Genomic DNA, 57,671 nt, shown 5'->3' with positions numbered 1-57,671 from the left:
AGAAACAAATCTTTGTCTTTCTGAAAAACTCTGGTGATCCAGTGGAGTTTTTCATGTTCATCATCATATTCGTAAAAATATTCTGTGTATCCTTTTTTTCCGCTTTTGCTTTTTATTTTCTTTTCGTCGTCTGAAGATTTGTAAAGCGCGAGAATAAATTTTTTGGTTTCTTTTTCCGGCAGATTAAGATCGTGATATTCTGAAATCGTAATAGCTCCAATCTCATTGCCCGGAAAAATATTGATGATTTCGCTGTCGTTTGTTACTTTCCAGCCTTCCGGAAGCGTGATGGAGTAGTTATCATTTTCATACACTTTCGTTGGGACAGACTGTGCAGAAAATAAAGATGCGGTTACCAAAGAAACGATAAGAAAAAACTTTTTCATCAGTGCAGATTGTGTTTATATTCTTCGAGAATGATTTTAAACCATTCTGTAAAGTTATCAGGATTTTCAGAAATTTCTTTGTTGAGATTTTCGAGAGAAATATAGCGTACTTCTTCCACTTCCTCTTTATTTAAATAGAATTCGCCTTCAAAAGTTCCTGTAAAAACATGGTCAAGCTCGTGTTCCCAAAGTCCGTTTCCCACATCGGCTTTGTAGATGAAATTAAATTTCTCTGAAAGCTCCACATCAATTCCCAACTCTTCTTTCACCCTTCTTTTGGCTCCTTCAAGATAAGTTTCTTCCTTTCTTGGATGCGAACAGACTGCATTGGTCCATTTCAGAGGAGAATGATATTTTCCGGAAGCCCTTTTCTGCAAAAGCATTTCGCCATTGCTGTTGAATAAAAAAACTGAAAAAGCACGATGCAGTAAGCCGTTGATGTGCGCCTGCTGCTTTTCCATCAAGCCAAGAACTTTGTCTTCAGGATTTACTAAAACTACGAATTCTTCCATTTCTACAAATGTAAGTGTAATAAATGTATTTTGGAAATTTTTGGTGAAACATCATATTTTTTGGTTTTCAGCTTACTTCGGTTTTTTCATCAATCAATACAACGGGTTGAAATTTCACTAAAGAGAAAAATTTTAATTAAAATTGTATAAAAAGCAAATTAGTTATTGATATTATTCATTAAATAAATGTTTTTGCTGTAAATATTTAATATAAAGCAAGTTTAATAAGTCTTTTTGATGCAAAAACAGTAACTTTGCACTTCAAATTTTTATGATGGAATTAGAGTACATAGAACACATTAGTCCGATTCTTAAGGACGGCGTAAAAAACTATTTAATTGATATTGACGGAACCATTACAGAAGATGTTCCTAACGAAGAGCCTGAAAGAATGGTTACCTGTGAGCCTTTTCCGGATGCTTTGGAAACCATCAACAAATGGTATGACGAAGGTCACCAGATTTGTTTTTTCACGTCAAGAACAGAAAACTTAAAGCAGATTACCATAGACTGGTTAGATAAGCACGGTTTCAAATATCACAGTGTTTTATGCGGAAAACCAAGAGGCGGAAATTATCACTGGATCGACAATCATTTGGTAAGAGCTACAAGATATAAAGGAAGATTTACAGATCTGGTTGAAAAACAGGTTACTATTGAAGTTTTCAAGGAAGACGAATAAAAAAATTAAGGAAAAAGATTAAACGATTAAATATTATGATAAATAGTTTTTAATCCTTTTTGATTTTCCCAATTATTAAATCTATAAAAGTTTTATGAAAGTTTTAGCAAACGACGGTTTGGATCAATCCGGTATTGATGCATTGAAAGAGAAAGGTTTTGAAGTAATTACAACAAAAGTTCCGCAGGAACAGTTGGTAGATTATATTAATGAACACCAGATCCGTACAATTTTGGTACGCAGCGCAACGCAGGTGAGAAAAGATATTATCGATAATTGCCCTTCCATCGAAATCATCGGAAGAGGAGGAGTAGGAATGGATAATATTGATGTGGATTATGCAAGAGAAAAAGGAATCCACGTCATCAATACTCCTTCTGCATCTTCAGAATCTGTTGCTGAACTGGTTTTTGCGCACCTGTTTTCAGGGGCAAGATTTTTACAGGATTCCAACAGAAAAATGCCTTTGGTGGGAGACACCGAATTTGCAGGTCTTAAAAAAGCTTATGCTGCCGGAATCGAGCTGAAAGGAAAAACCATCGGTATTGTAGGAATGGGAAGAATCGGACAGGAAGTAGCTAAAATTGCTTTAGGTCTTGGAATGAGAGTGATTGCTGCAGATAATAATGTAGGTAAAGCAAGCATCAAAGTTAAGTTTTATAACAACCAGTTCATTAATGTTGATATTGAAACAGAACCGCTTCAGGATGTTCTGAAACATTCAGATTTTATCACCCTTCACGTTCCGGCTCAGAAAGACGGTTATATGATCGGGAAAAATGAATTTGAAATGATGAAAGACGGAGTAGCGATTGTAAACTGCTCAAGAGGCGGAGTAATTGACGAAACCGCTTTAATTGAAGCGTTGAATTCCGGAAAGGTAAAGTTCGCAGGTTTAGATGTATTCATTAACGAGCCGACACCATCTAAGGAAATTTTAACTCACCCGAAAATTTCCATGACACCGCATACAGGTGCATCTACACTGGAAGCTCAGGACAGAATTGGGCTTTCTTTGGCAGAGCAGATTTCAAGTATTCTACAGATTCAGTAATTTTCTGATACTATATAAAAAACCGGCGCAACGAAGTTGCGCCGGTTTTTTTTTATGATATATTTTTAATTCTTCTTTTTAAGCTCATCACGAATTTCCGCAAGCAATTGTTCTGTTGCAGTAGGAGCAGCAGGAGCTTCCGGAGCGGCAGCTTCTTCTTTCTTCATTTTGTTGATTGCTTTCACCATAATAAATACAACAAGTGCCAGTAAAAGGAAATTAATGGCAACCGTAATGAAGTTACCGTATGCAAAAATAGCAGCGTCAGGAGCAATTTCTTTAGCTTTGGCAAGCGTAGCTCCGGCCGGAATATTTTCTGCACCTTTACCCATAGCATAATAAATGCTGCTGAAATCCGGCTTCCCTACCAGTGCAGCAACAATTGGCATAATTAAATCATCGATAACGCTCGTTACAATTTTTCCGAAAGCTCCGCCGATGATGACACCTACAGCAAGATCGAAAGCATTACCTTTAATCGCAAACTCTTTAAATTCTTTTACAAATCCCATAATTTATATTTTTTTAAGTATTATTTTAATAAAACATGGGTTTAAATTACAAAAAAAAATATAATTTTCGTATTTTATAATTAAATATTAACCAATTATTTTAAAGTGTAAAAATTTTATAATTAACAGATTCATATAATTCTTTTCAAACCAATTAAAAATTCTTTTTCGTAAATTGCTATTAATACCAAAATGTTACTTTAAATATGAAAATTTTCACAGCAGAGCAGATTCGCAATTGTGATGAATATACGATAAAAAATGAGCCGATATCTTCCGGACAGTTGATGGAAAGAGCAGCGCAGGCTTGTGTTGACTGGATTTTTGAGAATTGTAAAAATCACAGAAATTTTGCGGTTTTCTGCGGGAAAGGAAATAATGGCGGCGATGGTTTTGCGATTGCCAGAATGCTTCATCTGAAAGGGTTTGATGTAGATGTTTTTACCAGTACCAAAGCGAAATTTTCTGCGGATGCAGGAAATAATTTCAGAGAATTAAAAGAGTTTTCCGGAGTTTCCGTTAAAGAATTCAAGGAAGTAAAAGAGTATCGGTTTGACAACAGAACGGTTATTATAGATGCACTTTTCGGAACCGGGTTATCAAAAAATATTGAAGGGGAGTTTAAAGAGCTGATTGATTTTCTGAATTTAAAGAATAATCTTAAAATTTCTATTGATATTCCTTCCGGACTTTTTGCAGACACTGTTTCTTCTGAAAATGCTGCAATTTTTAAAGCCGATTTCACTTTGAGCTTTCAGTTCTGGAAAAAAGCTTTCCTTCATCCCGAAACCGGAAAATATGCAGGGAAAGTGAAGGTTTTGGATATTGAATTACATCAGGAATATATTACAGAAACAAAAACCGAAGATTTTGTCATCAACGAAGATAAGATTAAGGATCTTTTCAGGTCAAGAGATGAATTTTCGCACAAAGGAACTTACGGAAAAGTAATTATTGCAGGAGGAAGCTACGGAAAAATAGGAGCAGCAGTTCTTTCCACAAAATCAGCCCTGAAATCAGGAACCGGACTTACTTTTACACTGGCTCCGAAATGTGGTTATGAAGTTTTGCAGACCTCGAATCCAGAAGCCATGTTTATCGAAGGCGGAAATGATTTCATAGATCATTTTGAAAAGGATGATAATGCAGTTTACGGAATTGGCCCCGGTTTAGGAACAAACGAAAAGACCGTGAAAAGTTTTCTTACCTTTTTAAAAAATCATTCTAAGCCTTTGATTTTGGATGCAGATGCATTGAATATCATTTCACAGGATTCGAAAAATTTAAAGATAATTCCTGAAAATTCTATTATAACGCCTCATCCGAAAGAGTTTGAAAGACTATTCGGAACCACTGAAAATTCATTTGAAAGAGTAAAACTGGCAAAAAATAAAGCCAAAGAACTGGGAATTTATATTGTTTTAAAAGATCATCATACCCAGATTGTAACGCCGGAAGGAGATGTTTTTTACAATATTACAGGAAACTCAGGACTGGCGAAAGGCGGAAGCGGAGATATTTTAACCGGAATAATAACTTCTTTTTTGGCACAGAATTACTCAGAAAAAGAGGCTGCAATTTTAGGAGTCTGGTTTCACGGAAGAGCTGCAGAATTTGCTTCTGAAAAGCATTCCAAAGAGTCTATGCTTCCTACAGATGTTATTGAGGAATTCGGAACTGTTTTCAAAGAACTGAATGCAAAAGTGGAAAGAGCATTATAATTTAAAGATGTTTTAGTGATAAAAAATAAAGGCAAGTCTGATTACAAACTTGCCTTTTTATATTTTAAAATTTTTCGCTTATTCAGGTTTTTCGTTTTCAGCCTGAGTAATTTTAAATTTTTTAGATACGATCATAATAACAACGCCTGCAATCATAAACGGAATGGATAAAATCTGTCCTGTATTTAATCCTCCGAAATGGATAAATTCATCACCCTGCGGTTCTTTCAGGAACTCTACAAAGAATCTGATTGCCCAGAGAATAATGAAAAACAATCCGAATAACCATCCCTGCTGGTATTTTTTGTTGGTTTTTCTGTACAGAATCCATAGTAAAACGAAAAGACAGACATATCCGAAAGCTTCAAATAACTGGGAAGGATAACGCGGAACCGTCACTCCGTATTCACTGCTTTGCTGTGGAAAAAGGATTGCGAAAGGAGAGTTGGGATCAACAGGTTTTCCGATGATTTCAGAGTTGAAGAAATTTCCCATTCTTACAAAAGCACCGCCCAAAGCAACCACAATTCCTAATCTGTCATATACCCAGAAAGGATTTTTTCTAATGATTTTAAATGAATAATAAAGGGTTGTAAAAATTAAAGCAATCGTTGCACCGTGACTTGCCAGTCCTGAAAATCCGGTGAACTTCAAACCGTTTTTAGTACTGATCGGTAAAAATACACTCCAGAAATCTTCTTTGAAAAGTTCGGGCTGATAAAAAATAACGTGTCCCATTCTTGCTCCCAGAATGGTTCCCAGTAAAGTCCATGTGAAAAGTGGTTCCAAATATTTCTGGTTTACATTATCGATTTTAAAGATTCTGTTCATTAAAATATATCCGAAACCGAATGCAAAAATGAACATCAGACTGTAAAAATGAAGCGTAATAGGTCCCAACTGAATTCCTTTTGTGGGATCCCAGATCTTAAAAGGAGTTTCCAGACTGATGTTGTCTGATTCTGTAACAGGTTTTGCAGTTTTAACTGCATACTTAAAGGTATTGATATTTTCCTTCGTTGCCGCCGCATCAATCACTTTAAAATTCTTGTCTAAAAGCTGATAATGAACAAGTTTATATTTCGTCAGTGTCGCAATACTGTAATTTACATAAACCGGTTCGAAATTAGACTCATTCAGAATGACAAGCACATTTTCTTTAATAGGTTTGTCTGCAAATTCATTCAGATCCTGAACTTCGGTGGTCGAATAAATTTTTACCGGAACATTGGTAGAGTTTACTTTTAAAGTTCCGTCGGACATTCCGTCCGGATAATTCTGCGCAACAAGACACTGGGTGATGAACGCAAAAATGACGAGATACATTCTGAAAAAAATATTACTCATTGTTATTTTTTTAGTAGTTTGTTTATTTTAAATTTTACTTTTTTGGCGGTACAGGATCATATCCGCTTCCTCCCCACGGATGACATCTTGAAATTCTCTTCGCACCCAGCCAGAATCCTTTAAAAATACCGTGAACCTGAAGCGCTTTCACCATATAATGTGAACAGGTAGGCTCATAACGGCAGTTTTTGGGAAGCAGGGGCGAAATAAACCACTGGTAAAATCTGATGAGAATTACCAAAGGAAAAGTGATGATTTTATTGAATGTAAGTTTCAAAACAATGCAAAAATAGGGTAAAAAATTGAAAATTAGTTTAAATTTGTTAGAAGTTTCGGGACGGTAAAAGTCTGTTCGGAGGATTGTTTTTTAATCTCTGCCGAATTTCTGTTCTTTATTCATTCTATTAAAAATGATGATTGTTCCGATGATTTACATTAATATTTTACTTTTTAAATCTGAAATTTTGAACCAAAATATTCCATTAGCTGAAAAATTAAGACCCAAAACACTGGATGATGTTCTCGGGCAGGAACATTTAACCGGAGAAAAGGGGACGATCCGGAAAATGCTGGAAAACAATTCCCTGAATTCTCTGATTTTCTGGGGACCTCCCGGAACCGGAAAAACCACTCTGGCGGAAATTATTTCCGAAAAGTCGGGAAGGAAATTTTATAAGCTTTCTGCCGTTTCTTCGGGAGTGAAAGATGTAAGAGATGTAATTGAAGATGCCAAAAAACAGAATCTCTTTTCCGGAAAATCGCCGATTTTGTTTATTGATGAAATTCACCGTTTTAACAAATCTCAGCAGGATTCTCTTCTGCATGCCGTAGAAAAAGGCTGGATTGTTCTGATTGGTGCGACAACCGAAAACCCGAGCTTTGAAGTGGTTTCGGCTTTGCTTTCAAGAAGTCAGGTCTATGTTTTAAAGGCATTGAGCTATGAAAAGCTGGAAGAACTGATTGATACGGCTTCGGAACGGTACAATCAGGATGAAAAAACATCTTTCAAAATCATTGAGAAAGAAGCTTTTATTCAATATTCCGGTGGTGATGCAAGAAAGCTGATTAATTCTGTGGAGTTGGTTTTAAATCAATATAAAAATTCCAAAAAATCAGAAATTAAAAATGAAGATGTCCTTGAAGTTTTGCAGGAAACGATGGCACTTTATGATAAGAACGGAGAACAGCATTATGATATAATTTCGGCTTTCATTAAATCCATGCGCGGAAGCGATCCGAACGGTGCGGTGTATTGGCTGGCAAGAATGATTGCAGGAGGAGAAGATATTAAATTTATTGCAAGAAGAATGCTGATTTTAGCTTCCGAAGATATCGGTCTTGCCAATCCGAATGCATTGGTGATTGCCAACAACTGTTTTCAGGCGGTGAACGTGATCGGAAATCCTGAAGCAAGAATTATCCTGAGTGAAACGGCGGTTTATCTTGCGGTTTCGCCAAAAAGCAATTCAACGTACATGGCGATTAATGAAGCTTTGGCATTGGTTAAAAAAACGGGAAATCTTCCTGTTCCTTTGCACTTAAGAAATGCACCTACAAAACTCATGAAAGATCTGGACTATGGGAAAGAATACAAATACGCGCATTCGTATGAAGGCAACTTTGTAGATCAGAGTTTTCTGCCGGAAGAAATTAAAGAGGTAAAATTGTACGAACCGGGAAACAATGCCACTGAAAAGAAGATTTACGAAGAATTAAAGAAAAAATGGAATAATAAATACTGAAAAAGGATGCTCAAATTGGGCATCCTTCTGTTTAAATATGATCTGAGAAATTACTTTTTAGAAGTCGTTACAGATACCATTTTCTTACCGTTGCTGGTAACAACCTGCGCGTTATTGATGATGTCTCCGTATACCATAGTTTTTGTATTGGTAAACTCGTATCCGTCAATAAGTACCGGTGTATCTGCAGGAAGTCCGTACTGTGCGTTCAGTTCGTTTACAGGCATTCTGTCGATTACGCCCTGATTGCTTTTCAGTTTATATTCTACCAATCCGTTATCAGCAATATAATCGAATTTTTTTAAATTCTGAGGAAGTTCTGCTGCAGATTTGTATGCTTTTGAGCTTTGTACAGAACCTTTGTAATGAGTATTAAACATATCTACCGTTCCTACAATATCATTTGCCACTGCAAATTTTGTAGTTGTATTCTTCTGAGCAAACAGCGTAGCAGAAGATAATAATAAAAAAGAGTAGAGAATTTTTTTCATAATGTTTCCGGAATAAATGACTATTAAAAACGTGATAAATATAGGTATTTTTTATATAATGTAAATAAAAATTCATAATATTTTAACAATCGTTTATCAATAAAAGCTTTTACGATATTATAAATTCTCAGTTTCCGGCTTTTCTTCTTTGTTTTCCACTAAATTTTTAATGATTTTTTTGAGTCTCTGAAACAGGAATGAACTTAGTAATAAAATGATTCCCAGTATAATAAATGCAATGATTCTTGATATATTGTCCATTTCCCATACATCGTACAGATAAAGCTTCAGTATGGTGACTGCTATTAATGCAAAGCCAATCTTGCTGTATTCCGGAATATTATTTTTTAGCCCTTTATAAATTAATACGGATGAAAGCACAGCCCAGATCATTGAAAGATATAAAAGCCCAAAATGTTTGCTTAAAACTTTCATGCCGGAAATGTTTTCAGCATTCAGTAATATATAAATGTTGTACAGTTCAAAGCTGAGTGCAGTTATAAAGGTAACAGAAATCAGCCAGTACGATAGTTTTATTTTGAAGAAATGAGATTTGGGCAGGATCTGGAGAATGGTATATATAAAAGGAATCCAATATAAAAGATAAAGCCCGTAAAAACCAGGTGATATTTTACCCAACAAATAATTAGAAACAATTCCTGTTCCGGAAACAGCAGTATCAATAATAATCAATACACAAAACAGATAAATAAATTGGGTTGCTGAAGCTTGAGGAATGTCCAGTTTTTTCCTGAACAAAAGAATTGCGAAAATATAATAAAGTGTAAAAATGATTCCGACACTGAAAATTACAATCCACGGTTGTGAGGAAATATGATACATGATTTCCAACAGAATAGCGAAATAGATAACACCGTAGCTTAATATCGAAAATAAATATTCAAGAAAAGTATTGAATTTTTCATCGTGATCGGGATGTTTTCTCAGTAAAAATAAACTGAAAAATGTTGTTATCAAAGTTACCAAGCTTGTTAAAAACACAGGATTGAAAATAATATTCAGATTTTTGGCATCAATATATTCTGTCCAGGTAATTACTTGTGCAGCAATTACCAAAGGAAAAAGAACATAGAAACATTTTCTGAAAATCGGCAGGCCGGTTTTCTTCCAGATATATAAAAGGAGCGTTGCTTCAATTGCCCAGACACTCGTAATGAGATGGGTTTTGAACTGCAATGCAACGGCTAATGTTAAAAGACTCACTGTAATAGCTGCAAAAACAGAGTAGTTAATTCCAAAATTCTTTTGAGAATATTCTCTGAAAAGCAAAAATGAATTCACCAAAGCAAAAATCAGCGGAAAAATAATGACAGGTTCATAGCCAAGCTGATTAAAAATATAAACCAGTCCGATGATGTTGGTAAAATTAATTAAAACAAGCATCAGAATATCCGGTGAAGACATTGCTTCTTTCCGGAAATAATTTTTTAAGGCAAAAGAATAGAATATGATGTATCCTGAACTATAGAAATAAATGCTTGTAAGCTGCGTAGTTTCAAAAGTCCAGTACAAAAGATAAACATATGTGAATATGAACGCAATCCATCCGATACTTTTCCAGTTTTTAAGAAAGGCGATGGCGAGCATTCCCAGATTCAGAACCGTAATGTAAGTAAACAAAAACGGATAGTTGCTGTGTCCGGAACTAACCATCAATGGTGCTAAAAAACCTCCGAATAAAGAGAAAATAATCAGAATTTCACTTTTATAATAATAGGAGAGTGCGATGCATAGTAAAGTAATCAGGCAGATAACAGAAAAAGCAATGTTTTGCGAAAACAAATGATATTCCCGAAAAGCAATAGTAACCGTAAAATACAAAACGGCAATCCCGCCTCCTGTAATAATGGAAGAAAAGACTGAATAGTTTTTCCTTAAAAAATGACCAAGTAAAATAATGACTGCTCCCAGAAAGAATCCGATTCCTACTCTTGGGGTTTCTCCGATCCAGTTTTTATCAATGGCATACTTTACAAAATAACCGATTCCCAAAACCAAAGTGAAAATCCCGATAATGGTTAAAGCATTCTGTTTCAGAAATTCGAAGATAATATTCATCCAGTCTTTTCCTTCTTTTTCAGGAATAATTTCTTGCTGAATATTTTTCTCTTCCTGTGGAAGAACTTCATGTTCTGCCGGGTGCGGAATTTTCTGCCATTCTTTTTCTTCTTTACTTTCCGGTATTTCAGAATTCAGTTTTGAACTCAGTTCCGAAACCTTTTGTTCTAATCTGCTGATCTTACTGCTCAGATTATTATAAATGATGAATATAAACAGAATGAGGAAAATAACAATTGCATAAATCATCTTTGTTCTTTTGGGAGTATCAAATATAATAATAAACTTAATAGCAAATAATTAATCCGCCAATAAGCAAATTATGGCGGATTAATCTAAAAGTAATATTTGAACTATAAAAATTAATTAGATACTTTGTAAATATAGAAAGAGCCTGTGCTTGAACCGAGTAATCCCAAATCCAGTACAGAGTTGTTGGTAAGACCGAAAGATATTTTATCTCCTGCCTGAAGAGAATATAATGAATTAATACTTCCTTCAGAGATTGTTAAACTAACCAAACCAAGATTGACTCCGCTGAAATCACTCGTGTCGATGATGGTAGAAGTTCCTGCTCGGTTTCTTAAAATGGCAATGCTTGGCGTTGTCGTAAGAACTCCGGATTGAATACCTGTACCATACCTGAAACTAAATCCGATTGCATAAACACCTGTAGAAGGTACTGTATACGTATTGTCAGAATCAGAGAACAAAGACGCAGTACCTGTAGTTCTTTCAGCGGTTAAAAAGTTAACCGGTTTGAAGCCATTTGGTAAAATTCCGATACTAATCAAAGTAATACCTGATGATTTTTTCGCAGAATAAACAGAAGTGTTTGTTCCCGAAGTCAATACATAATCTGCAATAACCTGTGGTGCGATCTGTACAACCTGTGAGTCTCCACCGGTGTTTTGGTTAACAGCAAGCATCTGGTATCCCGAAATAGTTGAAGCTGCAGGAGTTTGCCTGATTTTCATTGTTCCATTAATGTCGAGATTTGCTTGTGGGTTTGGAGTGTTAATGCCAACCCATCCACTTTGAGCAAAAGTTGAGGCTGACATCATAGCCAAAAGTAAGCTACAAATTTTAGTTTTCATGCTACAAAATTTAAATTAGTTAATGGTTTTATTCTCAGTCAGTTGTTCTAGCTATATCAAATATCATGCAATGAAGGTTTTATTTATGATAATTTTTCAATAATTATTGAAAAATTATCATAAAAATTTAATCATATATAAATTATGTTAATTAAGTGGTGATTGTTTTGCCTTCTAAATACTTGAAAATTTCTATTAATCAATAGCTTGCAGATAACAACTAAGTAAAAATAGTTTTTTTTATTTTTAAAACCAAGAAAATAACTAAATAAATCTCTTTGAGATGAAATATGTTGATTGGTATATGTGTTTGTAAATAATTATTAATTAGCTTTTTAGAAAAAATTCTTTATAGCTTCCGAGAAAATCTACTTCTACATTCAGAGCTTTTAATTCTTCAAGTGCATTTTGATAAAGTGCCGATTCCCAGCTTCCGGCTACATTGATGAAGAAAAAATAATTTCCGAGTCCTGTTTTCAGGGTTCTGGATTCTATTTTGCTGAGGTTCATCTTTCGCCATGCAAAAACCGACAGGACCTGATGAAGTCCTCCCGCATGATCTTCAGGCAGGGTGATCAGCAGACCGGATTTTTCTCCCAAAACTTCCAGATTCTCATTACTGTAAGCAGTGTGTTTTTTCGAAATGATAATGAATCTTGTATGATTCTGCTCAAAATCCTGAATATTTCGATGGATAATCTTCAACCCGTACAAATTTGCCGCAAACTGATTAGCCACAGCCGCCAGATTCCTGTTCATGTTTTCAGAAACGTGTTTTGCTGCTGCTGCGGTAGAAGAAAAATCCTGTTTAGGAACATTTTTGAACTTCGAATCCAGAAAATGAAAGCTTTGTGCTAAAGCCTGCGGATGAGAATATATTTTTTCAATATTTCCTTCATCACAGTTTGGGTGTATCATAAGATGATGTGTGATGGGCATTACTGCTTCGGCTTCTACTGCTATAAAAGGCGTTTTATAAAGATAATCCAGCGTCATGGAAACCGTCCCTTCAATGGAATTTTCCAGAGGAACAACGGCTTTATCAACTTCTCCGTTTTCAACAGCAGTAAAACAGTCTAAAATATTGGCGTGTGGTAAAAGTTCTTCATTGGGAAAAAGCTGGGTAGCAGCAAGCTGGGTAAAACTTGCCTGCGGTCCCAAAAATGCGATCTTCATTATATCTCTGTTATTATTATTTAAATATAGCGAAATTTATAAAACTCCGCTAAAACCTGTATTCTAAAAATAGCTTTGTAAACTAATGTTTTGTTCTATGTTTTTATTAAAATTATTCCTTCCAGTTTTCTTCAATCAGTTTCAAAAGATAATCCGGACATTTTACAACTTTATTGGTTTTGGCATCCAGAAAGAAAAGGGTAGTGGAAGCTTCTGTAATCTTTATATTTTCTTCGTTGAAAATTTCATATTCAAATTCAATTCTCACTCCCGGAATTTTTTTTACATAGGTATGAATTTCTAATTTTTCGTCATAAAAAGCAGGCCGTAAATACTTAATTTTATACTCGGAAACAGGCAGCCAAATTCCTTGATTTTCAATCTCATTATACGACATTCCTATGCTCCGGAAAAGCTCCACTCTGCCAATTTCCAGATACTCTGCATAGTTGCCGTAATAAACGTATTTCATGGGGTCTGTTTCTCCGTAACGCACTCTTAATGAGTGTTTTGTGTGTATCATTTTAAGCTTCTTTATATACATACAAATATATTTTTAAATAATCAATATCCACAATATTTTTTTTTAAAATAAAAAAATTAGACCTTTGTCGTCCTTCCAAAAATTACTAACAACTAAGAATTAATCGGGGCATCAATTATGGATGAAAATTTAATGATGATATGGCAGAAGTGCCTTCAGTTCATGCGCGATAATCTCAACGCAGCTGAAGATAATTCTGATCTTAAAAAACTTGAAAAATCTTTCGATTTGCTATTCGATAAGGTTCAGCCAATTTCATTGGTTGAGAATAATCTTACGCTTATGGTTCCGAGTGATTTTTACAAGGAATATATTGAGGACAATTACCTGTCCCTGCTTTCTGCTGCCCTGAAGAAAAATATAGGAAAAGGAGTGAAATTATGGTATTCTGTAATGGAAAACAAACCTGCCGGTTTGGAAAGACCCGTTACCATGAATATAAAAGGTAAATCTGTACCGACTCCGAAAGTGCAGGAAACTATGCCTCAGGGATTTTCTGCCAATATCGTGAATCCGTTTGTGGTTCCGGGAATCAGAAAGGTAAATATTGATTCCAACTTAAAATCTGACTTCTCTTTCGATAATTATGTAGAAGGAGAGAGCAACAAATTTGCAGCTACGGTTGCAAGATCTATCGCTAAAAGACCGGGAGCAACAGCTTTTAACCCATTATTTTTATACGGAGGTTATGGTGTGGGCAAAACACACTTAGGACAGGCTGTAGGACTGGAAGTAAAAAATCAGTTTCCGGATAAAGTCGTTTTATATCTGTCTTCCGAAAAATTCATTCAGCAGTTTATTTCGGCGGCAAAAGCACATAAGCAGACCGAGTTTGCGAATTTCTACCAGATGGTTGATGTTTTAATCATTGATGATATTCAGTTTCTTTCCGGAAAATCTGCAACACAGGACAGTTTCTTCCATATTTTCGATCATTTGCATCAGAACGGAAAACAGATCATCCTTACTTCAGATAAAGCTCCTGCAGATATTCTGGATATTCAGGACAGGATTGTTTCCCGATTCAAATGGGGACTTTCCGCAGAGATCAAATCTCCGGATATTTCAACAAGAAAACAGATCATCATCGATAAACTAAGCAGAGACGGCATCATTCTTCCGGATGATATGCTGGATTTCCTTGCTGCGGAAGCAAAAACAAACGTAAGAGAGCTTATCGGAATCATCAATTCGGTTATTGCATACTCTACCATTTATAAGCAGGATCTTAGCTTAACTTTACTGAAGGATACCATTAATAAAATTGCATCCAACCAGAAAAAGGTCATCAATATTCCTTATATTCAGGAAGTGGTTTGCGATTATTTCGGGATCAAAAAAGAGCAGCTTTTATCCAAAACTAGAAAAAGAGAAATTGCGCTTCCAAGACAATTGGCGATGTATTTTTCTAAAGAGTTAACCAATGCTACCTTTACCAAAATCGGGGAAGAAATGGGCGGAAAAGACCACTCTACAGTAATGTACGCTTGTGATACCATTAAAGATGTTTCCAAGATCGACAAAGAGGTTAAAAAGTATGTGAAGGAGTTGGGAGAAAGAATTAAACAGTAAAAAATAATTTAATTTAAATAAAGAAAATGGAGAATAATTTTATTCTTCATTTTTTATTTAGTTTTGTTACCTGAAACATTAAAACCTGAGACTGAGATGAAAATATTAATGGTTTGTCTGGGAAATATTTGCAGAAGTCCTTTAGCAGAAGGGATCATGAAAGCAAAAGCTCCTGAAAATTTTGTAATAGATTCTGCCGGAACTATTTCTATGCACGAAGGAAATCATCCCGACAAAAGAGCCATTAAAACCGCTTCAAACCACGGAATTGATATTTCAAAACAGAAATCAAGACCGATAACACTGTCGGATTTTGAAAAATTTGATAAAATCTACTGCATGGATGTGGATGTTTTGGCTGATGTTATTTCCAAAGCTAAAAATGAAGAACAGCGACGGAAAGTATCTTTATTTCTTGAGGTTTTAGGCGATCATGAAAATGCTGAAGTTCCCGATCCGTATTGGGTAGATCTGAATGAATTTGAAGAGGTCTATCAGCTTTTAGATCGTGGTTGTGATGCTATACTAAATAAAATTTAAAACAAATATGAAAAAATTTTTAATTCTTTTTCTTTTTTATAGCAGTTTTGCTTTCGCTCAGACAAAAGATGAAATCGCCATCCGTACCATGATGGATGATTTTATGAACTGCATTAAAACCAGAGATGAAGCAAAATTTGTCTCGCTTTTTCAGGATCCGGTTCTCTGGACTGGAGTGTATACAGATCGTACTTACAAAAAAGTTGTGACAGAATATCCCGAAGAAAAAATTTATTTTACAGATAATTATAAAGCCTTCATTAAAAGTTTTAAGGACAATAAATCGGAAGAAAAATTCGACAACGTAAAAATTATTCAGGACGGATCGATTGCTTCCGCTAATTTCGATTACAGTTTCTGGCATGACGGTAAAATGCTGAACTGGGGTAAAGAAATCTGGACTTTAATGAAAACCGACGGAAAATGGAAAATTACTTCCGTTTCTTTTTCCATGGATCTTACAAAATATTACCCACAACCTTCTTTAAAAGAAAGAATAAAAAAATAAAATCATGCTTTTTTTACTTCCTGCTTATCTTTCGGAAAATACCTCTATCACGCATTTTTCACCAGTAATTAAAGAGTATATCATGCAGACCGATTACTTCTTCGTGGAAAATGAAAAAACCGCCAGAAAAGTGGTTAAATTTTTCGCTCCCGAAAAAAAACAGTCGGAGCTGAAACTTTTTTTGCTGGATAAATACACAGAAAACGCAGATATTAAAGAAGCGCAGCAACTGATGTTAAAAGGTCAGGATTTTGGCTTGCTTTCTGAAGCGGGACTTCCGTGCATTGCAGATCCGGGAAATCTGATGGTGAAATGGTGTCATGAGAAAAACATCCGTGTTATCCCGATTTCAGGGCCTTCATCGATTATTTTAGCACTAATTTCCAGTGGCTTTAACGGACAGGAATTCACCTTCAACGGCTATCTTCCGATTGATAAAAGTGAAAAGAAAAAGCAGATTCTTCAACTCGAAAGTCTGGTTCAGAAGACAGGATATTCGCAGATTTTTATGGAAACCCCTTACAGAAATAACGCACTTTTTGAAGATCTTACGAAATTTTTATCACTAAACACAAAATTGTGCATCGCAGCCAATATCAACGATCCTGAACAGGAATTTATTAAAACCAAAACCATAAAAGAGTGGCAGAAGCAAAAACCGGAACTCCATAAAATTCCGGCGGTGTTTGTTTTGGGAAAATAGAGAAGGTTTTTACAATCTCCCGCAGATTTTTTGCAGATTGCTTATATAAAAAAGATGTTTTCGTCAAGCTCAGAATAAACTTTGGGTTTATCATGACATCTCTAATACTAACTTTTATTTTTTAGCGGTGTCAGACTGAGCTTGTCGAAGTCATTGTAATAATCTGATATTGAAAACATCTTTATCATTTGCTTTTCTTCCTGTTTATCCATTTTCTCCAAAGAAATACAACCACAGGAATCAGCAGAAAGAAAGTCCAAAGCGAAATAACTCCTAAAAGAAAAGCCACAAAACTGTTCCAGCCTTCCGTTACCGAATCTCCGAAACGGCTTCCGAAACCAACCTTCGAAGTGGCGGAAGTTCTTACTTTTTCTTTGTATAAACTCAGATTTAAAGTGCTGTAATTCACGCGGTCGTCTATAAAACGAAGTCTGCCTTCCGAAACATCAATTTCATCTTCCAGCTCACGGATGTTTTCCTGAATTTCCAAAATGTCTTTCGTTGTTTTGGCACTTTTCAGCATATCTCTGTATTTCTCGAGATAAATTTTTTTATTGGTAAGCTTGATGGAAACATCAGTATATTCTTCCGTTACATCATCAGAAGAGATATTTTTAGACAAAACTGAACCTACACCATCTGAAAAGGAATTCACCAAAGCATCAAAATTCTGATGAGGAACTCTGATGGTTAAATCGATATTTTCATGGGTATCATTATTCTGAAATTCTTCTTTCTGAATGTAAGCTTTATTACTCTTTACAATGACAGAAGCCTGATCCTGAGCTTTTTTAATGTCTCCGACCTGAATTCTCAGATCGCCGTTTTTGATGATTTTTTTGGAAATAGCAGTGGTCTGTTCACTTATCGTCTTTTCTGATGGAAACCTTATGGATGCATCGACTACGGGAGATTTTAATGCTACAGCAGAAGAGTCTATTGCAATCAATTTATCTTCCTCAGCAACATTAACCAAATTTGCATTTAAAGAGTGGGCTTCACTTTTTTTACAATGGATAAGGATTAAACAGAATAAAGGCAGAAGTAATTTTTTCATGAATAAAAGTTTCGGGAACATCATCAAAAATCATGCTTAAAATTATTTTTTAAAGAATGAATTTCTAATGAATATTTAAAATAATTGAAGATAATTTATGAATTTCTATTTTTAGCCTGATCACAAATGAAAGATTGAATTTATTTTATATTTTTAATGAATGAAAAAGAGTCTTTTAGCCATAATTTTTTTACCATTTCTGATGTTTTGTCAGGAAATTCCGAAACTTACTGATGAAATGGCAGTGAGGTTATCTGAAAAGCCGCTTCATTGCATCAATCAGGAGTATCCGAACAAAACGGCGCATATCATCAATAACGAAAAAGAAGTTCCTTTAAGTCCTAAAGATCTTCATCCCAGTTTTTATGGCTGTTTTGACTGGCACAGTTCTGTTCACGGACACTGGATGCTGCTTCGGCTGCTGAAGACAAAACCCGGTCTTTCCGTGGCAAAAGACATTGAAAACATTCTCGACAATTCATTTAAAAAAGAAAATCTACAGACTGAAGCCAATTATTTCACCAAATATCAGCTAACCGGAACATTCGAAAGAACGTACGGATGGGCATGGTTGCTAAAATTAGACGAAGAACTGGCAACATGGAATCATCCGAAAGCAAAAATATGGCATGAGAATCTGAAACCTCTTACTGATAAAATTCTAGCTTCTTGGAAGACTTTTTTGCCTAAACAAACCTATCCTAACAGAACGGGAGTTCATCCAAATACCGCTTTTGCAATGGTTTTTGCACTCGATTGGGCAAGAGCGACCGGAGATAAGGATTTTGAAAATCAACTCATTGAAAAAGCAAAATATTTTTATCTGAACAATACCAAAACGCCCGCTTATCTCGAGCCGGACGGATCGGATTTCTTTTCGCCAAGTCTGGAAATTGCAGATCTGATGCGACGTGTTTTACCCCAAAAAGAATTTGTCGTGTGGTTAAATAATTTCTATGAAAAGCGAAGTCTGGAAAATATTGAAAAAATTCCGGTGGTGAGTGATCTTTCAGATTATCAGACGGTTCATTTGGTTGGTTTATCTTTTTCAAAAGCTTGGTGTATGAAAGGAATCGCTAAATCGCTTCCTTTAAATCATCCTTTGAAACAGAAATTTGAGAAAACAGCCAATGTATTTTTAAACAACGGATTGCCATTGCTTTTTCAGGGAAATTACGGGGGAGATCATTGGTTGGCAAGTTTTGCCGTTTATGCTCTGGAAGATTAATCAGGCTGGAAGTTTGATGCCGGAAGAGGGAAGCTGTATAGTCTGAGAATCAACTTCCATCTTCAATCATCCGTTTCAGTTATCGATCATCAATTATCATTCACTATTCATCAATCATCAATCATCAATCATCAATCATCATTCATTAAGATTAATATCTGATTCCCAGTTTTTTAAGAATAAAACTCAAAAGCCAGATCGGTCCTACCAAGAGAAACTGTAAATCTTTCAGGAAAGAAGGTTTTTTGCCTTCAATCTTGTGTCCTACAAACTGAAAAATCCACGTTACTATAAAAACAGTGAGGTAAACCATCCATGATTTTTCTTCAAAACGGATATTGATTCCATAAGCGAAACTTTCCATTAAAATCATTACAAAAAACATGATCAGACCGATTAAAAAAGAAAGTCTGGTATAAAAAATGGTTACCAAAGCAATGGCTGCAAAGCTCACATAGCTTATTTCTCCGATATACCTGAAGCCAATTGATTTTGAAGGAATGATAGAAATAAAACCTAAAATTGTCCAGAAAATTAAAGGAACACAGATCCAGTGGATCAGCTTATTGGTCGAGTTTCTGTGGCTTTCGGCGTATTCTGCAAACAGTAAATCAATTTTTCTCATATCATTAATTTGGAAAACACTAAAATAATAAATTTTTGTGATCGCTCAAGAGATTGCTTACATTTGTACTATGTCTGTCTTAGAAAAATTCGGGGTTGAAATCTTTACGCAACATAATATTTTCGAGAGAATTTCTGTCGATAAACCATTCCGTCCTGATAATCCGGCGTTTATCTTTGTGAAAACAGGAAGCATTAAGCTGAAACAGCACTTCCGCGATCTTGAGCTTTCTGCCAATATGTTTATGGTGACAGATCCTCAGACGGTGTACGAAATGATCTCCATCAGCGATGATTTTCAATCGAGAATGGTTTCGTACAAGCGTGAATTTATTTCGGCTTTATCTTTGAAATTCAACAGATTAATTACGTACCGTTATTTCAGACAGCAGATGAACATCGGTGTTCCTTTCGAGCCGGATGAATTGGAAGTGGTCTGGAAAAGTGTAAATTTCCTGAAATACATTCTCGATTCTGAGACAGAAATGACCTACAAGAAAGAAATTGTTGAACATCTTTTTTCCGTTTTCTGTTATCAGATGGCGGGAATTATTTCCAAGGAAGACAGCAATTCCATGAGCCAGATGTCCAGACAGGAAGAAATTGTTTTTATTTTCCTGAATGATCTCGCGCAACATCACACCCACGAGCGAAGCGTGGAGTTCTATGCGCAGCGTCAGTCGATTACAACCAGACATCTTTCGGCGGTGGTGAAAGACATCACAGGAAAGTCGGCAAGCCAGATTATTTCACTGATTGTGATGAACGAAGCAAAAGTGCTACTGAACTCTTCAAATAAGCCGGTTTCGGAGATTTCCGGTATTCTCGGGTTTAGTGATCCTTATTCTTTTTCGCACTTTTTTAAAAAACATCTGGGCGAAAGTCCTTCCCAGTACAGAAATCAGTTCGAAAACTAAAATCTTACATTTGAACATCTTTTTCCAATTCTTAAACATTTGTTTGAGTTTGTTGCTGCCGTACCTTTGTATCCGTAAAACAAGGTAAAATGGTTAAGAATATAAAAACAGCGCTATCACTCGTGATAGCCTTATTTCCTGCGCTGTTTTTTTCACAGGAAATAAAACAGCTCACTGCAGACGAAGTTGCCGAACTCGCGGTGCAGAATCATCAGCAACTGAAAGTTTCGGCACAGAATATCGACATTGCCAGACAGAATACGGAAGTGGTAAAACTACAGAAACTGCCGAACATTACGGCTTCTACCAGTCAGTTCTACTTAGGCGATGCCGTTGCGATTGACAAAGATTTCTCCAATTCCACAAATGTTCCGATGCCGCACTACGGAAGTTCGTATGCGGTTCAGGCAACCCAGCTTATTTTTAAAGGTGGATTGGTGAACAAGTCTATTGAAATGGCGGGACTTCGTGAGCAGCTTTCCAAACTGGATCTGGAAAAGAACAAACAGGACGTGAAACTTCTGGTCATTTCAAATTATCTGGATATTTATAAAATTTTAAATCAGGAAGCAGTTTTTCAGAACAATAAAAAACTGGCTCAGGAAAGAATGAAAAATATTCAGAAATTTTATCAGCAGGGAATGGTGACGAGAAACGAGGTCATTCGTGGTGAACTGGCAATTAAAAATTTAGATCAGGGTATTTTAACGTTAAAAAACAATAAAAAAATTCTGAATTATAATTTAAGTATTGCTTTAGGATTACCCACTGATACGGAAATAGTTCCTGTAGAAAGTTTGCAGAACAAAGAATCGGGAATCGGGATCGAATATTATGTAAATCTTGCTCATGATAGCAATCCTTTGCTGAAATCTGCGAAAACAAATATTGATGTTGCCGATAAAAATATTGAAATTATTAAAACCGACAGAATGCCTACAATTTCAGGTTTTGGAGGGTATTCTTTACAAAGACCGATCACTACAAGAAATCCTGTTTTGGATATGTATTCCGGTGGTTGGCAAACTGGGATTTCATTAAGTTACAATATTGATAATCTTTTTAAAACCAAAGAAAAAGTGAAGCTGGGAGAACTGCAGAAAACGCAGGCGAATGATGCGATGACTTTAACGCAGCAGAATATTGATATGGCTGTAAATGCGGCATATACCAAATATCAGGAATCTATTCAGCAGGCGGAAATTTTAAATGATGCTAAAAAATTAGCAGAAGAAAACTATAAAATTACGGAAGCTAAATATCTGAATCAGTTGGCGGTACAGGCAGAAATGATCGACGCGCAGAACCAGAAATTACAGTCGGAGCTTGATTATGCGAATGGAGAAATCAATGTGCTGTATCAGTATTATAATCTTTTAAAATCTACCGGAACACTTTAATATTTAAAATTTGAAAAACAAAATGGAAAACAAGGAACAAAATACACAAAATACAACTCAGGCTTCTGCCAGTTCAGGAGCTGCAGCCAATAAGAAAGAACGAAAGAAAAACAGAATCAAAGCTGTCATTTCCAACATCGTGGTTTTTGCCGTGATTGGTTTTGGATTGTACTGGCTGATTGCCCAATATTTTCACATCGGTGATAAAACTTATACGGAAGCGGCTCAGGTAGAGGAATTTATCAATCCTATCAACACAAGAGTTTCAGCTTACATCAAAGAAATAAAATTCACTGAGCATCAAAAGGTTAAAAAAGGAGATACGCTTGTTGTACTGGATGACCGCGAAATTTTAACCCAGATCGGACAGGCGGAAGCTGCGTATCAGAATGCTTTGGCGCAAAGAGCGGCAACAAGTTCATCGGTGAATACGGTTTCCAATAACGTGAACGTAATGGAATCTAATATTGCCGGAGCAAAAGCAAGACTCTGGAATGCAGAGCAGAATTTAAACCGTTACAAAAATCTTCTGGCTTCCGAGGCGGTGACGAGACAGCAGTACGATCAGGTAAAAACGGAGTATGATGCACAGAAAGCAGCGTATCAGACTTTAATCAACCAGAAACAGTCGGCGAATCTTTCAACTGTGGAAGTGAAAAGCAAATTCGGGATCATTGATGCGGAAATTAAACGAACAAAATCTGCGCTGGACATGGCGAAAATTAATCTTTCGTACACGGTAATTACCGCGCCTTATGACGGAGTGATGGGAAGAAGAACGATTTCTGAAGGACAGTTGATTCAGCCGGGACAACAGGTTGCGACGATTGTTTTGAACGGTCAAAAGTGGGTAACTGCGAATTTTCTGGAAAGTCAGATGCCGAATGTAAAAACAGGAGAAAAAATGATGATGACAGCCGATGCATTGGGCGGAAAACAATTTGAAGGAGTGGTTACAGCAATTTCTGCGGCTACAGGTTCAAGATATTCTAATATTCCGACGGATAATTCTACCGGAAATTTCATTAAAGTTCAGCAGAGAATTCCTGTAAGAATTGAGTTTACGCCTTCCAATAAAGAAGAAGATATCGAAAAGCTGAGTGCAGGAATGAATATGAATATTGTGATTAAAAAATAAGAAGGGCAGAAAGAGGGATGAGGACAACCGAGGTTAGTGTATTTGTAAAATCTTCCGTCTTCAGACTATTAGCCTTCAAATCAAATTTTAAGATATGTACAACAAAGGATTATACCGGGATTGGGTACCGAAACCTGTTCAGCTTTTACTGATCGTTCTTTTACTGGCAATCGTAATGCCTTTGGGCGGTGTTTACACAGGAAACATCAGTTATATGGTAGGCGGAACCGGTGCGCTTTCGGAAAATTATATTTTTGCGAATTATGCTTCCACGATCGGGATGGGAGCGGCAATGCCGATTGTTCTTAGACTGAAAATGCGGTTTAAGATCAGGGATAAAATTACGGTTGTTCTGGTTCTTTTGGGAATTTTAAATTACATCAATGCAACTACACTTCAGCCTTCTGTAATCATAGGAAGTTCTCTTCTGATCGGTTTCTTTAAAATGATTGTTGCGATCGAATTATTTTTACCCGTTATGGCAATGATCGGAAACCGTGGTGTTTTTTACGGTATTTTTTATTCTTTTATTCTGATTATGAACCAGATTGCGGGATATTATGCCGTAGAAGTTTCTGTTTTGTATAACTGGCAGCAGTTTTTCGTGCTGATTTCGATTTTGTGTTTCGGACTGGCTGTTTTGCAGTGGATTTTTATGCACGATCAATATTTTGCGCTGAAAGTTCCGCTTCATTATATTGACTGGCTGAGTATTGTGCTTTTTGTGGCAACATTTTTGTTTTCGGCGTATGTTTTTGCTTTCGGAAAACAGCAGGACTGGCTGAATTCTAAAAATATCATCAATGCATCAATTGGCGCTTTTGTAAGTTTTGCGCTTTTGGTGACCAGACAGACGCATCTGAAAAGACCTTACTTATCTTTTAAGGTTTTTTCAAAAAGTAATGTTCTTCATGGTTTGTTTATGCTTCTTTGTCTGGGAATGTTTATGGCAACGGCAACGTTACAGAATATTTTTGCCGTGGGAGTTTTGGGGTACGACCAATTAACCAATGCGAAGCTGAATCTTCTGATGATTCCCGGAATTGTAGCTGCCGGAATTGTGGCGATTATCTGGTTTAAAAGAGACAAACCTGTGAAAATGTATATTTTTTCCGGATTTGCAGCGATGTTGGGATATGCAATTATTATGTATTTTTCTATGGTTTTGGAGTTTAATTATGACAACTGGTATCTTCCTTTATTCCTGAAAGGTTTTGGGATGACGGTACTTTTTATTTCCGTTTGGTATTACACGCTGGATAAGCTTGAACTTGATGATATGATGGCTGCCATCGGATTGGCTTTGGTCTGGAGAACTTTTCTTACGATCGGTTTCTTTTCGGCGGTATTTTCATGGTTTCAGTACCGTTTTCAGGTGGAAAGTTTAGGGAATCTGGCGGTTTATATGGATGGATTAACGGTGAGTTCACAAAGTGTGGCTGCCAATCTGAAAGGTATTCAGCTCAATGCCATTATTGCTGCCAATAAAAAGATTTTCGGATATATCGTTATTGCAGGTTTCGGAATTTTAGGATATATTCTTACGCATCATTTTGGAAGAGAGCGTTTTGTATCGACAAGATTTATAAAAGTGTTAAGCGGAAAATCTGTAATTGCCAGAAGAAGACTTTTGGAAAGAAAAAGATTATCCGAAGAAATAAAAGACGCAGCAGGTCCTGCGATGTAAAGAACCTTGTTTTTCATTTACTGAGTCAAAGCTCCATTTTAATTGTAAAGTGGGGCTTTGCGTTTTTAGAATGAAACTTGTTTAAACTAATTCCAGAATAATCAAAGTGCTCAAAAGAATAAAAATCAAAGATTTTTAAAAACTATTGTGACCTTTTTCATCAACTTGAAATAAAAAATTAGTAGATCTTTTGCACCTTTTTCGGTTAAATAAAAGTTTAAACAGACTTGTAGTTAAGCACGTTTTTCACAACAGATGTTCATTTAAAAATTTCAAAAAACTTATCTTTGCATCAATATATTAAGCTATGAAAGATTTAATGGGGAAAGCCATTTGGGATTTTTATCACAACGAAAATCCTGAAGATCTGCAGACCGAAACTTCCATTTCCGAACTGGATGAACTTCCTGTAAAATATCTGTTCCGCGATTTTGACGGAATGAATGCAATCGAGCAAAAAGCCCTGCAGCTTGCGAAAGGAAAAACGTTAGACATTGGAGCAGGAGCAGGTTCTCATGCTTTGTATCTTCAGAATGAAAAAAATATGGATGTTACCGCATTGGATATTTCTCCGAAATCTATTGAAGTCTGCCAATTGCGCGGAATAAAGAAAGCCGTTGCTGAAAATATGCTTCATTTTTCCAGAGAAACGTTTGAAACGATCATTCTATTGATGAACGGAACGGGAATTTTCCAAAGTCTTCATGTCATTGATATTTATCTTAAAAAACTTCATTCGCTTCTGAATCCGAACGGACAAATTTTAATCGACAGTACGGATATTCTGTATATGTTTGACGAAGATGAGGATGGCGGAGTTTATATTCCTGCGGAAGGATATTACGGCGAACTGGATTATATTGTTCATTATAAAGGAGAATCTGAAGATCCGATAAAATGGCTGTATCTGGATTTCAATACCTTAAAAAATGCAGCCGAGAATAATGGTTTTAAAATAGAAAAAGTGTTGCAGGAAGAGGATTCTTATTTAGCTAAACTGACTAAAAAATAATTAGTTTTTGTCATTGTGAGAGCAAAGCGACGAAGCAATCTCAAACTTAAAAAATAACATTCAGACTTAACTTTTCTTAAAGCCTTAACAGAATCTTAATGGTTAAAATTTGAAACATTAAGATTTATTTATATTGTTAAGATTAATAAAAGATTGTTTCGTCGCTTTGCTCCCCGCAATGACAAATAAAAAATCCACATGATTTTTAGTTCATGTGGATTTATTTTTTATCTCGATATCGGATTATCCGATCTCAATACCGTTTTCAACATTGCTGTCATCCGGCGTTACGAAAGATAATTTTCCGTCCGGTTTTGTAGTTAAAAGCAACATTCCCTGAGATTCAATTCCTCTGATTTTTCTTGGGGCAAGATTCAATAAAATCATAACCTGCTTTCCAACAACTTCTTCCGGCGTGAAGCTCTCTGCAATCCCTGAAACAACGGTTCTTACGTCCACTCCTGTATCAACAGTTAGTTTCAGTAATTTATCTGCTTTCTCAACTTTTTCAGCTTCTACAATAGTGGCCGTTCTTAAGTCGATTTTCATAAAATCATCAAAAGTGATTTCTTGTTTCATAGGTTTTGCGTTAGGATTTGTTTTTTTATTGTTTTGCTTGGTGTCTTCCAATTTCTGGATTTGAGCTTCAATAACATTATCTTCAATTTTTGAGAAAAGAAGAGATGCTTCGTTGATTTTATGACCTGTTTCAATTAAAACAGATTTAGTTTCAATAGTATTCCAATCAGATTTTTTAACATTAAACATATTCAATAATTTCTCAGAGCTGAAAGGCATAAACGGTTCACACAATTGCGCTAAAGCAACTGCAATCTGAGCTCCTACAAATAAAGAATGTGCCGCTTTTTCAGGGTTATCTTTTATTGTTTTCCATGGCTCTTCTGTCTGAAGATACTGGTTTCCGAAACGTGCCAAATTCATTAAAGCTGTTAAAGAATTTCTGAATTCATAGTTTTCTAAAAATCCTGAAATTTCTTTTGCTGATTTGTTAATTTCTTTTAGCTCTGGAGTGTTTACATCACCTTGAGGAACAAACCCATCATAATATTTATGAATTAACACAGCAACTCTGTTGATGAAATTTCCGAAAATTCCAACCAATTCAGAATTATTTTTCGTTTGAAAATCCTTCCACGTAAAATTGTTATCTTTTGTTTCAGGAGCCGATGAAAGCAGGGCATATCTTAATACGTCCTGTTGTCCCGGGAAATCTTCCACATATTCGTGCGCCCAAACCGCCCAGTTTCTTGAGGTGGAAATTTTATCATTCTCAAGATTAAGGAATTCAAAAGCAGGAACATTTTTAGGCATGATATAATCTCCGTGAGCCTTCATCATCGCCGGAAAAATAATGCAGTGGAATACAATATTATCCTTTCCGATGAAGTGAACCAAATCACTTTCTTCGCTTTGCCAGTAATCTTTCCAGTTTTTTCCGTTTTTCTCCGCCCATTCTTTCGTGAAAGAGATATATCCGATGGGCGCATCGAACCAAACATACAATACCTTTCCTTCTGCATTCGGGAGCGGAACCGGAACACCCCAGTTCAGATCTCTGGTCATGGCGCGAGGTTTTAGCCCATCATTTAACCATGATTTCACCTGTCCGTAAACATTCGGCTTCCAGTCGTCTTTATGACCTTCAATAATCCATTCATTCAGGAAATCCTCATATTCATTTAATGGTAAGTACCAGTTTTTTGTGTCTTTCAGAATAGGAACGTTTCCGCTTAACATGGATTTCGGATTAATCAGTTCCGAGGGTGAAAGGGTAGTACCGCATTTTTCACACTGGTCTCCGTAAGCATTCTCGTTACCGCAATTCGGGCAGGTTCCTACAATATATCGGTCTGCTAAAAATTCTCCTGCCTGTTTGTCGAAATACTGCTCAGACATCTCTTCGGTAAACTTTCCTTTTTCGTAAAGCACTTTAAAGAAGTCCTGACTTGTTTCGTAGTGTTTTGGAGAGGTTGTTCTGGAGTATTCGTCAAAAGAAATCCCCAAATCCGAAAAAGATTTTTTAATGATTTCGTGGTATTTGTCTACAATATCCTGTGGCGTTACGCCTTCTTTTTTTGCTCTTATGGTAATAGGAATTCCATGCTCATCGCTTCCGCAGATAAACGCTACATCTTTCCCTAATCTTCTCTGAAATCTCGCATATACATCAGCAGGAATATAGACACCTGCTAAATGTCCTATATGAACCGGTCCGTTTGCATAAGGCAAAGCTGCCGTAATCATCTTTCTGTTTGACATTTATAGTAAAGTTTTAAGCTACAAAGATAATGATTATCCGTGAAAATCGAATATTCTACGGATTTTGAAGACTAGTGAGTGTTTACGAGGGTTGAAATATTATATTTAGTTAAACTAATGTTTAACTTTTTGTGAATTTAGGAACTATATTATGCGTTGCATATTTTAGTATAGTATTTTGATATCTAGTAATTTAAGTTAAAAAGATCGTTTAATATACATAAATTTATGTTAATTTTAAATAAAATTATGATAATTATAATTTTTTTATAAATTGCAACACGAGCAGCAATGCTTATTTAACAAGAACGAAACTATATAAAAGAAATTATTGTGAAAAACTTTACAACGGTATTAAAAATTGCACCTGCATTTTTATTAGCAAGTACAATGATTCATGCTCAAACGAAAGACTCTGCTACGAAAGAAAAAAAGATAGAAGAAGTTGTTTTAATTGGGTATGGTAAACAGAAGAAAACTGATCTTACGGGAGCCATAACTTCTGTTACAGCGAAAGATTTTAATGGAGGAGCCACTTCTCCGGGACAGCTTATCCAAGGCAAAACGCCGGGTGTTCAAATTACAAGTAATAGTGGAGCTCCAGGTGCAGGAACGTCAATTCGTGTACGTGGTATTTCCTCATTAACAGGTAATAATACTCCTTTGATTGTTATTGATGGTGTACCACAGGATTTTGTTGGAATAAGTGGGGCTTCTGATCCTTTATCCTTAATAAATCCAAATGATATTCAGAGCTTTGATATTTTAAAAGATGCGTCTTCTACTGCAATTTATGGTAACAGAGCTTCGAATGGTGTTATTTTAATTACAACAAAGCAAGGTTCTGCAGGAAAATTAAAAATTAACTTCTCAACTCTTGCTTCTGTATCTGAAAAGATGGGGAATGTAGACGTTTTAGATGCAGATTCTTTCAGAAATTTTGTCAATACTTATGCTCCTAATAGTTATAAAGCCAGATTAGGTAATGCAAATACAAACTGGCAGGATCAGATATACAGACAAGGATGGGGGACAGATAATAATCTTTCTCTTACAGGAGGAATTAAGGGATTGCCTTATCGTTTATCTGTCGGTTACAATGAACAAAATGGTATTGTAAGAACAAATTCATTTAGAAGAACATCATTAGGAATAAATTTAAATCCTAAATTCCTTGATAATCATTTGACGGTAAATGTAAATGCAAAAGGGACATTTACAGATAATCAATTTCCTGCGGGAGGAATAATTGGAGATGCAACTTATTTTGACCCAACTCAGCCTGTTTATTCTGGCAATTCTAATTATGGAGGCTATTATGAATGGTTGTTAAATGGTGCTTTGAATGTAAACGGAACTCCAAATCCTTTAGCAAAACTTGAAGCAACAAGGGATATATCGTCTGTTGTCAGAGGTTTAGGAAATATTCAGCTTGACTATAAGTTACATTTTCTACCAGATTTGCACTTTAATGTAAATGCAGGATATGATTATAGCAAAAGTAATGGCTCAACTACAGTAAGTCCATTATATAAGGTAGGTTTTGCTAATAAAGGCTCTTACAGAGAATATAGTCAGGAGAAAAAGAACAGCTTATTGGAAACTTTTCTGAGCTATACTAAAAATATTACCGCTATAGATACTAATGTGGATATTGTTGGTGGATATTCTTATCAGGATTTTAGAAATTATGTGCCTTTTGCGCCAACGTTTACTGGTGCAAATCCTCCAACAGTAGGAAATAACTATGAAGACAGAAAAGTGCTCGTCTCTTTTTATGGTCGTGGAATTTTTACTATTGCTAATAAGTATATTATCTCGGCTTCTGTGAGAAGGGATGGTTCTTCAAGATTTTATAATGGATCAACAGACAATCTTTGGGGTGTTTTTCCGGGAGTTTCTGTAGCGTGGAAAATTAATGAAGAAGGTTTCTTAAAAAATATTTCTTCGATTTCTAATTTAAAACTAAGAGCGGGATGGGGTAAAACTGGTAATCAGGAAATCACAGGTGGTACATATCCTGCATATGCCGCATATAATCCTAGCCAAAGTGGAGCATCTTATCAATTTGGGAATCAATATTACTTCATGTACAGACCTAATATTTATAATCCAAATTTAAAATGGGAAACTACAACTACAAAAAGCTTAGGTTTAGATTTTGGCTTTGTAAAAAATAGAATATATGGTTCTTTTGATGTATATCAGAAGAAAACAGAAGATCTGATTTTGGATTCTCCTATCGCAGCAGGAGATTTAAGTAATCACAATATTCTGAATGTTGGAAATATGGAGACAAAGGGTATTGAAGGTTCAATAACTTTTGTTCCGGTAAAAACGGAGAAAACAACTTGGGAATTTTCTTTTAATGCAACCCATTATGATTCAAAAATTACAAAACTGGTAAATGGTGCTGATGATAGTTTTAATTTGGCAGTAGGTGGAATTACAGGAGGGGTTGGAAATACCATTCAAGCACACGCTGTAGGTTATCAGCCATACTCTTTTTATGTATATCAGCAGGTTTATGATAATAATGGTAAACCTTTAGATGGTGTGTATGTAGACAGAAATGGTGATGGTATTGTTAACGCAAAAGATATGTATTACTACAAATCAACACAACCTGATGCCATTTTAGGATTTAATACAAAACTAACACATAATAATTGGGATTTTGGTTTTAGTGCGAGAGCTGTTTTAGGAAATTATGTTTACAATAATGCTGCATCTAACAGTTCATTGCAGTCTGCTGCAACTAATGATTACTTACAAAATGTATATTCTACAACTCCGGATTATAAATTCTCTTTACCTAGATACCTTTCAGATATTTTTATTGAGAATGCTTCCTTCTTCAGATTGGATAATGTAAATATTGGATACAATTTTAAAGATTTTATGTACAAAGGAAGTAATTTAAGAGTATATGGGATGGCACAAAATGTTTTTGTAATCACTAAATATTCTGGTGTAGACCCTGAAATTTTTGGAGGGATAGACAATGGTTATTATCAGATGCCAAAAGTATATTCATTGGGACTTAACTTTCAATTTTAATAAGTATGAAAAAGATAAAATTTAATAAAATAAATACAGCAGTAGTTCTTTTAGGTCTACTTACTACGACTTCTTGTGTTAATGATCTTGAACAATCACCTATTACCGATGTAACTTCTGTAAGTGTATTCAAAGATTTTGCAAATTATCCTAATGCGCTTGCAAAAGTATATGGTGGATTTGCAAATGGAGGGCAGGAATCAGGTGGAGGAAATGCCGATATTAATGGTATTGATGGAAACTTTTCTCAATATACCAGACAGCTTTTTACGATGCAAAATCTACCAACAGATGAAGCTGTTATTGCTTGGAACGATGGTACGTTACAAACAATTCATAAGATGACTTGGGATTCACAAAATGAATTTATAAGCGCTTTATATTATAGAATTTATACAGAAATAGCATTTTGCAATGAATTTTTGAGAAATGTTACTGATGAAAAATTAGCTTCAAATAATATTACGGGAGCTAATCTTACGGAAGCAAAATATATGAGAGCTGAAGTACGTTATCTTAGAGCATTATCATATTATCATGCACTTGATTTATTTGGTAATGTTCCATTTGTAAAAGAAGATTACCTACCTGGATCAGTAAGTCCACCACCAAGAATTACAAGAGCAGAACTTTTCAATTTTGTAGAATCTGAATTAAAAGATGTAGAAGGCCAGCTTAAAGATCCAAAAACAAATGCATATGCCAGAGCTGATAAAGCGGCTGCTTGGTCTTTGTTAGCAAGATTATATTTAAATTCTGGAGTTTATAACGGATCAAATCATTATACAGATTGCATTACTTACTGTAATAAAGTTATTCAGGCTGGATATTCTTTAAAAACCAAATACGGAGATTTATTTTTAGCGGATAATGACAAAAATAATCCTGAAGTAATTTTACCTATTGCATTCGACGGACAGAGAATTCAAACGTATGGAGGAACTACTTATATGGTACATGCTGCAGTAGGAGGTAGTATGCCTGCCTCACAGTTTGGAATCAATGGCGGTTGGGGAGGTCTTAGAACTACAAAGGCTTTCGTAAATTTATTTGCTGGTAACAGTTCCGATCAAAGAGGTAATTTTTATACAAACGGTCAAAACCTGGAAATTAATGATCTGGGAACCTTTACAGACGGATATGGTTTTATTAAATATAAAAATGTGACTAGTAGTGGTGTTGCAGGATCTGATAATGCAGGTAACTTTGTAGATTCAGATATTGCAGTTTTTAGATTAGCAGATATTTATCTAATGTATGCGGAAGCAACATTAAGAGGTGGTTCTGGCGGAAATCTTACTACGGCAATTGGATATGTTAATGCACTTAGAACCAGAGCAGGAGCAAGCACTGTAGGATCTATCAATACAGATTATATACTTGATGAAAGAGGTAGAGAGCTTTCTTGGGAATTTACCAGAAGAACAGACTTAATCAGATACGGTAAATTTACGACAGCTTCATATTTATGGCCTTGGAAAGGTGGGGTAAAAGATGGTAAAGCGGTAGAAGATTTTAGAAATCTTTATCCTATTCCGGCTAAAGATATTATCGCAAATCCTAATTTAATCCAAAACCCTGGATACTAACAAAAACACTTTTTTAAAATGAAACATTTATTTAAAATATTCACACTGTTTGCTGTAGCATTTATTATTTCTTCTTGCGAGAAAGATGAGGATTTAGCTGTTGTAAACGATGGGACGAATCCAACAGTTTCTGCAAATAAAACTTCAGTTGTTTTAATCAACAATCAGTCTGCTAATGAGGCAGTGGTATTTAATTGGGTGAACTCGGATTTTGGAGTTCCTATTCAAATTACTAATCAATTACAATTTGCGCTTAAAGGAACTAATTTTGCTGCTCCAAAAACTGTTGAACTTGTGGCAGGATCTAAATCTTATAGTATAATTGGAAACGATCTTAACAATATAATTTTAGGATTAGGGGTAACATCTGTTACAGCTACAGATATTGAGGTAAGATTGAAATCAACAGCTGTTGGGAAAACTCACTATTCAAATATATTACCATTAAAAGTTACACCATTTATTAATGGTCCTATTTACACTTATACAGATTTATACTTAATAGGGGATGCTACAGCGGGAGCATGGGATAACGTGGCGACAAATGCGAAAATTTATCCGTTACTAAAATCTTCGGATCCAAATATCTATACTTACACAGGATATTTTGCGCAGGGAGGATTTAAAATTATTAAAACTCCGGGTTCTTGGGATCCACAGTATGGTATGGGTTCATCTGCAGGAGTATTAAGTACAAGTGGTGGTTCCGGAAATATAACTATTAATGGTTCAGGATATTATAAAGTTACTATTAATATTTCTTCCTTAACATATACTGTTACCCCTGTAACACCTTCAGCAACTACATACACTTCTATTTCTTTAATCGGTCCTGCAGCCGGAGGATGGTCTACAGATTTAGATTTGGTGAAATCTACTTTTGATTCTCATGTATGGGTAAAGAAAAATGTAATGTTAAGTTCAGGAGAATTTAAATTCAGAGCTAATCATGATTGGGGAACAAACTGGGGATTATCTCAGCAGTACTTTGGAACAGCATTATTGGGTGGGGGAAATATTCCTTTAGCAACAACTTTTAATTATAATGTCTATTTTAATGATATGACAGGTGATTTCTCTGTAATTCCAGCGAATTAATCAAATCATGTTTCCAATAATAATTTTAAATTGAATTTTACATAGCAAAGTGTTGCTTTTCGGCAACACTTTCTTTATTTTTAAAGTCTATAAATAGTCATTATGAAGAAAATTACAGCAGGAGCAATGATGCTCTCAATGATGTTTGCGGGTGTTAATGCACAATCTTTAAAATCGCCGGATGGGAAGTTCGAAATGGACTTTCAGCTGAAACAGGGCGTACCTTATTACAATCTTAAATATAACGGGAAAACGATCGTCGAAGATTCCAAATTGGGACTCAGATTATTTAAAGATACTTCAATAAAATTTGCCTCAGAAATTGCAAAACCGGAAGATGTAAAATTTGATCTGAACAACGGTTTTACTAAAATAGATGAAAAACGTGATGCTAAAAACGAAACTTGGCAGCCGGTTTTAGGGGAAAAGAAAAATTATATCAATCATTACAATGAATTGGCGGTAACGCTTAACCAGACCTCAACAGACAGAAATATTGTGGTGAAATTCAGACTGTTTAATGATGGGTTAGGTTTCAGATATGAATTTCCGCAGCAGAAAAACCTTAATTACTTCGTCATCAGGGAGGAAGATTCTGAAATTGATTTTCCAACTGACATGAAAGCTTGGTGGATCGTTGCAGATTACGACTCTCAGGAATACCAGTATCAGGAAACAAAACTTTCTGAAATCCCTGCTAGATGGCCAAAAGCTGCAGATGCAAACGCTTCTCAGACTTTAATTAAAAACGCGGTTCAGTCTCCGGTGATGTTGAAGCAGGAAGGAAAAGAGCCTTTATATATCAATGTTGCAGAAGCTGCTGTTTTAGACTATCCTGCCTCTCATCTTGAAGTAGATGCTCAGAATTTCAAATTCAAAACACATCTTACAGCAGACAGACAGGGTGCAAAAGGATATATTCAGACTCCTTCCGTTACCCCTTGGAGAACAATTATTGTGGCTCCGAAAGCAGAAGAGGTGATGGATTCTAAAATGCTTTTCAATCTTAATGAACCTACAAAATATAGCGATACTTCTTACATTCATCCAACAAAATACATGGGAGTATGGTGGGAGATGATCATCGGTAAATCTCAATGGGCTTACGGACAGCCGGAATCTAATGTGCGTCTTGGAGTAACAGATTTCTCTAAACTTACGCCTAACGGAAAACACGGAGCCAACAATACAAAAGTGAAAGAATATATCGATTTCGCGGCAGAAAACGGTTTTCAGGGACTTTTAATTGAAGGCTGGAACGTTGGTTGGGAAGACTGGTTTGGCCACTCAAAAGAATTTGTTTTCGATTTCATCACTCCTTATCCTGATTTCGACATCAAAATGTTAAACGATTATGCGCATTCCAAAGGAATCAAATTAATCATGCACCATGAAACTTCAGGTTCAGCAACGAACTATGAAAGATGGGCGGATAAAGCATATCAGTTAATGAATAAATACGGTTATGATGCCGTGAAAACAGGGTACGTAGGAGATATGATTCCAAGAGGGGAGCATCATTATTCTCAATGGACAATCAACCATTTCTACAGAATTGCTGAAAAAGCCAACGAATATAAAATTATGGTGAATTCTCATGAATCTGTACGTCCTACAGGAGAAAGCAGAACGTATCCGAACTATATCTCAGCGGAAGCGGCGCGTGGAACGGAATATGAAGCTTTCGGAGGAAACAATCCCGATCATCAGACCATTCTTCCGTTTACAAGATGGATGGGAGGTTCTATGGATTACACGCCGGGAATTTTCCAGACAAAACTGGATTATTATTTCCCCGGAGATAAGCGTTTTGTAAAAACGACTTTGGTAAAGCAGTTAGCGCTTTATGTGGTAATGTATATGCCTCTTCAGATGGCGGCAGACTTACCGGAAAACTACAAAAAGCACATGGATGCCTTCCAGTTTATAAAAGATGTAGCAGCAGACTGGGACGATACGAAAATCTTATCGGCAGAGCCGGGAGATTACATCATCACGGCAAGAAAAGCAAAAGGAACTGAAAACTGGTTTGTGGGAGGAATTACCGATGAAAACAAACGTGATTACACTGTAGATTTTTCTTTCTTAGATAAAGGCAAAAAATATGAAGCTGTGATTTATGAAGATGGAAAAGATGCGGATTATATTAACAATCCTCAAAACTATAACATCTACAAAAAAGAAATCACAAGCAAATCTAAGATCAATTTTAAAATGGCACGAAGCGGAGGTTTTGCTATCTCTATCAAGCCTGTAAAATAATTGTGAATTAACCAAAAACCTTACAGATTTTCTGTAGGGTTTTTTAATACATATTCCTATGATAAAAAGAATTTTTACCCCCATTCAGATGCCATTTTGGTGGCAGGATCTGCTTTTTGCCATTCCGCGAATAGTTTGCGGATATTTACTAACGAGCGACTTCGGTGCTGCAAAATTCGGCTTGCCTTGGTCTCCCGCAGACAATAATTTGAAATTTTTTGAAGTGGCTTTCTGGTTTCCGAATGATGTCGCAGAATATGGTGGTATTTTTGCCATGTTTCCTGCATTTTTTGCTTGGATGGGAGCTTTTAGTGAAGCGGTAGGAGGAATTTTTTTATTGTTAGGATTGTTTACAAGACCTTTTGCAGTACTTGTCTTCATTACCATGTTTGTTGCTGTATTTTTTCAGCAGATGAATCAAGGAGTGTGGAATATGCTGCCTGCAATGGGAATTATGTGGGTGAGCTTATTTTATATCATTTTAGGCTCCGGAAGATTTGGTTTAGATTACATAATTGCTAAAAAATTGACCCGATGAAAAAGATAGTATTTCTTATAATCTCTTGTTTCTTGATGCTCAGCTGTGTTCAGAAAGCGTATAAGCAGACTGTAATTTATACAGTCGAAATTCCCGATTCTGAAGGAGTTACGTCTGTAGGAATCAGAGGAAAAGACAAGCCGTTGAATTGGGATCAGGATACTGAGCTTAAAAAAATCAATGATAAAGGGGTTTATCAGGTAAAAGTCACTTATCTTACAGGGTATAAATTTACAGAAGTAAAATTTACCCGCAACGGAGAATATGAACTTCAGAATATGCCCAACCGTAGAATTGAGTTTAATAATTCGGGAATTACACAGTACAAAGCAGTTTTTAATAAGCCAAAATAGATACTGAAATCATTTATATTATCAAAAAATATGCGTCATAAACTTTTTTATATAACAACGCTTTGCGCATCATCTTTATTTTTTTCACAGATCCAGAAAGTGGAACCTGCATTCTGGTGGAAAGGAATGAAAAACCCGGAACTTCAGATTCTGGTGTATGGAAAAGATATTGCCAAAAATGAAATAGAACTTTCAGACGGTGTTCAGATCAAAGATATTCAGAAAGTTGAAAATCCAAACTATATTTTCGTAACCGTTAATACCAATGAAATTAACGTTCCGAAATTTAACATCAATATAAAAAGCGGAAAGAAAAAGTTAGGTTCTTACACGTATGAACTGAAGCAGAGAAATCCAAATTCTGCCAACAGAGAATCTTATTCTTCCAAAGACGTGATGTATCTCATCATGCCGGACCGTTTTGCCAATGGGGATGAAAAAAACGACTCCAGTCCGAATTTAACCGAAAAAGCAAACCGAAATCTTCCTAACGGTCGACATGGAGGAGATCTGCGTGGAATCATCAACAATTTAGATTATATTCAGAACCTTGGAGCAACAGCAGTCTGGCTTACTCCGGTTAATGAGGACAACGAAAAAGTATATTCTTATCATGGATATGCACAGACCGATTTATACAAAATCGATCAGCGTTACGGAACCAACGAAGAATATAAAGAACTTTCTCAGAAATTAAATCAAAGAAAAATGAAGCTCGTGATGGATTATGTAACCAATCATTGGGGAGTTTCGCACTGGATGATCAAAGATTTACCCACAAAAGACTGGATTCACTGGTTCAGCGATGGTGAAAATGGTTTTAAACGTTCTAACTATAAAACAACTACTCAGTTTGATACAAATGCTTCCGAGATAGATAAAAGATTAGCTTTGGATGGCTGGTTTGATACGACGATGCCCGACATTAATCAGAAAAACCCTTTGGTTCTAAAATACTTAACCCAGAATGCAATCTGGTGGATCGAATATGCCGAACTGGGCGGTTTTCGTGTAGATACCTATCCTTACAACGACAAGGAAGCAATGGCAAAATGGGCAAAAGCCATTACGGATGAATATCCGAACTTCAATATTGTAGGAGAAGCATGGTTATATTCCAGTGCGCATATTGCAGCGTGGCAAAAGGATTCTAAAATAGGAGAGGCGGCAAATTATAATTCAAACCTTCCTTCTGTAATGGATTTTACTTTGTATTCTGATCTTCCTAAAGCTTTGAAAGAAAAAGACGGATGGGATTCCGGAATGGTAAAATTATACAATGTGTTTACCAGCGATTTCCTGTACCCGAACATCAACAACCTTTTGGTGTTTTTTGAAAATCACGATACCGAAAGGTTCAACGAAGTTTTCAACGGAAATCCAGCAGATTATAAACTTGCCATGACCTTAATATCAACAGTTCGCGGAATTCCACAGCTGTATTACGGTTCTGAAATAGGAATGCGCGGCGACAAAAACAAAGGCGGCGATGCAGACATCAGGAGAGATTTTCCGGGCGGCTGGAAATCAGATAAAATCAATGCTTTCAATCCTTCGTCTCAAAATCCTGAGCAAAAAGAATTTTATCAGTTTACACAGAAACTGTTGAACTGGAGAAAGGGCAAAGAAGTCATTCATACAGGGAAAACCAAAAATTTCGTTCCGCAGAACAATGTTTTTGTGTATTTTAGATACAATGAAAAAGAAAGCGTAATGGTCATTTTAAATAATAATGATGCGGAACAGACGATCGATGTGAAGCATTTCGCAGAATCCCTGAACGGTTTTTCAAAAGGGAAAGACATTATTTCCGGCAAAGAATTTTCGGTAAAGGACAATTTTAAAATCCCTGCAAAATCATCAATGGTTATTGAATTAAATTAAAACAAGCATAATCCAAATGTTTTACAAATTTCACATTAAAATCATTAGTGTCATTCGTGAAAAAATTAGTGTCGCTTGTGTTTAAAAATAAAATTATACATGAAAAAAACAACAATATTCTTTACATTCATCCTATTTGTATTGAGTTTTACATCCATTTCTGCTCAGTCAAAATTTGATAAAGAAAAAACAGAAATCGGAACCATGCTCGACGGATTTAATGTTGCGGCAGCAAAAGCAGATTTCACCACCTATTTTAATTATTTTGCCAATGAATCTGTTTTTATCGGGACGGATGCTACAGAAGTCTGGGACAAAAAAGCCTTTATGATTTGGGCAAAAACCTATTTCGATAAAAAGAAAACCTGGAATTTTACTTCCCTGAAAAGAAATATTTACTTCAGCAAAGACGGAAAACTGGCTTGGTTTGATGAACTCTTGGATACCCAGATGAAGATCTGCCGCGGTTCAGGAGTAGTGGAAAAAATCAACGGAGCATGGAAAGTAAAGCAATACGTACTTTCCGTAACGGTTCCCAATGAAGTGGTAGATAAAGTAGTGGCAGAAAAGACTCCAATAGAAGATGTATTAATTCAAAAACTGAAAAAATAATGGCAGAAATGGTAGGAAGATTTGAAAAGGGAAAAGTTGGAAAAGTAAAAAAGCCAAATTTATCCATGGCTCAGATCATCAATATGAGCATGGGATTTTTAGGAATCCAGATGGCTTTTGGTCTGCAGAACGGAAATGCCAGTAGAATTTTGGCCAATTTAGGAGCTGATGTACACGAGCTGTCCTGGTTCTGGCTGGTTGCTCCTTTTACTGGATTGATTGTTCAGCCTATCATTGGACACTTGGGAGACAATACTTGGAGTCCGTTAGGAAGAAGAAAGCCTTATTTTTTAATTGGTGCGATCTTATGTGCAATAGGTTTGGTTCTGCTTCCCAATGCAGCAACAGTTACTCATATGTTTGCAGCAAATTCACTTTTATTAGCGGTTATTTTCCTTGCAATGATGGATGCCTCCGTAAATATTGCAATGGAACCATTCAGAGCTTTGGTTGGCGACATGCTTCCAAAACATCAGGGAACATTGGGATTTTCTATTCAGACGATTTTAATTGGAATAGGAGCAGTAATAGGTTCGTATATTCCCAGTCTGCTTACAAAATTAGGAGTATCAAATGAAGCGCCGGAAGGATTTGTGGGAGATAATGTAATTTATTCTTTCTATGTTGGAGCCGGACTGCTTATGCTCACGATACTTTACACGATTATTACTACAAGAGAATATTCTCCGGAAGAATTTGCGGAATTTGAAGGCGGAAAGGAAATCGTTGAAGAAAAATCAAAATTCAGCGATATTTTCAGGGATTTTGCTAATATTCCTACCCAGATGAAAAAATTGGGAATTGTTCAGTTTTTTTCATGGTTTGCGCTGTTTACGATGTGGGTTTTCACTACGAGTGCTTTGGCAACCCATCATTTCGGACTTTCTCCGGAAGATACACACTCTAAGGCATTTAATACGGCAGGAGACTTAACGGGTGAATTGTTCGGAATGTATAACTTTTGGGCAATTCCATTTGCTTTTTTATTAACTCCAATTGCAAAGTGGATAGGTAAAAAACAAACGCACGCATTAGCTTTAGCTTGTGGAGGATTGGGATTGATCTCAATGTATTTTATAAGAGATGTCCAGTATCTTTGGATCTCAATGATAGGATTGGGATTTGCTTGGGCAAGTATTTTAGCAATGCCGTATGCAATGCTGATTGAAGTTATTCCGCAGAAAAAAATGGGGGTATACATGGGAATTTTTAATTTCTTTATTGTTATTCCACAGATTATTAATGGACTTTTTGGAGGACCAATTGTAAGCAATGTTTTTGAAAATCATGCGATAGACTATATTGTTACGGGAGGAGCCTGTATGCTAATTGGTGCGATTGTGACAATAATTTTCATAAAATCAGATGATGAAACTCCAAAAGAAATTGAAAAAGAAATTCAGCAGGTACATTTCTAATAAAAAAGAAAAAAACTGCAGTTGATTTTCTAAAATTACCCAAGTTCGGAATAAAAGATTATAAAATATAAAAACAATCGCTTAACTCATTCACGTTAAATTAAGGATAGTCAAAATTTAAACACCTCTTATCCCGAATTCAGGTTAAAATATAACTCTAAATCTACCAGATCCGGTAGATTTTTTTTATTTAATGACTTTAAAGAATCAAGAAAACTTTAAAAAATACGATCCCGATACACAGTCTTTAGACAAATTTTAGACATCGTATTTTTATCTCACGTTAAAATTTGAAATTCAGCAGGTTAAGGAATATTTTTATTTTAATGAATATCGTAAAAAATACTGCTTTTTATGGATTTTTGATAATTTTCGGGCGGAATTTTTATGAAAAAGTAATTACGTATCAAAATTAGTTTATACATTTGTATCGTTAAATACAAGCAAATGAGTAACTCAATTATTATTCTTGTCATTTTTGTCATTATCGGATTTTCGGTGATGGGCAATGGCTTGTGATAATTTTTGAAATTGAAATAATACAGACCATTCTCATCATGAGAATGGTTTTTTGTTTAAAGACCAACACCAAAATAAAAATTAAAACAATATAGAATGTATTACAATGACGACAGTGTTCTCTTCTTTGATGGAGAATATGTGAAAGCAAAAGAAGCAAAGACCGATTTGTACGGTCAATCATTACACTATGGATATGCGGTTTTTGAAGGCATTAAATCCTACAAAACAGCCAATGGAACCAAAATTTTTAAAGCAGAAGAACATTACGACAGACTGAGAAAATCAGCAGAAGCGATGCATATGCCTTTCCATTATTCTACTGAGGAAATGATAGAGACTACTTATAAATTGTTGGAAATTAATAATCTGAGTAACGCTTACATCCGCCCTTTAGTTATCTGTTCTCCCAATATGTCCCTTTCAAAAGGACAGAAAAGCTACCTTGTTATTGAAGTATGGAACTGGGATAATGGCTATCTGGCGAACAAACTGAGAATTATGACCTCTTCTTTTCAGCGTCCTAATCCGAAAGCATTTAAAATAGAGGCTAAAGTGAGCGGACATTACGTAAATTCTATTCTGGCAAGTCAGGAAGCGAAAGATAAAGGATTTGATGAAGCACTTGTTCTGGACGAAAATGGAAATGTAGCAGAAAGTTCCGGCGCAAATGTATTCTATGAAAAAGACGGAAAACTATATACTCCTCAAAAAGGAAACATCCTGCCCGGTATTACCAGAGCTACAGTTTTTGAAATATGTAATCAGTTAGGGATTTCGTACGAAGAAAAATTATTTACACCGCAGGAAATGCAGGGCGCAGATGCCGCATTTTTCTGTGGAACAGCAGCAGAAATTGTCGCTGTGGAATCTTTGAATGATATTCCTTTCAGAATGAATTGGGAAGACAGTTTATCAGCTAAAATTCAGCAGGCTTACCGTCATTTGGTCGTAGAAGAAAATTATTCATACCTGAAATCAAATCTGCAAAATGTGTAATAGAGAATTGAACAAATACTCCAAAACCCTTACAAAAGACCCGACGCAGCCCGCAACTCAGGCAATGTTTTATGGTATTGGTTTTCAGAAAGAAGACTTCGACAAAGCACAGATCGGAATTGCAAGCATGGGTTATGATGGCAATACCTGCAATATGCATCTCAACAGCCTTGCTGAAATCGTGAAAAAAGGAGTGAAAGAACAGAATTTGGTAGGTTTAATGTTTCATACTATAGGAATAAGTGATGGGATGACCAACGGTACAGACGGAATGCGCTATTCCCTTGTAAGCCGTGACATTATTGCAGACTCCATAGAAACTGTATGCGCAGGACAATATTATGACGGACTTATCACCGTTCCCGGATGCGACAAAAATATGCCCGGTTCCCTCATCGCAATGGCAAGACTGAACCGGCCTTCCATAATGGTATATGGCGGAAGTATTGCTCCCGGACATTACAAAGGTCAGGATCTGAACATTGTTTCTGCTTTTGAAGCTCTGGGAAATAAAATTGCCGGAAAAATTTCAGAAGAAGACTTTCAGGGAGTCATTCAAAACTCCTGTCCAAGTGCAGGAGCCTGTGGCGGAATGTACACCGCAAATACCATGGCTTCTGCTATTGAAGCTCTGGGAATGAGTCTTCCGTATTCTTCTTCGTATCCGGCGCTCAGTCGCGAGAAGAAAGAAGAATGCCAATTTGCGGGACATTACATCAGAATTCTTCTCGAAAAAGACATCAAACCTTCCGATATCATGACACCAAAAGCCTTTGAAAATGCTTTGAGACTGATTATGATTTTAGGCGGAAGCACCAATGCGGTACTGCATTTTATTGCCATTGCAAAATCAATAGGATACGATCTGACTTTGGATGATTTTCAGCGGATCAGCGATGAAACACCGTTTCTGGCAGACCTCAAACCCAGCGGAAAATATCTGATGGAGGACCTTCATAAAGTAGGGGGAGTTCCAGCGGTAATGAAATACCTTTTGGATCTGGGACTTCTTCACGGCGACTGCCTTACAGTAACAGGCAAAACCATTGCAGAAAATCTCGAACATGTAACTTCCATTATTGAGCGAGAGCAGGATATTATTCACGATATCAGAAATCCTATCAAAGAAACAGGACATATCAGAATATTATATGGAAATCTTGCCGAAAAAGGTTCCGTAGCCAAAATCACAGGTAAAGAAGGAAACTATTTCAGAGGAACAGCTATTGTATTTGATGGCGAAAAAGAATTCATCAAAGGAATTGAAGACAAAAAAATAAAAGAAGGAAACGTTGTCGTCATCAAAAACGAAGGTCCGAAAGGCGCTCCCGGAATGCCCGAAATGCTGAAGCCAACTTCCGCTTTAATGGGGTCCGGCTTGGGAAAAAATGTAGCACTGATAACAGACGGAAGATTCTCCGGAGGAACACACGGCTTTGTTGTAGGACACATCACACCGGAAGCATTTGAAGGAGGACTGATCGGTCTTATACAGGACGGAGATCTCATCGAGCTCGATGCAGAAAAAAATACCATCAATGCATTGCTGTCGGATGAAGAAATTGCAAAAAGAAAAGCCGGTTTTCATCAGCCTGAATACAAAGTGAAAAGCGGAGTTCTTTATAAATATGCCAAATCTGTGGCAGATGCATCGCAGGGCTGCGTAACCGACCTGTAATCACAATTAAAATTGAAACATTATGAATACACTTGAAATAAATGAACAGAAAGATACCCGAAGTGCGGAAGCCATCGAGATATCCGGTTCCAAAGCTGTTTTAGAAGCCTTATTGCAGGAAAATGTAGACACTATTTTCGGATATCCAGGAGGAGCAATTATGCCTATTTATGATGCTTTATACGATTATTCCGAAAAACTGAAACACATTCTCGTTCGTCACGAACAGGGCGCAATTCATGCAGCGCAGGGATTTGCAAGAGTATCAGGAAAAACGGGCGTTGTCTTTGCAACAAGTGGTCCCGGAGCCACCAATCTGGTGACAGGACTTGCAGATGCCATGATCGACAGTAACCCGGTAGTTTGCATTACAGGGCAGGTTTATGCTTCCTTGTTGGGAACAGATGCATTTCAGGAAACCGATGTTATCAATATCACCACACCGGTTACCAAATGGAACTATCAGGTTACCGATGCCACAGAAATTCCTGAAGCCATTGCCAAAGCATTTTACATTGCAAACACCGGTCGTCCAGGACCTGTTTTAATTGATATTACCAAAAATGCACAACTTCAGTTATTCGATTATTTAGGCTATAAAAAATGCACTCACATCCGAAGTTATCGTCCCGAACCTGAGATCAGAAAAGAATATATTGAAAAAGCAGCACAGCTCATTAATCAGGCCAAAAAGCCATTTGTTCTTTTCGGACAGGGAGTAATTCTGGGGAAAGCGGAAGAAGAATTAAAATCTTTTATTGAGAAAATTAATCTTCCGGCAGCAGCTACCGTAATGGGACTGAGCGCGTTGCCTACCCATCATAAATTGCACGTAGGAATGTTGGGAATGCATGGCAACTATGCTCCGAATGTAATGACGAATGAATGCGATGTATTGATCGCTGTAGGAATGCGGTTTGATGACCGCGTTACCGGACGTCTCGATAAATATGCAAAACAGGCAAAAGTAATTCACCTTGATATTGATCCCGCAGAAATTGATAAAAATGTAAAAACAACAGTTCCTGTTTGGGGCGACTGTAAAAAAACGCTCCCTTTATTGACAGCACTTCTCAAAGAAAACGACCACTCAGAATGGGTAGAGAAATTCCGCGAACTGGAAAAAGAAGAAATAAAAGAAGTCATACATAATGAACTGAATCCCAATACAGATGCCATGACGATGGGAGAAGTCATCAGAGTATTAAACGAGCTTACCAACGGAGACGCCATTATCACAACAGATGTCGGTCAGCATCAGATGGTAGCCTGTCGATACGCCCGGTATAACCATTCAAAATCCAGTGTGACTTCTGGAGGACTTGGAACAATGGGATTTGGCTTGCCGGCTGCTATCGGAGCATGGTACGGAGCCCCCGAAAAAACAGTCGTGGCAATCATCGGGGATGGCGGATTTCAGATGACACTTCAGGAGTTGGGAACTATTATGCAGTTTGGGGCAAAAGTGAAAATTCTCATCCTTAATAACGAGTTTCTGGGAATGGTGAGACAATGGCAGCAATTATTCCACGACAGACGTTACTCATTTGTAAATATTACAAGCCCTGATTTTGTGGCAGTTGCCAAAGGATATTACATTGAAGGTGAAAAAATATCCGAAAGAAAAGATTTAAAAGCTGCCCTCGAAAAAATGCTCAGTCATGATGGGGCATACCTTCTTGAAGTGATGGTAGGAAAAGAAAACAATGTATTTCCGATGGTAGCGCAGGGAACCTCAGTTTCGGAGATCAGACTAAAATAAAAAAAAGAAAATGGAAAAACAGGAATTTACCATCACACTATACACCGAAAATTCAGTGGGATTAATCGGCAGAATATCGGGAATCTTCTCACGGAGAAAAATCAATATCGAAAGTCTGAATACCTCACCTTCAGAAGTAGAAGGCATTCACAGATTCACCATCGTTATCCAGGAGAACGAAGAAGTAGTGAGAAAACTTTGCCGGCAATTGGAAAAGCAAATTGATGTAATGAAAGCCTATTACAATACAGACGATGAAATTGTATGGCAGGAACAGGCACTTTACAAAGTACCCGCAGATGTGGTTACCGAAAAAGTATATGTAGAGCGGCTGCTTCGGCAGTATGGCGCATCAACCGTAGTCATCCGTCAGGATTACATCGTTTTTGAAACAGCAGGACATCGTGAAGAAATAGACAGATTAACCGAAGAACTTAACAAATACGGTCTCATAGAATTCGTTCGCGGTGCCAGAATCGCCATCATTAAAAACAGTGCGGGAATCCACCAAAAAGTACTTCAGTTTGAAAACCGTGAACCCTCTCCGCATATTGTAGAAAATGAATATCTCGATAAGCGGGATGATGTTTTTACCATGTAACAAATCAGTCAAAACAATCAAACTCCGAATTGAATTGAATACAATGTTTTATTGTTTCAAAAAATATTCAAAACAAAACCTAAAATAAAAATATTAATCCTGAAAAGTAGCTACAGTAAACATTTTACCTAATACTTTTCACATTTTACCCAAAAATATGGCAAATTACTTCAATACCCTATCACTAAGAGAACAGCTGCATCAGCTTGGACAGGCAGAATTTATGGACAGTACACAATTTTCCGATGGTGTAGCAGCTTTAAAAGGAAAAAAAATAGTAATCGTAGGATGTGGCGCTCAGGGACTTAATCAGGGGCTTAACTTAAGAGACAGCGGGCTCGATGTTTCCTATGCCCTCAGAAAAGAAGCCATCGACGAAAAAAGAGACTCATGGAAAAATGCCACAGAAAACGGCTTTCAGGTAGGAACATATCAAGAACTTATTCCCACGGCAGATTTAGTCATCAATTTAACCCCGGATAAACAGCATACTTCCGTCATCAACACCGTACAGCCACTCATGAAAGAAGGAGCTACATTGTCCTATTCCCACGGATTCAACATCGTGGAAGAAGGGATGCAGATCCGTAAAGACCTCACCGTAATCATGGTTGCCCCGAAATGTCCTGGTTCCGAAGTCCGTGCAGAATACCTTCGAGGTTTTGGAGTACCCACACTTATTGCCGTACATCCCGAAAATGATCCTCAGGGAAAAGGATGGGCAGAAGCAAAAGCCTATTGTGTGGCAACTGGCGGACATAAAGCAGGCGTATTAAAATCATCCTTTGTCGCAGAAGTAAAATCAGATCTAATGGGAGAACAAACCATTCTATGCGGACTTTTACAGACTGGCTCCATTCTTTCCTTTGACAAAATGGTAGAAAAAGGCATTGATACAGGATATGCTTCCAAGCTCGTTCAGTACGGCGTTGAGGTGATCACAGAAGCACTGAAACACGGCGGTGTAAGCGGAATGTTAGACCGGCTTTCCAATCCTGCAAAAATCAAAGCATTTGAACTTTCCGAAGAATTGAAACACATCATGCGGCCGCTTTTCCGGAAACATCAGGATGATATTATCTCCGGGGAATTCTCCAAAACCATGATGCAGGACTGGGAAAACGGAGATGCCAACCTTTTGAAATGGCGTGCGGAAACAGGCGAAACAGCCTTTGAAAAAACTCCGGCGGGAGACGTAAAAATCTGCGAACAGGAATACTTCGATCATTATCTCCTCATGTCCGCATTCATAAGAGCAGGCGTAGAACTCGCTTTCGAAACCATGGTGGAAGCAGGAATAAAACCGGAATCCGCCTATTACGAATCCCTGCACGAAGCTCCCCTCATTGCCAATACCATCGCAAGAAAAAAACTATTCGAGATGAACCGCGTGATTTCCGATACCGCAGAATATGGCTGTTACCTCTTCGATCAGGCTTGCAAACCCCTTTTGGCAGACTTCATGAAAAAAGTAGATACAGACCTCGCAGGAAAAAACTTCAACGAAGGAAAAGATGCGTCCGTAGACAATGCACAATTGGTTCACGTTAACGACACCCTCAGAAACCATCCGGTAGAAACGGTCGGCAGAAAACTTCGTCAGGCAATGACGGCAATGAAATCCATAAAAACCGTATAAAAATTTTTGGGCAGCTATTTCCGCCCTCCGTTCCCGCTTTTTTCTTTTCTCGAAAAAGAAAAAGAGCTCCACTCAGGTCGGGCTGCGAGACATTCCCGCATCAGGAAATAAAGACCATAAAAAATCGGTAAAATAAATGAAGATGAATAAAACACTCACACTTCCCACACTCGGATCCGTCATACAGGCAAGAAAAAGCATCGAAAGCATTGTAAATTACACCCCTTTGCAATACAACGCCCGTTTGTCTGAAAAATTTGATGCGCATATTTACCTTAAAAGAGAAGACTTACAGCCCGTAAGATCCTACAAATTAAGAGGCGCTTATCATAAAATAAAAACCCTTTTCAGCGAAGGCAGAACTTCAGAAGGAATAGTTTGTGCAAGTGCAGGAAATCATGCTCAGGGAGTTGCTTTTTCATGCAAGCAGCTCCAGATTAAGGGAACCATTTTTATGCCCGTAACCACACCGAAACAAAAGCTGGAGCAGGTAGAAATGTTCGGCGGTCATTTTGTAGACATTAAACTCTTCGGAGACACCTTTGATGCTTCCAAAAAAGCCGCTTTGGATTTTGCAGAAACTTCCGGTGCTGCCTTTATTCATCCTTTTGATGACATTCAGATCATTGAAGGACAGGCAACAGTCGCAATCGAAATTTTAGAACAGAAAAAAGAAGCAACAGATTTTGTTTTTATTCCGATCGGCGGAGGAGGACTCGCTTCCGGAATTTCCACCGTATTTAAACAACTTTCCGCAGAAACCCAACTCATAGGCGTAGAACCGAAAGGAGCGCCCTCCATGAAAACATCCATAGAAAACAAAATCAATACCGAGCTTACTGAAATAGACAGCTTTGTAGACGGAGCAGCCGTGAAAAAAGTAGGAGATTTAACATTTGAAATTTGCAGAAATACACTTTCCGGATGCATTTCCGTAGACGAGGGAAAAATTTGTGAAACCATTCTTCAGCTTTATAATAAAGATGCTATTGTACTGGAACCGGCAGGAGCATTATCAATCTCTGCACTCGAGCAGTATAAAACGCAGATCAGAGGAAAAAGTGTAGTGTGCATCGTCAGCGGAAGCAATAACGATATTACCAGAATGGAAGAAATCAAAGAACGCGCTTTGCTCTATAATGGTCTTAAGCACTACTTTATGGTGAAATTTCCGCAGCGTCCCGGTGCTCTTAAAGATTTTGTCCTCAATGTATTGGGAACAAACGATGATATCACCCATTTTGAATACACCAAGAAAAACTCCAGAGAAACAGCTTTGGCAATCGTCGGAATCGAGCTTTCCGATCCATCAGACTTCAAAGGACTCAGACAAAGAATGCAGAATCTGGATTATTTTGAATCGTATCTCAACGAAAACCCCGATATTCTCAATATGCTTGTGTAATATCAAAAACAAACAATAAATCCGCTGAAAATGCGGATTTTGTCGTTCTTATCTTACATCAACAGTTTAGCCGTTTATCTCCTGTACATTTGTATCATAAAATAAAAACATTATGAAAACAGTATATCATAAAGCAGACACAAGAGGTCACGCCAATCACGGATGGTTAAACTCTTACCACACATTCAGTTTTGCCAATTACCAGAATCCTGAAAGAACACACTTCGGAGTATTGAGAGTATTGAATGACGATACCGTCACTCAGGGAATGGGTTTCGGAACGCACCCACACAGAGACATGGAAATTATTTCCATTCCGTTGGAAGGAGATCTGGAGCATAAAGACTCTATGGGAACTACAGCAGTCATTAAAAAAGGAGAAATTCAGGTAATGAGTGCCGGAACCGGAGTAATGCACAGCGAATACAACAAAAATAAAGATCAGGCGGTAAAATTCTTACAGATCTGGGTATTTCCGAGAGAAGTAGGAGTAGAACCAAGATACGATCAGCAAAGCATTAAAGAAGGCGAAAAAATAAACGGCTTCCAGCAGATCTTATCTCCCGATAAAAATGACGACGGTGTTTGGATTCATCAGGATGCATGGTTCAATCTTGCCAATTTTACCAAAGGAAACGGCAAAAACTACATGTTGAATAAAAAAGGAAACGGAGTCTATGCTTTCGTATTAAAAGGAAGTGCAAAAATTGGAGACCGTATTTTAAATGAAAGAGACGGTTTAGGAATCTGGGATACTCAAAGTTTCAACATTGAAGCCGTGGAAGACACAGAAATATTATTAATGGAAGTTCCGATGGAATTACCGGCATATCTCAAATAAACCCTTAATTTTGCATCGCCCAATCAATATCATTAAAAGTTAAATAGTAAAGAAATGATTTCGGTCAGGGAACCACGAAGTGGTTCAATATGAGTGAAACCCATGGAAAAAGTGCCCGTAATCAACGAACCACGAAATGGTTCAACAAAAATAATTTTAAACAAACAATTAAAAATAAATGAAAGTTTTAGCAATAGCAGGAAGCAATTCCGATACATCAATCAATAAAATGCTGGTTACTTACGCAGCTTCATTAATTACAAATGCAGAAGTAGAAGTCGTAGACATGAACGCTTTTGAAATGCCGATCTACAAACACCAACGTGAAGTGGAAAGCGGAGTTCCGCAGGAAGCAAAAGACTTTGCCTCAAAAATCGACGGAGCAGATGTTTTACTGGTTTCTCTGGCAGAACATAACGGAACCTACTCTTCAGCATTCAAAAATGTATTCGACTGGACATCAAGAATTAAAGACAGAGCAGTCTGGAACGAGAAACCAATGTTGTTAATGGCGACAGCTCCGGGAGCAAGAGGCGGTTTAGGCGTTTTGGAAGCTTCAGGAAAACGTTTTCCTCTTCACGGCGGAAATATTGTAGATACCTTCACACTGCCTTTCTTTAATGATAATTTTGATAAAGCGGCTCAGAAAATTTCTAACGAAGAGAAAGACAGTGAATTAAAAGAAAAAATTCAGAAAATTTCTGCCTTGGAATCTATTCTTGAAAAATAGATTTGAAAATTAATATAAAATTAATATCTTTGCAAAAAGGAAAAAAGATGAAAATTCAGACCACTTTTAAAGAATGTTTCTCCAAGAAAGGGAATATTGTGGACTCTGAAATTCTGAGATAAAACAACGGCCGATAATCTACCAAGATTGTCGGCTTTTTTGTTTTCTGAATTTGAATAAAAAGTAAAAATAAAATGTACCAATTCAGTAATGCAGAAATTTAACAATTCAAAACATTGTTACATTGCTAAACTGATACATTGTTAGATTATTAAAATACTATGAGCAACACGTACAAATCAGCAGGAGTAGACAAAGAAGAAGGATACAAAACCGTTGACAAGATCAAGAAAGCGGTCGGCGAAACACATAATTCCAATGTGTTGAACCATTTGGGAAGTTTTGGGGCATTCTATGAGATCGGAGGATACAAAAATCCTGTATTGGTTTCCGGAACAGACGGAGTAGGAACAAAGCTTAAAGTAGCTTTAGACTCAAAAAAATACGATTCTATCGGGGTAGACTGCTTTGCTATGTGTGCCAACGATATTCTTTGTCACGGGGCAAAACCATTATTTTTCCTTGATTATCTGGCTTGCGGAAAACTGGACTCCGAAATTGCTGCTGAAATCGTTTTAGGAATGGTAGAAGCCTGTAAAGACAATAACTGCGCATTAATTGGCGGCGAAACTGCTGAAATGCCGGGAATGTACAAGCCGGGAGATTACGATGTTGCAGGATTCTGCGTAGGAATCGTTGAAAAAGACCAGATTATTGATGGTTCAAAAATCAAAGCAGGAGACAAAATTATTGCGTTGCCAAGTTCAGGATTCCATTCCAACGGATTCTCTCTGGTGAGAAAAGTATTCCCTGATTTTAACGAAGAATTTGAAGGGAAACCTTTGTACGAAACGCTTTTGATTCCAACAAGATTATATTACAAAGACATTCACAAAATTCTTGAAGAAGTAGAAGTTTCAGGGATTGCGCATATCACAGGCGGTGGTTTATACGAAAACATTCCGAGAATTATCGGCGACGGACTTTGCGCTTCAATCGATGCTTCAAAAATCCAGATTCCAACGGTTATGTTAGAACTGGAAAAAAGAGGAGGAGTTACACGCGAAGAAATGTTCGGAACATTCAACATGGGGGTCGGAATGATCGTTGTAGTGGATGCACAACATGCAGAAAAAGTATTGCACCTTTTAGACGATGCTTACGAAATCGGAGAAATTACAGAAGGAAGCGAAAAAATCAACTTGAAAATTACCAATTAGATAATGTATTCCATTTTCAAATTAACTAATTTTCAAATTGACTAATCATGAAGAATCTTGTCATACTCGTTTCAGGTTCAGGAACCAATCTTCAGAGAATCTTCGATACCATTGATAATGGAGAAATCCGGAATGCAAAAGTATCTTTAGTGATTGCCGACAGAGAATGTTACGGACTGGAAAGAGCGAAAAATCATAACATAGAAAATATTCTGATTCCAAGAGGAAAAAATTTCAGTAAAGAATTGGCTGAAAAAATTCCTCAAAATACAGACTTAATCGTTTTAGCAGGATTTTTATCCATCCTGAAACCCGAGTTCTGTGAAAACTGGAACGGAAAAATAATCAATATTCATCCGGCTTTGCTTCCGAAATTCGGAGGAAAAGGAATGTGGGGACACCACGTTCATAACGCCGTAATGGAAGCAAAAGAAAAAGAAAGCGGAGCAACCGTACACTTCGTAACGTCAGGAATCGATGAAGGAGAAGCCATCCTTCAGAAATCATTTGAAATTACAGAAGACGATACTCCCGAAACCGTCGCAGAAAAAGTTCATTTAATAGAATATGAAATTTATCCAATTGCGATAAACAAAGTATTAAACAATATACAACGCTAATTATTAGCTATACAAAAATTCCCCTCCTTTGGAGGGGTGGCAAAAATTCAAAGAATTTTTGACGGGGTGGTTAAAAAACTAACAACAATGAAAGGCTTCGACAAGCTCAGCCTGACAACGCAAAATCTAGCCACTCAGTTTGTCATTCCGTAGGAATCTAAGCTTAGTTGAGATGCTTTCAGCATGACGAACAGAAAGGAAAAATAGTTAGTATAAGAGATGTAGCGCTGAGCCAAGAGTTTATCCTGAGCTTGTCGAAGGAAATAAATCATCTCTTTAATGAAAAACACATTTAGATTTTATTATTTCGAAAACAAGAAAAATCTAAGTAAAAAATAAAACAGACCGGAGGTGAAAGAACCGGTCTACAGTTTGAAATAGCTGTAAAAAGTAAAAAATCGAAAGTAAAATGAGCAAAAAGAGAGTTTTAATCAGTGTTTCTGACAAAAGCGGGTTAACCGAATTCGCACAGTTTTTGGAAGCCCGGAATTATGAACTGATTTCTACAGGAGGGACGTTCAAACATTTGAAAGACGCTGGTTTAAATCCGATTCAGATTGATGAGGTTACCAATTTCCCTGAGATGTTGGACGGAAGAGTGAAAACATTACACCCTAAAGTTCACGGTGGGCTGTTGGCGGTACGTTCCAACGAAGAACATATGAATACCGTTCAGGAACACGGAATTGGACTGATTGACATGGTAATTGTAAATCTTTATCCTTTCTTCGAAAATGTAAACAAAAACATTTCTCTTCACGAAAAGGTAGAATTCATCGACATCGGAGGTCCTTCAATGCTTCGTTCTGCAGCGAAAAACTTCGATTCTGTTACGGTAATTACCGATGTTGAAGATTACGCAACCGTAAAAATCGAAATGGAGCAAAACGGTGATACCTACATCGAAACCCGTAAAAAACTGGCAGGAAAAGTATTCAACCTTACTTCAGCTTATGATGCTGCGATTTCAAGAATGCTTTTAGAAGAAGAATATCCTACTTATCTTAATGCTTCTTACAAAAAAGTTTCTGACTTAAGATACGGAGAAAACCCTCATCAGACTGCAGCTTACTACGTTTCTACTTTCGAAAACGGAGCGATGAAAGATTTTGAACAGTTGGGAGGTAAAGAATTGTCTTTCAACAACCTTCGGGATATGGATCTTTGCTGGAAAGTAGTGACCGAGTTCAAAGAAGAAATGGCTTGTTGTGCAGTAAAACACTCTACACCTTGCGGAGTAGCGATCGGAACTTCAGCTCTGGAAACCTATCAGAAAACTTTCGAGTGCGATCCTGTTTCCATCTTTGGCGGAATTGTTGCTATGAACTACAAAATCGACGCGGCAACCGCAGAAGAATTAAACAAAACCTTCCTTGAAATTGTAATGGCTACGGAATTTGATGAAGAAGCACTTGAAATTTTAAGAAAGAAAAAGAACTTAAGAATTATAAAAATTGTCAATCCGGTTTCAGACAAACAGACCTGGGTGAAAATCGACGGAGGAATTTTGGTTCAGGACAATGACAGCATCTTTTCAGATGACATCAAAGTTGTCACAGAAACTCAACCGACAGAAGAGCAGAAAAAAGCTTTGCTTTTCTCTCAGAGAGTGGTAAAATATGTAAAATCCAACGCGATTGTCGTTTCCAACGGAATTCAGGCTTTCGGAATCGGAGGAGGACAGGTAAACAGAATCTGGGCAACTCAGCAGGCGATCGAAAGAGCCAAAGAAAACTTCTCCGGCGACTTAGTATTGGCTTCTGATGCGTTTTTCCCGTTCCGTGATGTAGTAGATTTCTGCGCTCAGGAAGGAATTACGGCAATCATTCAGCCGGGAGGAAGTGTAAAAGATCAGGACAGCATAGATGCTGCCAACGAACACAAGATCCCTATGATGTTTACCGGAATCAGACATTTTTTACATTAATAGTAAAGCAATTCGCCATTGGCTATTAGCGATTGGCTAAAATTATATTTTGAGATTGTATTTATAGCATCCAAAATTATATATTTGTAAATTATAGACTAGTTAATTAAATAAAGTATGAGAATATTAATCATAGGTGAAGGTGGAAGAGAATCTGCTTTGGCAGCAAAACTTCAGAATGACCCAAGAATTTCTAAAATGTTTTTCGCCAACGGAAACGCTACCACTGATGTTATTGGAAAAAATGTTCATTTATCAGAGATTAAAGAACTTAGAGATTTTGCCATCAAAGAAAAGGTAGACTTAACGATCGTTGGTCCCGAAGCACCGCTTGTAGCAGGCTTAAAGGACGAATTCAAAAAGCACGACCTTAAAGTTTTTGGTCCGAATCAGAAAGTTGCAAGCTTGGAAGGAAGTAAAGCTTTCTCTAAGAAATTTATGCAGACCTATGATATCAAAACGGCAAAAGCAGTAGTATTCGATTCCTATAACGAAGCTAAAGAATATGTTCAGACACACCAGTTCCCGTTGGTTGTTAAAGCAAGCGGTTTAGCGGGAGGAAAAGGAGTGGTAATCTGCGATACTCTGGAAGAAGCTGAAGCAACGATTCATGATTTTATGATCAGAAGAATTCACGGAGATGCCGGAATCCGTTTGGTAATCGAAGAATATTTAGAAGGATTTGAAGCCTCTATCATCGCTTTTTCAAACGGTGAAAAATTATTCCCTTGTATCGCTGCAAAAGACTACAAAAAAGCAGGAAATGGAGATACAGGACCCAATACAGGAGGAATGGGAACCGTAGCTCCAAGCCCAGAATTTACTCAGGAACACTACGCAGATTTCGAAAGAAATATCTTAGAACCTACCATTAAAGGTCTTAAAGGAGAAGGGTTCAGCTTCAAAGGAATCATTTTCTTCGGATTAATGGTAACGAAAAACGGAACCTATCTTTTAGAATATAACATGAGATTCGGAGATCCTGAAACTCAGGTTTTAATGGCTTTAATGGAAAACAATCTTCTGGATGTTATTCAGGATTGTATGGAAGGAAAAGACATCCAGCTTAAATTTAAAGACGAAAAAGCAGTTTGCCTTGTCATGTGTTCAGGAGGTTACCCGAGAAACATCGAAACAGGTTTCGAAATTGTAGGGGAAGATAAACTGAAATACAGCAAACTTTTATACGCAGGAGCCATCAGAAAAGGAGATAAAGTAGTTTCTAACGGTGGAAGAGTACTGAACATCGTAGCTACAGGAGCAACGTATGAAGATGCCCGCAAAAAAGTGTACGAAGATGCAAGTCATGTACATTTCGATTACGGCTTCTACAGAGAAGACATCGGAAAATTTTAAAATAATGCCCTGATTTTTCGGGGCTTTTTTTGTTAGAAGCTATTTCCCGCTTTCCGCTGTATCTTTTTTGTCATTGCGAACAAAGTGAAGCACTCAATGGAACTTTTCAGCAATCGCAATAACAAAAAAGGATGCCGCTGCAATCGGGGCTATAATTTCAGACAATTTTACAAAATCATTTATCAATCATTATTCATCAATTATAAAAAATGAACAACGGTATTATCATATTAGATTTCGGATCACAGTACAACCAGCTTATCGGAAGAAGAATCCGTGAGATGGGCGTATATTCTGAAATTTTACCATTCAATACACCATTAGAAACGCTATTAGAGAAACAGCCGAGAGGAATTATCCTTTCCGGCGGACCAAGTTCTGTAAATGCAGAAAATGCCCATTTGGTTGAAAAAGAATTATACGAGCAGGGAATTCCTGTTCTGGGAATTTGCTACGGAATGCAGTTAACGGCACACCTTTTAGGCGGAAAAGTTCATAAAGGCGTAAAAGGTGAGTACGGAAAAGCACACCTTGAAATCGTAAAAGAATCTTCTTTATTAAAAGGCGTTGCCAATAATTCTGTGGTTTGGATGAGCCATTTCGACGAAGTGGGAGAATTACCTGAAGGATTTGAGTTAAACGCAAAATCCGGCGTAATTGCTTCGATTTCTAATGAAGATAAAAAAATCTACTGTGTACAGTTCCACCCGGAAGTTTCCCACACCGAAGAAGGAGGGAAAATGCTGGAAAATTTCGTTTTCGGAATCTGTAATGCAGAGAAAAACTGGAAACTGACCAATTACATCGAAAAAACCGTTGCGGAGATCCGTGAAAAAGTGGGAGATCAGAAAGTAATTCTTGGACTTTCAGGAGGAGTAGATTCTTCTGTAGCGGCAGTGTTAATTCACCGTGCCATTGGCGACCAGTTGACTTGCATCTTCGTAGATACAGGTTTACTGAGAAAAGATGAAGGTAAAAAAGTAATGGATAATTATGGAGAGCATTTCCATATGAACATTAAATTAGTGGATGCTTCCGAAAGGTTTTTATCGAAATTAGCCGGAGTGGATGATCCTGAAGCGAAAAGAAAAATCATCGGAAACGAGTTCATTCACGTTTTTGATGAAGAATCTCATAAAATTGAAGGTGCTAAATTCTTAGCACAGGGAACAATTTATCCGGATGTAATTGAAAGTCAGTCGGTAAACGGTCCTTCTGCGGTAATTAAATCGCACCATAACGTTGGTGGACTTCCTGAAGATATGGAATTCGAATTGCTTGAGCCTTTGAGAGAGTTATTCAAGGATGAAGTAAGAAAAGTGGGCGAAGAATTGGGAATTCCTCATCATCTTGTTCATAGACATCCTTTCCCGGGCCCGGGATTGGGAATCAGGGTTTTGGGAGCAGTTGATGCAGAAAAAGTAAGAATTCTACAGGAAGCAGATGATATTTTCATTGAAGAATTATACAAAAACGATCTGTATGAAAAAG

The 57,671-nt window shown here is 36.9% G+C and carries 49 protein-coding genes (2 of these 49 only partly in view); 36 read left to right on the top strand and 13 right to left on the bottom strand.

Features of this window, described 5'->3' with window-relative positions:
- Window positions 1–386 carry the 5' portion of a hypothetical protein gene (locus WFH39_RS08560; protein ID WP_235131178.1) on the bottom strand. It extends 91 nt beyond the left edge of the window, so 386 of the gene's 477 nt are visible here — the first part of the coding sequence; its start codon is at window positions 384–386; its stop codon lies beyond the left edge, outside the window.
- Window positions 386–898, bottom strand: a complete 513-nt coding sequence (gene idi / locus WFH39_RS08555; protein WP_336689582.1) for an isopentenyl-diphosphate Delta-isomerase — start codon at window positions 896–898, stop codon at window positions 386–388. The genes WFH39_RS08560 and idi overlap by 1 nt, the downstream gene beginning before the upstream one ends.
- Before the next feature lie 274 nt (window positions 899–1,172).
- Here idi and WFH39_RS08550 point away from each other — a divergent pair, with 274 nt between their 5' ends.
- Both WFH39_RS08550 and WFH39_RS08545 read left to right on the top strand, forming a co-directional pair.
- On the top strand, window positions 1,173–1,580 hold the full coding sequence (locus WFH39_RS08550) for an LNS2 domain-containing protein (RefSeq protein ID WP_076393358.1): 408 nt from the start codon (window positions 1,173–1,175) through the stop codon (window positions 1,578–1,580).
- 94 nt (window positions 1,581–1,674) lie between these two features.
- Window positions 1,675–2,634 (top strand): D-2-hydroxyacid dehydrogenase, encoded by a 960-nt coding sequence (locus WFH39_RS08545; RefSeq protein WP_336689581.1) that lies wholly within the window; start codon window positions 1,675–1,677, stop codon window positions 2,632–2,634.
- A 65-nt stretch (window positions 2,635–2,699) separates the two neighbouring features.
- Here the strand turns inward: WFH39_RS08545 and mscL are convergent, their stop codons facing one another.
- Window positions 2,700–3,146 (bottom strand): large conductance mechanosensitive channel protein MscL, encoded by a 447-nt coding sequence (gene mscL, locus WFH39_RS08540; RefSeq protein ID WP_076393362.1) that lies wholly within the window; start codon window positions 3,144–3,146, stop codon window positions 2,700–2,702.
- A 206-nt stretch (window positions 3,147–3,352) separates the two neighbouring features.
- Between mscL and WFH39_RS08535 the strand changes: the two genes are divergently transcribed.
- On the top strand, window positions 3,353–4,867 hold the full coding sequence (locus WFH39_RS08535; protein ID WP_336689580.1) for an NAD(P)H-hydrate dehydratase: 1,515 nt from the start codon (window positions 3,353–3,355) through the stop codon (window positions 4,865–4,867).
- 78 nt (window positions 4,868–4,945) lie between these two features.
- Here the strand turns inward: WFH39_RS08535 and lgt are convergent, their stop codons facing one another.
- Window positions 4,946–5,812 carry a prolipoprotein diacylglyceryl transferase gene (lgt, locus tag WFH39_RS08530; protein ID WP_262911616.1) on the bottom strand — a complete coding sequence of 289 codons (867 nt, stop codon included), beginning with the start codon at window positions 5,810–5,812 and terminating at the stop codon, window positions 4,946–4,948.
- A gap of 436 nt (window positions 5,813–6,248) precedes the next feature.
- Window positions 6,249–6,491, bottom strand: coding sequence for a membrane protein insertion efficiency factor YidD (gene yidD, locus WFH39_RS08525; protein ID WP_076393366.1), 243 nt, complete (start codon window positions 6,489–6,491; stop codon window positions 6,249–6,251).
- A 187-nt stretch (window positions 6,492–6,678) separates the two neighbouring features.
- Between yidD and WFH39_RS08520 the strand changes: the two genes are divergently transcribed.
- Entirely contained in the window at window positions 6,679–7,956 is a 1,278-nt protein-coding gene (locus WFH39_RS08520; protein ID WP_336689579.1) for a replication-associated recombination protein A, read from the top strand.
- Between the two features lie 50 nt (window positions 7,957–8,006).
- On the opposite strand, the gene WFH39_RS08515 is transcribed toward WFH39_RS08520, so the two are convergent.
- The 5 genes from WFH39_RS08515 to WFH39_RS08495 form a co-directional block, all read right to left on the bottom strand.
- Complete coding sequence (locus tag WFH39_RS08515; RefSeq protein WP_336689578.1) at window positions 8,007–8,447, bottom strand: hypothetical protein; 441 nt, start codon at window positions 8,445–8,447, stop codon at window positions 8,007–8,009.
- Window positions 8,448–8,564: 117 nt separating this feature from the next.
- Complete coding sequence (locus WFH39_RS08510; RefSeq protein ID WP_336689577.1) at window positions 8,565–10,775, bottom strand: DUF2339 domain-containing protein; 2,211 nt, start codon at window positions 10,773–10,775, stop codon at window positions 8,565–8,567.
- A 113-nt stretch (window positions 10,776–10,888) separates the two neighbouring features.
- The gene (locus WFH39_RS08505) at window positions 10,889–11,623 is read right to left on the bottom strand and encodes a hypothetical protein (protein ID WP_336689576.1); all 735 of its coding nucleotides are present in this window, start codon (window positions 11,621–11,623) and stop codon (window positions 10,889–10,891) included.
- A gap of 327 nt (window positions 11,624–11,950) precedes the next feature.
- Complete coding sequence (gene pheA / locus WFH39_RS08500; protein ID WP_336689575.1) at window positions 11,951–12,799, bottom strand: prephenate dehydratase; 849 nt, start codon at window positions 12,797–12,799, stop codon at window positions 11,951–11,953.
- Window positions 12,800–12,911: 112 nt separating this feature from the next.
- Window positions 12,912–13,322 carry an acyl-CoA thioesterase gene (locus tag WFH39_RS08495; RefSeq protein ID WP_235131169.1) on the bottom strand — a complete coding sequence of 137 codons (411 nt, stop codon included), beginning with the start codon at window positions 13,320–13,322 and terminating at the stop codon, window positions 12,912–12,914.
- Window positions 13,323–13,460: 138 nt separating this feature from the next.
- Here WFH39_RS08495 and dnaA point away from each other — a divergent pair, with 138 nt between their 5' ends.
- From dnaA to WFH39_RS08475, 4 genes are all read left to right on the top strand, one after another.
- Window positions 13,461–14,915: a chromosomal replication initiator protein DnaA gene (gene dnaA, locus WFH39_RS08490; protein ID WP_336689574.1), complete on the top strand. Its 1,455-nt coding sequence runs from the start codon at window positions 13,461–13,463 to the stop codon at window positions 14,913–14,915.
- Between the two features lie 96 nt (window positions 14,916–15,011).
- A complete protein-coding gene (locus tag WFH39_RS08485) occupies window positions 15,012–15,455 on the top strand; it encodes a low molecular weight protein-tyrosine-phosphatase (protein ID WP_336689573.1) in 444 nt (147 codons plus the stop codon).
- 7 nt (window positions 15,456–15,462) lie between these two features.
- Entirely contained in the window at window positions 15,463–15,963 is a 501-nt protein-coding gene (locus tag WFH39_RS08480) for a nuclear transport factor 2 family protein (protein WP_336689572.1), read from the top strand.
- Between the two features lie 4 nt (window positions 15,964–15,967).
- Window positions 15,968–16,666: an SAM-dependent methyltransferase gene (locus WFH39_RS08475; RefSeq protein WP_336689571.1), complete on the top strand. Its 699-nt coding sequence runs from the start codon at window positions 15,968–15,970 to the stop codon at window positions 16,664–16,666.
- 184 nt (window positions 16,667–16,850) lie between these two features.
- Here the strand turns inward: WFH39_RS08475 and WFH39_RS08470 are convergent, their stop codons facing one another.
- Window positions 16,851–17,723, bottom strand: coding sequence for a DUF4349 domain-containing protein (locus WFH39_RS08470; RefSeq protein ID WP_336689570.1), 873 nt, complete (start codon window positions 17,721–17,723; stop codon window positions 16,851–16,853).
- Window positions 17,724–17,883: 160 nt separating this feature from the next.
- Here WFH39_RS08470 and WFH39_RS08465 point away from each other — a divergent pair, with 160 nt between their 5' ends.
- Window positions 17,884–18,951 (top strand): DUF2891 domain-containing protein, encoded by a 1,068-nt coding sequence (locus WFH39_RS08465; RefSeq protein WP_336689569.1) that lies wholly within the window; start codon window positions 17,884–17,886, stop codon window positions 18,949–18,951.
- Window positions 18,952–19,102: 151 nt separating this feature from the next.
- Here the strand turns inward: WFH39_RS08465 and WFH39_RS08460 are convergent, their stop codons facing one another.
- Window positions 19,103–19,576, bottom strand: a complete 474-nt coding sequence (locus tag WFH39_RS08460) for an Mpo1 family 2-hydroxy fatty acid dioxygenase (RefSeq protein WP_336689568.1) — start codon at window positions 19,574–19,576, stop codon at window positions 19,103–19,105.
- 70 nt (window positions 19,577–19,646) lie between these two features.
- Here WFH39_RS08460 and WFH39_RS08455 point away from each other — a divergent pair, with 70 nt between their 5' ends.
- The 5 genes from WFH39_RS08455 (at window position 19,647) to WFH39_RS08435 (ending at window position 25,729) form a co-directional block, all read left to right on the top strand.
- Window positions 19,647–20,492 carry a helix-turn-helix domain-containing protein gene (locus tag WFH39_RS08455; RefSeq protein ID WP_076393421.1) on the top strand — a complete coding sequence of 282 codons (846 nt, stop codon included), beginning with the start codon at window positions 19,647–19,649 and terminating at the stop codon, window positions 20,490–20,492.
- 89 nt (window positions 20,493–20,581) lie between these two features.
- Window positions 20,582–21,892: a TolC family protein gene (locus tag WFH39_RS08450; protein WP_336689567.1), complete on the top strand. Its 1,311-nt coding sequence runs from the start codon at window positions 20,582–20,584 to the stop codon at window positions 21,890–21,892.
- Between the two features lie 22 nt (window positions 21,893–21,914).
- On the top strand, window positions 21,915–23,030 hold the full coding sequence (locus WFH39_RS08445) for an HlyD family secretion protein (RefSeq protein ID WP_336689566.1): 1,116 nt from the start codon (window positions 21,915–21,917) through the stop codon (window positions 23,028–23,030).
- A gap of 94 nt (window positions 23,031–23,124) precedes the next feature.
- Complete coding sequence (locus tag WFH39_RS08440; RefSeq protein WP_336689565.1) at window positions 23,125–24,717, top strand: MFS transporter; 1,593 nt, start codon at window positions 23,125–23,127, stop codon at window positions 24,715–24,717.
- Between the two features lie 307 nt (window positions 24,718–25,024).
- Entirely contained in the window at window positions 25,025–25,729 is a 705-nt protein-coding gene (locus WFH39_RS08435) for a class I SAM-dependent methyltransferase (RefSeq protein ID WP_336689564.1), read from the top strand.
- Window positions 25,730–25,972: 243 nt separating this feature from the next.
- On the opposite strand, the gene metG is transcribed toward WFH39_RS08435, so the two are convergent.
- Window positions 25,973–28,009: a methionine--tRNA ligase gene (gene metG, locus WFH39_RS08430; protein ID WP_336689563.1), complete on the bottom strand. Its 2,037-nt coding sequence runs from the start codon at window positions 28,007–28,009 to the stop codon at window positions 25,973–25,975.
- 333 nt (window positions 28,010–28,342) lie between these two features.
- Here metG and WFH39_RS08425 point away from each other — a divergent pair, with 333 nt between their 5' ends.
- From WFH39_RS08425 to guaA, 22 genes are all read left to right on the top strand, one after another.
- Window positions 28,343–31,069, top strand: a complete 2,727-nt coding sequence (locus WFH39_RS08425; protein ID WP_336689562.1) for a SusC/RagA family TonB-linked outer membrane protein — start codon at window positions 28,343–28,345, stop codon at window positions 31,067–31,069.
- Window positions 31,070–31,074: 5 nt separating this feature from the next.
- The gene (locus WFH39_RS08420) at window positions 31,075–32,658 is read left to right on the top strand and encodes a RagB/SusD family nutrient uptake outer membrane protein (protein WP_336689561.1); all 1,584 of its coding nucleotides are present in this window, start codon (window positions 31,075–31,077) and stop codon (window positions 32,656–32,658) included.
- Window positions 32,659–32,676: 18 nt separating this feature from the next.
- Window positions 32,677–33,756, top strand: coding sequence for a SusE domain-containing protein (locus WFH39_RS08415; protein WP_336689560.1), 1,080 nt, complete (start codon window positions 32,677–32,679; stop codon window positions 33,754–33,756).
- A 102-nt stretch (window positions 33,757–33,858) separates the two neighbouring features.
- Window positions 33,859–36,018 (top strand): glycoside hydrolase family 97 protein, encoded by a 2,160-nt coding sequence (locus WFH39_RS08410; protein WP_336689559.1) that lies wholly within the window; start codon window positions 33,859–33,861, stop codon window positions 36,016–36,018.
- A 58-nt stretch (window positions 36,019–36,076) separates the two neighbouring features.
- On the top strand, window positions 36,077–36,556 hold the full coding sequence (locus WFH39_RS08405; RefSeq protein ID WP_336689558.1) for a DoxX family protein: 480 nt from the start codon (window positions 36,077–36,079) through the stop codon (window positions 36,554–36,556).
- Window positions 36,553–36,909 (top strand): hypothetical protein, encoded by a 357-nt coding sequence (locus WFH39_RS08400; RefSeq protein ID WP_336689557.1) that lies wholly within the window; start codon window positions 36,553–36,555, stop codon window positions 36,907–36,909. The genes WFH39_RS08405 and WFH39_RS08400 overlap by 4 nt, the downstream gene beginning before the upstream one ends.
- 30 nt (window positions 36,910–36,939) lie before the next feature.
- Window positions 36,940–38,793 carry a glycoside hydrolase family 13 protein gene (locus WFH39_RS08395; protein ID WP_336689556.1) on the top strand — a complete coding sequence of 618 codons (1,854 nt, stop codon included), beginning with the start codon at window positions 36,940–36,942 and terminating at the stop codon, window positions 38,791–38,793.
- Window positions 38,794–38,892: 99 nt separating this feature from the next.
- Window positions 38,893–39,405, top strand: a complete 513-nt coding sequence (locus tag WFH39_RS08390) for a nuclear transport factor 2 family protein (protein ID WP_336689555.1) — start codon at window positions 38,893–38,895, stop codon at window positions 39,403–39,405.
- On the top strand, window positions 39,405–40,823 hold the full coding sequence (locus tag WFH39_RS08385) for an MFS transporter (RefSeq protein ID WP_336689554.1): 1,419 nt from the start codon (window positions 39,405–39,407) through the stop codon (window positions 40,821–40,823). The genes WFH39_RS08390 and WFH39_RS08385 overlap by 1 nt, the downstream gene beginning before the upstream one ends.
- Window positions 40,824–41,438: 615 nt before the next feature.
- Window positions 41,439–42,341 carry a branched-chain amino acid transaminase gene (locus WFH39_RS08380; RefSeq protein ID WP_336689553.1) on the top strand — a complete coding sequence of 301 codons (903 nt, stop codon included), beginning with the start codon at window positions 41,439–41,441 and terminating at the stop codon, window positions 42,339–42,341.
- Entirely contained in the window at window positions 42,334–44,019 is a 1,686-nt protein-coding gene (ilvD, locus tag WFH39_RS08375; RefSeq protein ID WP_336689552.1) for a dihydroxy-acid dehydratase, read from the top strand. The genes WFH39_RS08380 and ilvD overlap by 8 nt, the downstream gene beginning before the upstream one ends.
- A 22-nt stretch (window positions 44,020–44,041) precedes the next feature.
- On the top strand, window positions 44,042–45,781 hold the full coding sequence (gene ilvB, locus WFH39_RS08370) for a biosynthetic-type acetolactate synthase large subunit (protein ID WP_336689551.1): 1,740 nt from the start codon (window positions 44,042–44,044) through the stop codon (window positions 45,779–45,781).
- Between the two features lie 10 nt (window positions 45,782–45,791).
- A complete protein-coding gene (gene ilvN / locus WFH39_RS08365) occupies window positions 45,792–46,382 on the top strand; it encodes an acetolactate synthase small subunit (RefSeq protein WP_076393459.1) in 591 nt (196 codons plus the stop codon).
- A gap of 157 nt (window positions 46,383–46,539) precedes the next feature.
- The gene (gene ilvC, locus WFH39_RS08360; RefSeq protein ID WP_336689550.1) at window positions 46,540–48,021 is read left to right on the top strand and encodes a ketol-acid reductoisomerase; all 1,482 of its coding nucleotides are present in this window, start codon (window positions 46,540–46,542) and stop codon (window positions 48,019–48,021) included.
- A gap of 142 nt (window positions 48,022–48,163) precedes the next feature.
- On the top strand, window positions 48,164–49,426 hold the full coding sequence (ilvA, locus tag WFH39_RS08355) for a threonine ammonia-lyase IlvA (protein ID WP_336689549.1): 1,263 nt from the start codon (window positions 48,164–48,166) through the stop codon (window positions 49,424–49,426).
- A gap of 112 nt (window positions 49,427–49,538) precedes the next feature.
- The gene (locus WFH39_RS08350) at window positions 49,539–50,267 is read left to right on the top strand and encodes a pirin family protein (protein ID WP_336689548.1); all 729 of its coding nucleotides are present in this window, start codon (window positions 49,539–49,541) and stop codon (window positions 50,265–50,267) included.
- A 178-nt stretch (window positions 50,268–50,445) separates the two neighbouring features.
- Window positions 50,446–50,997, top strand: coding sequence for an NADPH-dependent FMN reductase (locus WFH39_RS08345; protein ID WP_336689547.1), 552 nt, complete (start codon window positions 50,446–50,448; stop codon window positions 50,995–50,997).
- 281 nt (window positions 50,998–51,278) lie between these two features.
- The gene (purM, locus tag WFH39_RS08340) at window positions 51,279–52,277 is read left to right on the top strand and encodes a phosphoribosylformylglycinamidine cyclo-ligase (RefSeq protein ID WP_336689546.1); all 999 of its coding nucleotides are present in this window, start codon (window positions 51,279–51,281) and stop codon (window positions 52,275–52,277) included.
- Between the two features lie 47 nt (window positions 52,278–52,324).
- The gene (gene purN, locus WFH39_RS08335; RefSeq protein ID WP_336689545.1) at window positions 52,325–52,897 is read left to right on the top strand and encodes a phosphoribosylglycinamide formyltransferase; all 573 of its coding nucleotides are present in this window, start codon (window positions 52,325–52,327) and stop codon (window positions 52,895–52,897) included.
- 409 nt (window positions 52,898–53,306) lie between these two features.
- The gene (gene purH, locus WFH39_RS08330; protein WP_336689544.1) at window positions 53,307–54,824 is read left to right on the top strand and encodes a bifunctional phosphoribosylaminoimidazolecarboxamide formyltransferase/IMP cyclohydrolase; all 1,518 of its coding nucleotides are present in this window, start codon (window positions 53,307–53,309) and stop codon (window positions 54,822–54,824) included.
- 117 nt (window positions 54,825–54,941) lie between these two features.
- The gene (gene purD / locus WFH39_RS08325; protein ID WP_336689543.1) at window positions 54,942–56,180 is read left to right on the top strand and encodes a phosphoribosylamine--glycine ligase; all 1,239 of its coding nucleotides are present in this window, start codon (window positions 54,942–54,944) and stop codon (window positions 56,178–56,180) included.
- A 209-nt stretch (window positions 56,181–56,389) separates the two neighbouring features.
- Window positions 56,390–57,671 carry the 5' portion of a glutamine-hydrolyzing GMP synthase gene (guaA, locus tag WFH39_RS08320; protein WP_336689542.1) on the top strand. It continues 248 nt past the right edge of the window, so the window shows 1,282 of its 1,530 coding nt (coding positions 1–1,282); it begins with the start codon at window positions 56,390–56,392; the stop codon falls past the right edge of the window.

Origin of the sequence: Chryseobacterium sp. MMO-72 (assembly GCF_037146035.1) — a bacterium.
Lineage (GTDB): Bacteria > Bacteroidota > Bacteroidia > Flavobacteriales > Weeksellaceae > Chryseobacterium > Chryseobacterium indicum.
Note: the sequence above shows the minus strand (reverse complement) of the source record. Positions and strands in the feature narration are given on the sequence as shown.

Bases quoted from the DNA above. Each gene is read 5' to 3' on its own strand.
- ilvD (WP_336689552.1), top strand. From the start codon at position 42,334: ATGTGTAATAGAGAATTGAACAAATACTCCAAAACCCTTACAAAAGAC.
- WFH39_RS08470 (WP_336689570.1), bottom strand. From the start codon at position 17,723: ATGAAAAAATTACTTCTGCCTTTATTCTGTTTAATCCTTATCCATTGT.
- purN (WP_336689545.1), top strand. From the start codon at position 52,325: ATGAAGAATCTTGTCATACTCGTTTCAGGTTCAGGAACCAATCTTCAG.
- WFH39_RS08420 (WP_336689561.1), top strand. From the start codon at position 31,075: ATGAAAAAGATAAAATTTAATAAAATAAATACAGCAGTAGTTCTTTTA.
- WFH39_RS08515 (WP_336689578.1), bottom strand. From the start codon at position 8,447: ATGAAAAAAATTCTCTACTCTTTTTTATTATTATCTTCTGCTACGCTG.
- WFH39_RS08345 (WP_336689547.1), top strand. From the start codon at position 50,446: ATGAAAGTTTTAGCAATAGCAGGAAGCAATTCCGATACATCAATCAAT.
- WFH39_RS08485 (WP_336689573.1), top strand. From the start codon at position 15,012: ATGAAAATATTAATGGTTTGTCTGGGAAATATTTGCAGAAGTCCTTTA.
- WFH39_RS08535 (WP_336689580.1), top strand. From the start codon at position 3,353: ATGAAAATTTTCACAGCAGAGCAGATTCGCAATTGTGATGAATATACG.
- WFH39_RS08455 (WP_076393421.1), top strand. From the start codon at position 19,647: ATGTCTGTCTTAGAAAAATTCGGGGTTGAAATCTTTACGCAACATAAT.
- WFH39_RS08480 (WP_336689572.1), top strand. From the start codon at position 15,463: ATGAAAAAATTTTTAATTCTTTTTCTTTTTTATAGCAGTTTTGCTTTC.
- ilvB (WP_336689551.1), top strand. From the start codon at position 44,042: ATGAATACACTTGAAATAAATGAACAGAAAGATACCCGAAGTGCGGAA.
- WFH39_RS08405 (WP_336689558.1), top strand. From the start codon at position 36,077: ATGATAAAAAGAATTTTTACCCCCATTCAGATGCCATTTTGGTGGCAG.
- pheA (WP_336689575.1), bottom strand. From the start codon at position 12,799: ATGAAGATCGCATTTTTGGGACCGCAGGCAAGTTTTACCCAGCTTGCT.
- purD (WP_336689543.1), top strand. From the start codon at position 54,942: ATGAGAATATTAATCATAGGTGAAGGTGGAAGAGAATCTGCTTTGGCA.
- ilvN (WP_076393459.1), top strand. From the start codon at position 45,792: ATGGAAAAACAGGAATTTACCATCACACTATACACCGAAAATTCAGTG.
- metG (WP_336689563.1), bottom strand. From the start codon at position 28,009: ATGTCAAACAGAAAGATGATTACGGCAGCTTTGCCTTATGCAAACGGA.
- WFH39_RS08410 (WP_336689559.1), top strand. From the start codon at position 33,859: ATGAAGAAAATTACAGCAGGAGCAATGATGCTCTCAATGATGTTTGCG.
- WFH39_RS08465 (WP_336689569.1), top strand. From the start codon at position 17,884: ATGAAAAAGAGTCTTTTAGCCATAATTTTTTTACCATTTCTGATGTTT.
- purM (WP_336689546.1), top strand. From the start codon at position 51,279: ATGAGCAACACGTACAAATCAGCAGGAGTAGACAAAGAAGAAGGATAC.
- WFH39_RS08350 (WP_336689548.1), top strand. From the start codon at position 49,539: ATGAAAACAGTATATCATAAAGCAGACACAAGAGGTCACGCCAATCAC.
- WFH39_RS08510 (WP_336689577.1), bottom strand. From the start codon at position 10,775: ATGATTTATGCAATTGTTATTTTCCTCATTCTGTTTATATTCATCATT.
- purH (WP_336689544.1), top strand. From the start codon at position 53,307: ATGAGCAAAAAGAGAGTTTTAATCAGTGTTTCTGACAAAAGCGGGTTA.
- WFH39_RS08390 (WP_336689555.1), top strand. From the start codon at position 38,893: ATGAAAAAAACAACAATATTCTTTACATTCATCCTATTTGTATTGAGT.
- WFH39_RS08380 (WP_336689553.1), top strand. From the start codon at position 41,439: ATGTATTACAATGACGACAGTGTTCTCTTCTTTGATGGAGAATATGTG.
- ilvA (WP_336689549.1), top strand. From the start codon at position 48,164: ATGAATAAAACACTCACACTTCCCACACTCGGATCCGTCATACAGGCA.
- WFH39_RS08475 (WP_336689571.1), top strand. From the start codon at position 15,968: ATGCTTTTTTTACTTCCTGCTTATCTTTCGGAAAATACCTCTATCACG.
- WFH39_RS08460 (WP_336689568.1), bottom strand. From the start codon at position 19,576: ATGAGAAAAATTGATTTACTGTTTGCAGAATACGCCGAAAGCCACAGA.
- idi (WP_336689582.1), bottom strand. From the start codon at position 898: ATGGAAGAATTCGTAGTTTTAGTAAATCCTGAAGACAAAGTTCTTGGC.
- WFH39_RS08505 (WP_336689576.1), bottom strand. From the start codon at position 11,623: ATGAAAACTAAAATTTGTAGCTTACTTTTGGCTATGATGTCAGCCTCA.
- WFH39_RS08495 (WP_235131169.1), bottom strand. From the start codon at position 13,322: ATGATACACACAAAACACTCATTAAGAGTGCGTTACGGAGAAACAGAC.
- WFH39_RS08395 (WP_336689556.1), top strand. From the start codon at position 36,940: ATGCGTCATAAACTTTTTTATATAACAACGCTTTGCGCATCATCTTTA.
- mscL (WP_076393362.1), bottom strand. From the start codon at position 3,146: ATGGGATTTGTAAAAGAATTTAAAGAGTTTGCGATTAAAGGTAATGCT.
- ilvC (WP_336689550.1), top strand. From the start codon at position 46,540: ATGGCAAATTACTTCAATACCCTATCACTAAGAGAACAGCTGCATCAG.
- WFH39_RS08400 (WP_336689557.1), top strand. From the start codon at position 36,553: ATGAAAAAGATAGTATTTCTTATAATCTCTTGTTTCTTGATGCTCAGC.
- WFH39_RS08445 (WP_336689566.1), top strand. From the start codon at position 21,915: ATGGAAAACAAGGAACAAAATACACAAAATACAACTCAGGCTTCTGCC.
- WFH39_RS08450 (WP_336689567.1), top strand. From the start codon at position 20,582: ATGGTTAAGAATATAAAAACAGCGCTATCACTCGTGATAGCCTTATTT.
- WFH39_RS08550 (WP_076393358.1), top strand. From the start codon at position 1,173: ATGGAATTAGAGTACATAGAACACATTAGTCCGATTCTTAAGGACGGC.
- dnaA (WP_336689574.1), top strand. From the start codon at position 13,461: ATGGATGAAAATTTAATGATGATATGGCAGAAGTGCCTTCAGTTCATG.
- WFH39_RS08435 (WP_336689564.1), top strand. From the start codon at position 25,025: ATGAAAGATTTAATGGGGAAAGCCATTTGGGATTTTTATCACAACGAA.
- WFH39_RS08385 (WP_336689554.1), top strand. From the start codon at position 39,405: ATGGCAGAAATGGTAGGAAGATTTGAAAAGGGAAAAGTTGGAAAAGTA.
- WFH39_RS08545 (WP_336689581.1), top strand. From the start codon at position 1,675: ATGAAAGTTTTAGCAAACGACGGTTTGGATCAATCCGGTATTGATGCA.
- WFH39_RS08415 (WP_336689560.1), top strand. From the start codon at position 32,677: ATGAAACATTTATTTAAAATATTCACACTGTTTGCTGTAGCATTTATT.
- WFH39_RS08440 (WP_336689565.1), top strand. From the start codon at position 23,125: ATGTACAACAAAGGATTATACCGGGATTGGGTACCGAAACCTGTTCAG.